Annotated in this window: 56 protein-coding genes and 1 pseudogene (2 of these 57 only partly in view); 30 read left to right on the forward strand and 27 right to left on the reverse strand. The window is 58.3% G+C overall.

The window, feature by feature from the left end; translation table 11 throughout:
* The 3 genes in view from RGU44_RS14950 to RGU44_RS14960 are tightly spaced (each overlapping or abutting the next) and all read left to right on the forward strand, a layout consistent with a single transcriptional unit that may run on beyond the window.
* Positions 1-263 carry the final stretch of a glycosyltransferase family 1 protein gene (locus tag RGU44_RS14950; protein ID WP_322217882.1) on the forward strand. The gene continues 850 nt to the left of window position 1, outside the view, so only the last 263 of its 1,113 coding nucleotides appear in the window; its start codon lies off the left edge, out of view; it ends in the stop codon at positions 261-263.
* On the forward strand, positions 256-1,026 hold the full coding sequence (locus RGU44_RS14955) for a polysaccharide deacetylase family protein (protein WP_322181675.1): 771 nt from the start codon (positions 256-258) through the stop codon (positions 1,024-1,026). The genes RGU44_RS14950 and RGU44_RS14955 overlap by 8 nt, the downstream gene beginning before the upstream one ends.
* Positions 1,023-2,018, forward strand: a complete 996-nt coding sequence (locus tag RGU44_RS14960) for a lysylphosphatidylglycerol synthase transmembrane domain-containing protein (protein ID WP_322181678.1) — start codon at positions 1,023-1,025, stop codon at positions 2,016-2,018. Before RGU44_RS14955 ends, RGU44_RS14960 begins: the two co-directional genes overlap by 4 nt.
* Here RGU44_RS14960 and RGU44_RS14965 read toward each other — a convergent pair whose 3' ends face one another.
* A complete protein-coding gene (locus RGU44_RS14965) occupies positions 2,019-2,201 on the reverse strand; it encodes a hypothetical protein (RefSeq protein WP_322217884.1) in 183 nt (60 codons plus the stop codon).
* 101 nt (positions 2,202-2,302) lie between these two features.
* Positions 2,303-3,154, reverse strand: coding sequence for a formyltetrahydrofolate deformylase (gene purU / locus RGU44_RS14970; protein WP_322181683.1), 852 nt, complete (start codon positions 3,152-3,154; stop codon positions 2,303-2,305).
* A gap of 361 nt (positions 3,155-3,515) precedes the next feature.
* Between purU and mvaT the strand changes: the two genes are divergently transcribed.
* On the forward strand, positions 3,516-3,893 hold the full coding sequence (gene mvaT / locus RGU44_RS14975; RefSeq protein ID WP_322181685.1) for a histone-like nucleoid-structuring protein MvaT: 378 nt from the start codon (positions 3,516-3,518) through the stop codon (positions 3,891-3,893).
* A gap of 124 nt (positions 3,894-4,017) precedes the next feature.
* On the opposite strand, the gene sbcB is transcribed toward mvaT, so the two are convergent.
* The gene (gene sbcB / locus RGU44_RS14980; protein ID WP_322217885.1) at positions 4,018-5,451 is read right to left on the reverse strand and encodes an exodeoxyribonuclease I; all 1,434 of its coding nucleotides are present in this window, start codon (positions 5,449-5,451) and stop codon (positions 4,018-4,020) included.
* 191 nt (positions 5,452-5,642) lie between these two features.
* On the opposite strand from sbcB, the gene RGU44_RS14985 reads away from it, so the two are divergent.
* The 6 genes from RGU44_RS14985 to RGU44_RS15010 are packed head-to-tail and all read left to right on the forward strand — an operon-like array spanning position 5,643 to position 12,473.
* Positions 5,643-6,368, forward strand: a complete 726-nt coding sequence (locus RGU44_RS14985; RefSeq protein WP_322181689.1) for an RDD family protein — start codon at positions 5,643-5,645, stop codon at positions 6,366-6,368.
* Positions 6,365-7,345: a stage II sporulation protein M gene (locus tag RGU44_RS14990; protein WP_322217887.1), complete on the forward strand. Its 981-nt coding sequence runs from the start codon at positions 6,365-6,367 to the stop codon at positions 7,343-7,345. The genes RGU44_RS14985 and RGU44_RS14990 overlap by 4 nt, the downstream gene beginning before the upstream one ends.
* Positions 7,332-8,921 carry a DUF4129 domain-containing protein gene (locus tag RGU44_RS14995; protein WP_322217889.1) on the forward strand — a complete coding sequence of 530 codons (1,590 nt, stop codon included), beginning with the start codon at positions 7,332-7,334 and terminating at the stop codon, positions 8,919-8,921. Before RGU44_RS14990 ends, RGU44_RS14995 begins: the two co-directional genes overlap by 14 nt.
* Entirely contained in the window at positions 8,918-10,111 is a 1,194-nt protein-coding gene (locus tag RGU44_RS15000) for a DUF4350 domain-containing protein (protein WP_322181696.1), read from the forward strand. The genes RGU44_RS14995 and RGU44_RS15000 overlap by 4 nt, the downstream gene beginning before the upstream one ends.
* Positions 10,112-10,122: 11 nt before the next feature.
* Positions 10,123-11,133 (forward strand): MoxR family ATPase, encoded by a 1,011-nt coding sequence (locus RGU44_RS15005; RefSeq protein ID WP_322278445.1) that lies wholly within the window; start codon positions 10,123-10,125, stop codon positions 11,131-11,133.
* Positions 11,130-12,473, forward strand: a complete 1,344-nt coding sequence (locus tag RGU44_RS15010; protein WP_322181698.1) for a DUF58 domain-containing protein — start codon at positions 11,130-11,132, stop codon at positions 12,471-12,473. The genes RGU44_RS15005 and RGU44_RS15010 overlap by 4 nt, the downstream gene beginning before the upstream one ends.
* Before the next feature lie 45 nt (positions 12,474-12,518).
* Here the strand turns inward: RGU44_RS15010 and RGU44_RS15015 are convergent, their stop codons facing one another.
* Both RGU44_RS15015 and RGU44_RS15020 read right to left on the reverse strand, forming a co-directional pair.
* Positions 12,519-12,878 (reverse strand): PilZ domain-containing protein, encoded by a 360-nt coding sequence (locus RGU44_RS15015; protein WP_322181700.1) that lies wholly within the window; start codon positions 12,876-12,878, stop codon positions 12,519-12,521.
* Between the two features lie 308 nt (positions 12,879-13,186).
* Positions 13,187-13,561: a tetratricopeptide repeat protein gene (locus RGU44_RS15020; protein ID WP_322181702.1), complete on the reverse strand. Its 375-nt coding sequence runs from the start codon at positions 13,559-13,561 to the stop codon at positions 13,187-13,189.
* 157 nt (positions 13,562-13,718) lie between these two features.
* Between RGU44_RS15020 and pyk the strand changes: the two genes are divergently transcribed.
* The gene (gene pyk, locus RGU44_RS15025; RefSeq protein WP_322181704.1) at positions 13,719-15,170 is read left to right on the forward strand and encodes a pyruvate kinase; all 1,452 of its coding nucleotides are present in this window, start codon (positions 13,719-13,721) and stop codon (positions 15,168-15,170) included.
* Positions 15,171-15,288: 118 nt separating this feature from the next.
* Here pyk and RGU44_RS15030 read toward each other — a convergent pair whose 3' ends face one another.
* Positions 15,289-16,227, reverse strand: coding sequence for an iron-sulfur-binding ferredoxin reductase (locus RGU44_RS15030; RefSeq protein WP_322217891.1), 939 nt, complete (start codon positions 16,225-16,227; stop codon positions 15,289-15,291).
* Positions 16,220-17,326, reverse strand: coding sequence for a GGDEF domain-containing protein (locus RGU44_RS15035; RefSeq protein ID WP_322278449.1), 1,107 nt, complete (start codon positions 17,324-17,326; stop codon positions 16,220-16,222). The genes RGU44_RS15030 and RGU44_RS15035 overlap by 8 nt, the downstream gene beginning before the upstream one ends.
* A gap of 485 nt (positions 17,327-17,811) precedes the next feature.
* Here RGU44_RS15035 and RGU44_RS15040 point away from each other — a divergent pair, with 485 nt between their 5' ends.
* Positions 17,812-19,335 (forward strand): fumarate hydratase, encoded by a 1,524-nt coding sequence (locus RGU44_RS15040; RefSeq protein WP_322181708.1) that lies wholly within the window; start codon positions 17,812-17,814, stop codon positions 19,333-19,335.
* 71 nt (positions 19,336-19,406) lie between these two features.
* Here the strand turns inward: RGU44_RS15040 and RGU44_RS15045 are convergent, their stop codons facing one another.
* From RGU44_RS15045 to RGU44_RS15070, 6 genes are all read right to left on the reverse strand, one after another.
* Positions 19,407-19,712 carry a ribbon-helix-helix domain-containing protein gene (locus RGU44_RS15045; protein WP_322181710.1) on the reverse strand — a complete coding sequence of 102 codons (306 nt, stop codon included), beginning with the start codon at positions 19,710-19,712 and terminating at the stop codon, positions 19,407-19,409.
* Positions 19,713-19,721: 9 nt separating this feature from the next.
* On the reverse strand, positions 19,722-20,303 hold the full coding sequence (locus RGU44_RS15050; protein WP_322181712.1) for a DJ-1/PfpI family protein: 582 nt from the start codon (positions 20,301-20,303) through the stop codon (positions 19,722-19,724).
* Between the two features lie 113 nt (positions 20,304-20,416).
* Positions 20,417-21,574: a phosphatidylserine/phosphatidylglycerophosphate/cardiolipin synthase family protein gene (locus RGU44_RS15055; RefSeq protein ID WP_322217893.1), complete on the reverse strand. Its 1,158-nt coding sequence runs from the start codon at positions 21,572-21,574 to the stop codon at positions 20,417-20,419.
* 1 nt (position 21,575) lies between these two features.
* The gene (locus RGU44_RS15060) at positions 21,576-22,169 is read right to left on the reverse strand and encodes a YceI family protein (RefSeq protein ID WP_322181716.1); all 594 of its coding nucleotides are present in this window, start codon (positions 22,167-22,169) and stop codon (positions 21,576-21,578) included.
* 94 nt (positions 22,170-22,263) lie between these two features.
* Entirely contained in the window at positions 22,264-22,593 is a 330-nt protein-coding gene (locus RGU44_RS15065) for an amidase (protein ID WP_322217894.1), read from the reverse strand.
* Positions 22,590-23,705 carry a serine hydrolase gene (locus RGU44_RS15070; protein ID WP_322217896.1) on the reverse strand — a complete coding sequence of 372 codons (1,116 nt, stop codon included), beginning with the start codon at positions 23,703-23,705 and terminating at the stop codon, positions 22,590-22,592. Before RGU44_RS15070 ends, RGU44_RS15065 begins: the two co-directional genes overlap by 4 nt.
* 217 nt (positions 23,706-23,922) lie before the next feature.
* On the opposite strand from RGU44_RS15070, the gene olsB reads away from it, so the two are divergent.
* Together olsB and RGU44_RS15080 are read left to right on the forward strand one after the other, a co-directional pair.
* On the forward strand, positions 23,923-24,678 hold the full coding sequence (gene olsB, locus RGU44_RS15075; RefSeq protein ID WP_322181722.1) for an L-ornithine N(alpha)-acyltransferase: 756 nt from the start codon (positions 23,923-23,925) through the stop codon (positions 24,676-24,678).
* On the forward strand, positions 24,678-25,463 hold the full coding sequence (locus RGU44_RS15080) for a lysophospholipid acyltransferase family protein (protein WP_322181725.1): 786 nt from the start codon (positions 24,678-24,680) through the stop codon (positions 25,461-25,463). Before olsB ends, RGU44_RS15080 begins: the two co-directional genes overlap by 1 nt.
* Here the strand turns inward: RGU44_RS15080 and RGU44_RS15085 are convergent.
* Positions 25,427-26,020, reverse strand: coding sequence for an ACP phosphodiesterase (locus RGU44_RS15085; RefSeq protein WP_322181727.1), 594 nt, complete (start codon positions 26,018-26,020; stop codon positions 25,427-25,429). The genes RGU44_RS15080 and RGU44_RS15085 overlap by 37 nt on opposite strands.
* Positions 26,021-26,181: 161 nt before the next feature.
* Between RGU44_RS15085 and RGU44_RS15090 the strand changes: the two genes are divergently transcribed.
* From RGU44_RS15090 to RGU44_RS15100, 3 genes are read left to right on the forward strand one after another with little or no spacing between them, the layout of a single operon-like run.
* Entirely contained in the window at positions 26,182-26,484 is a 303-nt protein-coding gene (locus RGU44_RS15090; protein ID WP_322181730.1) for a helix-turn-helix transcriptional regulator, read from the forward strand.
* A gap of 28 nt (positions 26,485-26,512) precedes the next feature.
* On the forward strand, positions 26,513-27,679 hold the full coding sequence (locus RGU44_RS15095) for an MFS transporter (protein WP_322217898.1): 1,167 nt from the start codon (positions 26,513-26,515) through the stop codon (positions 27,677-27,679).
* A gap of 20 nt (positions 27,680-27,699) precedes the next feature.
* Positions 27,700-28,749 carry an alkene reductase gene (locus RGU44_RS15100; protein WP_322217900.1) on the forward strand — a complete coding sequence of 350 codons (1,050 nt, stop codon included), beginning with the start codon at positions 27,700-27,702 and terminating at the stop codon, positions 28,747-28,749.
* Positions 28,750-28,874: 125 nt separating this feature from the next.
* Here the strand turns inward: RGU44_RS15100 and RGU44_RS15105 are convergent, their stop codons facing one another.
* The 4 genes from RGU44_RS15105 to RGU44_RS15120 form a co-directional block, all read right to left on the reverse strand.
* Positions 28,875-29,603 (reverse strand): hypothetical protein, encoded by a 729-nt coding sequence (locus RGU44_RS15105; RefSeq protein ID WP_322217901.1) that lies wholly within the window; start codon positions 29,601-29,603, stop codon positions 28,875-28,877.
* A gap of 318 nt (positions 29,604-29,921) precedes the next feature.
* On the reverse strand, positions 29,922-30,776 hold the full coding sequence (locus tag RGU44_RS15110; protein ID WP_322181739.1) for an ATPase: 855 nt from the start codon (positions 30,774-30,776) through the stop codon (positions 29,922-29,924).
* A 79-nt stretch (positions 30,777-30,855) separates the two neighbouring features.
* On the reverse strand, positions 30,856-31,848 hold the full coding sequence (locus tag RGU44_RS15115; RefSeq protein ID WP_322217903.1) for an NAD(P)-dependent oxidoreductase: 993 nt from the start codon (positions 31,846-31,848) through the stop codon (positions 30,856-30,858).
* A gap of 81 nt (positions 31,849-31,929) precedes the next feature.
* A complete protein-coding gene (locus RGU44_RS15120; protein WP_322181743.1) occupies positions 31,930-32,829 on the reverse strand; it encodes a LysR family transcriptional regulator ArgP in 900 nt (299 codons plus the stop codon).
* A gap of 156 nt (positions 32,830-32,985) precedes the next feature.
* On the opposite strand from RGU44_RS15120, the gene RGU44_RS15125 reads away from it, so the two are divergent.
* The 9 genes from RGU44_RS15125 (at position 32,986) to RGU44_RS15165 (ending at position 46,465) form a co-directional block, all read left to right on the forward strand.
* Positions 32,986-33,588 (forward strand): LysE/ArgO family amino acid transporter, encoded by a 603-nt coding sequence (locus RGU44_RS15125; protein ID WP_219062216.1) that lies wholly within the window; start codon positions 32,986-32,988, stop codon positions 33,586-33,588.
* Positions 33,589-33,865: 277 nt separating this feature from the next.
* Positions 33,866-34,462, forward strand: a complete 597-nt coding sequence (gene sodB / locus RGU44_RS15130; RefSeq protein ID WP_219062217.1) for a superoxide dismutase [Fe] — start codon at positions 33,866-33,868, stop codon at positions 34,460-34,462.
* Between the two features lie 310 nt (positions 34,463-34,772).
* A complete protein-coding gene (locus RGU44_RS15135) occupies positions 34,773-36,824 on the forward strand; it encodes a putative bifunctional diguanylate cyclase/phosphodiesterase (RefSeq protein WP_322217906.1) in 2,052 nt (683 codons plus the stop codon).
* A 172-nt stretch (positions 36,825-36,996) separates the two neighbouring features.
* A complete protein-coding gene (locus RGU44_RS15140; protein ID WP_322217909.1) occupies positions 36,997-38,325 on the forward strand; it encodes an imelysin family protein in 1,329 nt (442 codons plus the stop codon).
* Positions 38,326-38,518: 193 nt separating this feature from the next.
* Positions 38,519-39,904 (forward strand): di-heme oxidoredictase family protein, encoded by a 1,386-nt coding sequence (locus RGU44_RS15145; protein ID WP_322278451.1) that lies wholly within the window; start codon positions 38,519-38,521, stop codon positions 39,902-39,904.
* 36 nt (positions 39,905-39,940) lie between these two features.
* The gene (locus RGU44_RS15150; RefSeq protein ID WP_322217912.1) at positions 39,941-41,005 is read left to right on the forward strand and encodes an imelysin family protein; all 1,065 of its coding nucleotides are present in this window, start codon (positions 39,941-39,943) and stop codon (positions 41,003-41,005) included.
* A gap of 1 nt (position 41,006) precedes the next feature.
* On the forward strand, positions 41,007-42,119 hold the full coding sequence (locus RGU44_RS15155) for a DUF1513 domain-containing protein (RefSeq protein ID WP_322181753.1): 1,113 nt from the start codon (positions 41,007-41,009) through the stop codon (positions 42,117-42,119).
* 132 nt (positions 42,120-42,251) lie between these two features.
* Positions 42,252-43,403, forward strand: a complete 1,152-nt coding sequence (locus RGU44_RS15160) for an efflux RND transporter periplasmic adaptor subunit (RefSeq protein ID WP_322217915.1) — start codon at positions 42,252-42,254, stop codon at positions 43,401-43,403.
* Between the two features lie 14 nt (positions 43,404-43,417).
* Positions 43,418-46,465, forward strand: coding sequence for a multidrug efflux RND transporter permease subunit (locus RGU44_RS15165; RefSeq protein WP_322217918.1), 3,048 nt, complete (start codon positions 43,418-43,420; stop codon positions 46,463-46,465).
* A 48-nt stretch (positions 46,466-46,513) separates the two neighbouring features.
* On the opposite strand, the gene RGU44_RS15170 is transcribed toward RGU44_RS15165, so the two are convergent.
* The 4 genes and pseudogenes from RGU44_RS15170 to colR form a co-directional block, all read right to left on the reverse strand.
* Positions 46,514-46,741, reverse strand: coding sequence for a hypothetical protein (locus RGU44_RS15170; RefSeq protein WP_322181757.1), 228 nt, complete (start codon positions 46,739-46,741; stop codon positions 46,514-46,516).
* Positions 46,741-46,848, reverse strand: a pseudogene (locus RGU44_RS15175) (InaA protein); the annotation flags it as partial. The pseudogene RGU44_RS15175 and the gene RGU44_RS15170, both read right to left, overlap by 1 nt.
* A 231-nt stretch (positions 46,849-47,079) precedes the next feature.
* Positions 47,080-48,360: a HAMP domain-containing sensor histidine kinase gene (locus RGU44_RS15180; RefSeq protein ID WP_322181759.1), complete on the reverse strand. Its 1,281-nt coding sequence runs from the start codon at positions 48,358-48,360 to the stop codon at positions 47,080-47,082.
* On the reverse strand, positions 48,350-49,033 hold the full coding sequence (colR, locus tag RGU44_RS15185; protein WP_259098423.1) for a two-component system response regulator ColR: 684 nt from the start codon (positions 49,031-49,033) through the stop codon (positions 48,350-48,352). The genes RGU44_RS15180 and colR overlap by 11 nt, the downstream gene beginning before the upstream one ends.
* A gap of 337 nt (positions 49,034-49,370) precedes the next feature.
* Between colR and RGU44_RS15190 the strand changes: the two genes are divergently transcribed.
* The gene (locus RGU44_RS15190; RefSeq protein ID WP_322181761.1) at positions 49,371-50,117 is read left to right on the forward strand and encodes a phosphatase PAP2 family protein; all 747 of its coding nucleotides are present in this window, start codon (positions 49,371-49,373) and stop codon (positions 50,115-50,117) included.
* A 119-nt stretch (positions 50,118-50,236) separates the two neighbouring features.
* Here the strand turns inward: RGU44_RS15190 and groL are convergent, their stop codons facing one another.
* The 4 genes from groL to RGU44_RS15210 all read right to left on the reverse strand — a co-directional run bounded on the left by groL (position 50,237) and on the right by RGU44_RS15210 (position 53,770).
* Positions 50,237-51,880, reverse strand: a complete 1,644-nt coding sequence (groL, locus tag RGU44_RS15195; RefSeq protein WP_219062231.1) for a chaperonin GroEL — start codon at positions 51,878-51,880, stop codon at positions 50,237-50,239.
* Positions 51,881-51,930: 50 nt separating this feature from the next.
* The gene (locus tag RGU44_RS15200; RefSeq protein WP_322166002.1) at positions 51,931-52,224 is read right to left on the reverse strand and encodes a co-chaperone GroES; all 294 of its coding nucleotides are present in this window, start codon (positions 52,222-52,224) and stop codon (positions 51,931-51,933) included.
* Between the two features lie 265 nt (positions 52,225-52,489).
* Positions 52,490-52,972: an FxsA family protein gene (locus tag RGU44_RS15205; RefSeq protein WP_322181764.1), complete on the reverse strand. Its 483-nt coding sequence runs from the start codon at positions 52,970-52,972 to the stop codon at positions 52,490-52,492.
* Between the two features lie 66 nt (positions 52,973-53,038).
* On the reverse strand, positions 53,039-53,770 hold the full coding sequence (locus tag RGU44_RS15210) for a HugZ family protein (RefSeq protein ID WP_322217923.1): 732 nt from the start codon (positions 53,768-53,770) through the stop codon (positions 53,039-53,041).
* A 144-nt stretch (positions 53,771-53,914) separates the two neighbouring features.
* Here RGU44_RS15210 and RGU44_RS15215 point away from each other — a divergent pair, with 144 nt between their 5' ends.
* Entirely contained in the window at positions 53,915-54,673 is a 759-nt protein-coding gene (locus RGU44_RS15215; RefSeq protein ID WP_322181768.1) for an SDR family oxidoreductase, read from the forward strand.
* Positions 54,674-54,779: 106 nt separating this feature from the next.
* On the opposite strand, the gene RGU44_RS15220 is transcribed toward RGU44_RS15215, so the two are convergent.
* A complete protein-coding gene (locus tag RGU44_RS15220) occupies positions 54,780-55,787 on the reverse strand; it encodes a DUF481 domain-containing protein (protein WP_322181770.1) in 1,008 nt (335 codons plus the stop codon).
* Between the two features lie 135 nt (positions 55,788-55,922).
* On the opposite strand from RGU44_RS15220, the gene RGU44_RS15225 reads away from it, so the two are divergent.
* Both RGU44_RS15225 and RGU44_RS15230 read left to right on the forward strand, forming a co-directional pair.
* Entirely contained in the window at positions 55,923-56,291 is a 369-nt protein-coding gene (locus RGU44_RS15225) for an MGMT family protein (RefSeq protein ID WP_322217927.1), read from the forward strand.
* A gap of 42 nt (positions 56,292-56,333) precedes the next feature.
* Positions 56,334-56,548: the beginning of an AmpG family muropeptide MFS transporter gene (locus RGU44_RS15230; protein WP_322181774.1), read on the forward strand. It continues 1,345 nt past the right edge of the window; only the first 215 of its 1,560 coding nucleotides appear in the window; the start codon lies at positions 56,334-56,336; its stop codon lies beyond the right edge, outside the window.

A 56,548-nucleotide genomic window follows, 5' to 3' on the forward strand; every position in this document is an offset into this window, starting at 1 on the left:
GCGGCATTCCCGTCATTGCTGTGGCTGCTGGCGCCTTTTCCGAAATCGTCCCTGAAGCGTGCGGCCTGCTCTGCGAGCCGAACAATCCATTGTCAATGGCCAGCGCCGTACGAGAATTATTCAGCCACAACAGCGTGCAAAAAGGCTACCAGGCGCGACAGCACGTAGAACAGCGATACGCGTGGGACACTGTGGTCGAGGGCCTGCTTGAACACTATCAAGCTGTCCTGGGCAGCCGCTTACCGGTGCTCGCTCATGGCTGACATCGAACGTAGCGTATTGTTGGTGCTTCATGATGTGGCGCCCGAAACCTGGACCGATTACCAGCCATTTGTTCAAGCCATAGACGCTTTGGGCAATATCCCAATGACTCTGTTAGTGGTTCCCGACTTTCATAAACGCAATGCGGTAAGCACTGACAATCACTTTCAGCGCGTGCTGGAAACTCGTATTGCCCACGGCGATGAACTGGCGCTGCATGGCTACTACCATTGCGACGATAGCCCGCCGCCGCGCACACCGCGCGACTATTTCATGCGGCGCATTTTCACGTGGGAAGGCGAGTTTTATGCTCTGGACCGGGATGAGGCGTTGGTACGACTGCATGCCGGAATCGAATTATTTCAGCGCTTAGGCTGGCCGCTCCATGGGTTCATTGCCCCCGCCTGGCTGATGAGTGAGGGCACGCGAGACGCCTTGCGCAGCTTGCCTCTGCACTACACCAGCGATGCTCAGCATTTGTATCGGCTGCCGGACTTCGCCCGGATTGAAGCGCCGGGCATTGTCTGGAGTGCCCGCAGCCCTTGGCGTCGCGGCGTGTCGAAAATCCTCAGCGGGCACCTCGAACACAGGTTTCAGGCGGCATCGACCATTCGATTGGGCTTACACCCGGTCGACATGCGCCATGAGTATGCCCGCCGCTACTGGCTACAAATCCTGCAACGACTGATCCAGAGCGGCCGTACGCCCATGACCAAGGCACACTGGCTTGCCACACAGCATCCAGCCATGAGGTCAGCCGCGTGAAACGACTTGCCTGGTTATTGGCAGGGCTGCTCGCCGCCCTCCTGATTCCGCTTGTGTTGGGTGGCAGTGAGATGTTCCTGCGCCTGCGCAGCTTCCCTCTGGACCTGCTATTGGGAATGCTTGGCATGATCGCCGCGTGCTGGGGCCTGAACTCGCTACGCTTGCGTCTATTGCTGGGTGACAGCGTGGGCGGGCTAAGTCCGCTGAAAAGCCTCGGGGTGGTCATAGCCACCGAGTTCGCGATTTGCGCAACGCCGGGCGGCAGTGGCGGGCCACTGACATTAATGACATTGCTGTCGCGCAATGGCATACGCCCGGCTAAAAGCAGCGCGGTCTTCGCCACTGACCAACTCAGTGATCTGCTGTTCTTCCTGTGTGCCCTGCTTGGCATTCTGCTGTATGCACTGTTTCACGAACTCAGTCAGAAGCTGGAGTGGATGCTCAGCCTGAGTGTGATTCTGATGCTTGGCGGATTGTGCCTGGGCATCGGCTTCGCCCGCTACCATCGGCAGATCATCAAACTCAACGGGGGCCTGCTCAAACGCGTCAACACCAGTGCCACGACTCGTCGGCACTGGGCACGCAAACTGCTGCATTTTCGTGATGCGTTTGTCGACACGCTGAAGATGCCTCGGCAAAAACTGGCGCAGGTGTTCGTGCTGACCTGCCTGCATTGGGGCTTGCGTTACAGCGTGTTGTATCTCGCCTTGCATGGTTTGGGCGTGGACATAGCGTGGGCCTGGAGTTTTCTGATTCAAATGCTGTCACTGAGTGCGGGGCAACTGAGCCTGTTGCCGGGTGGCGCAGGCGCTGCAGAACTGACATCGGCGGCACTGCTGGCCCCCATGGTGGGTAAGTCCACGGCAGCTGCGGCGATCCTGATCTGGCGGGCGGTGACGTACTACTTCTACTTGATCGCCGGTGGGCCGGTGTTTTTACTATTGGTCGGACGACCGTTGCTGAACAAGCTGATACGCCTCAAACACGCCTGATTATTTTTTCGGTGTGCCCGTTGGCGCCTCAGGCGCTTGCTGCAATTGCCGCCAAAGCTCGGCGGCACCGTTGAAGTCCGCACCGTCCTCCAGAACCAGCGCCTCCGGGTCATAACGACTCAGGCAGCCCTCGCCAAGCGTGGGCGGTGCTCTCGATGTGGCTTTGTCGAGTGGATCGGTCATCTTCGCCTCCATCGCTATGCCTTCGCGAATAAACTCACCCCACAGCAAACCTGTGTGAGAGCGGATTTATTCGCGAATGGCAGTAAGCCAGGTACTTGAGACTAGTCGAACACGACCGTCTTGTTGTGATGCACCAGTACCCGATCTTCCAGGTGGTAACGAAGCCCGCGAGCCAACACCATCTTTTCCACGTCGCGACCGAAGCGCACCATATTTTCGATGCTGTCACGGTGGCTGACGCGTACCACGTCCTGCTCGATGATCGGCCCCGCGTCGAGTTCTTCAGTCACGTAGTGACAGGTCGCACCAATCAGCTTCACGCCACGTAGCGAAGCCTGGTGGTAGGGCTTGGCCCCCACGAACGACGGTAGGAAGCTGTGGTGGATGTTGATCACCCGATGCGCATATTCACGGCACAATTGCGGCGGCAGAATTTGCATGTAACGCGCCAGCACGACTACGTCCGCCTCATGGTGCTTGACCAGACGCGAGACTTCGGCGAACGCCGGCTCCTTGTCCTTTGAGTCCACCGGAACATGGTAATAAGGGATGTTATGCCACTCGACCATGCTGCGCAGGTCTTCATGGTTGGAAATCACACAGGCGATTTCGCAATCCAGTTCATCGGTGTGCCAGCGGTGTAGAAGATCTGCCAGACAGTGCGATTCACGACTGGCCATCAACACCACGCGCTTTTTCTGCGCCGAGTCCGTCACGCGCCAGTCCATGGAGAACTCTTCGGCAATCGGCGTGAACGCCTTGCGAAATTCTTCAAGTTCCAGGGGGACTGTGTCGGCACGAATCTCGTGACGCATAAAGAACCAACCACTGAGATTGTCCGAGTGATGGCTCGCCTCGGTAATCCAGCCATTATAGGCGGCCAAAAAGTTACTGACTTTAGCAACGATGCCGACGCGGTCCGGGCAAGCAATCACCAGCCGAAAAGTGCGCATGAGGGAAAAACTCCAGAACTTCGCAAAGGCCGCCATTCTAGCGATTACGCAGAGAAACTGCAGTACTCCTCTCGCCGAGTCTGAAACCGCCGAGGTCATTGGGGCCCGCGTCCTCAGGCAGCGCCGCTTTCCATGATAGCTGTCTACTCAGCACCGACTAATGCCCTGCATTAGAAAGGGCCATTATGGCGATATCCTTCAGCGCCCACGGTACAACATCTAATGTCGTCGCACTGTTGCGCAGGGCCTATTTTATAAATAATTGCCCTAAAACTTTTCTTTAATGTTTACTTGATCAAACTGTCTGACTATTATTGCATCACTGCGTCCCTGCCACCCTCTGAACATAAGGTACCCCTTCATGTCCCTGATCAACGAATACCGTGCCACAGAAGAAGCCATCAAAGAACTGCAAGCCCGTTTGAAAAGTCTGTCGCAAGACGACAAACTGCAAACTGAGCTTGAATTTGAAGGCAAGCTGCGCACCCTGATGGGCGAATATCAAAAATCGCTGCGCGACATCATCGCCTTGCTTGATCCAGAGTCCAAAGTTAGCAAGACTCCTCGCGGCGCCGTGAAGACTACCGGCACCAAGCGTGCGCGCAAGGTCAAGCAGTACAAGAACCCGCACAACGGCGAAGTCATTGAAACCAAAGGCGGCAACCACAAGACTCTGAAAGAGTGGAAAGCCAAGTGGGGTGGTGATGTAGTTGAAGGCTGGGCAACTCTGCTGGGCTAAGTGAACACCGGTCGTCAGCAATGACGGCTCATAAAAAAACGCCAGCTTGCTGGCGTTTTTTTATGAGCCGTTTATGGCCTGCCACGCATTACAGAAAATGTCCCTCCCCCAACCAGATGGCCCTTCAGAGGCTGAAGCGCTCGCGCAGTTGCTGGGCGTAATCCTGCCATTGGCTCAATACCTTAAGCTGGGCCGGTGTAGCACTAAGGGACAACTCAACCAGGGATTTCGTAAAACTTTGTAATGTATTAGGCGCTCCGCTCTCAGCCCGCGATAAGCGCTGCTGACAAAAGGTATACCAGCGCTGTTGCTCCTCGACAGTCAAGGTGTTGGCAAAGTTCCTCGCGCGGTATCTGAATAATAATTCAGGCAGACGCTCATCATCAAAAGGCCATTCGTCGCGGGCCAATTGTTCCGGCTCGGCAGTGCGTACTTGCTCACACAACCGTCGATCACGGTCACCGAGGAACCCGTCATATAACTGCTGCTCCGGGTCTTCACTGGGCGTAAAATTTTCACGGCCATAAACGGCTTTCACTTTATCCTGCCAAAGTTCCTGCGCGTCTGTTAACTGCTGCGCGCGCGCCTGATACTGGGCCATGTCCAATTGCAAACGCTGCTGATCTTCGGCACGCAGCACGTTGAGCGGCGCGACCACCGGGCAGCGGTTTATATGCAACAGCTTGAGCGGCACCGGCAATTCACCGTCGGCAAGATCATCTCGCCGGGTATATAAGCGCTGACGCAATGTATCGGCGTCCTGCTCAAGCAACGGCGCAGGGTCCTGGTGTAAATCACAGACAATCAGCGCATTGCGATTGTGCGGATGCCACGCCAGCGGCAATACCACACCCAAGTAACTGCGCGCAGCGGAGAAGCGCCCGGAGATGTGAACCAGCGGCTGCATCAAACGGATCTGATCCTGCACTCGCTGCTTGCTGCGTAGCTGAAACAAATAGTCATACAGTTTCGGCTGCTTCTCACGAATCAAACGCGCCAAGGCGATCGTAGCGCGCACATCGGACAAGGCATCATGAGCCTGACCGTGATCGATGCTATTGGCGGCGGTCAGACGCTCAAGTTTCAAGGTCACTCGCCCCTCCTCCTCCTCGGGCCAGACGATCCCTTCCGGGCGCAACGCATATGCCGTTCGCACGACATCGATCAAATCCCAACGGCTATTACCGCCCTGCCACTCCCGCGCATAGGGATCGAAAAAATTGCGATACAGGCTGTAACGGGTCACTTCGTCGTCGAAGCGCAGGGTGTTGTAGCCTGCGCCACAGGTGCCTGGTGCCGACAACTCAGCATGCACCCGGGTCATGAAGTCGGCTTCACTCAAACCCTGTTCGGCCAGGCGGTCAGGGGTGATGCCGGTGATCAGGCACGCTGCCGGGTGCGGCAGGATGTCCTCGCTCGGCTGACAGTAGAGGTTAATCGGCGCAGCGATCTCATTGAGCTCAGCGTCCGTGCGGATACCGGCAACCTGAAGCGCACGATCATTGCGCGGGTTGATGCCAGTGGTTTCATAGTCGTACCAAAAGATGCTGGAGGTCACGGGCTATTCCTGAACAGAAGACCGGCAAAGTGTAGGGGGTGCGCAGCATAAATGGCCAATCGGCTGATTCAGGCACGCAGCAGATACATTTACTCACACGTCTTGTACCTATCCGTTTGGAGAGTCTGGTTGCTTCGATGGCCCGTGCTGGCTAGCATCGGGCTTTGTCTTCAGGCGTGCATCACTCGATAATGTCCTTCCCCCCAGCTTTACCAAGGAGTGCTGCGCCGCACATACCATTGGATACTCGCGCCCGTATCGAAACCCCGGAAGGCATCGATCTGATCCTGCGCCCGGCAGGCCTGGTGCCGCGCACGCTGGCGTTTACTCTCGACCTGTTGGTTCGTGCACTGGTCATGGGCGGGCTATTCATCTTCCTCAGCCTGTTCGATAAGTTCGGCATGGGCCTGAGCGCGCTTGTGCTGTTTCTGGGGACGTGGGGGTACATGGTCCTGTTCGAGGTGCTGAATCAAGGGCGCACTGTCGGCAAGCAGATCATGGGCCTTCGCGTGGTTCACGACGACGGCACGCCGATTGGCTGGCCAGCGTCATTGACCCGCAACCTGCTGCGTTTCGTCGACATGCTGCCCTTCGGTTACTTTCTGGGTGCCGTGAGCTGCTTGCAGCACCCCACTTTCAAACGTCTGGGCGATCTGGCCGCAGGCACATTGGTAGTCTATTGCGACCCGCCCGGCGTGCGCCCGACGCTGCCCCATGCGCTGCCGCTGATTGCCCCATTCGCCCTGACCCTGGACGAGCAGCGCGCGCTGTTGGGCTTCGCTGAGCGGCAGGCCAGCCTGTCCGCCGAGCGCACGCAGGAGTTGGCCGCGATTCTTGCGCAGCCCTTGCAAGTCCCCGCAGATCAAGCCGTCGCGCACCTCAATGGGATCGCTCGCGGCCTGCTGGGGCCGACATGAAGCAATCCCTGTTCGAAAGTCGCCATCAACCTGACTGGCAGCGCTTCGCCGAACTGCTGGACGCGCTCGAGCACGGCAAAGCCGAGAGCAAGGCCTGCGAGGCCTTCGCCAGCGACTACCGCCGAATCTGCCAGCAATTAGCCTTGGCGCAAGAGCGCGGCTACAGCAGTCATCTGGTCGACCCGCTGCAACACTTGGCGATGCGCGGCCATCAACAACTGTACCGGCACCGCAGCCAACTGGGTGCGCATCTGTTGAGTTTCGTCCTCGCCGACTTTCCGAGACTGGTCAGGACGCAATGGCGTTTCGTGCTGGTCGCCAGCCTGCTGTTTTTCGGCAGCCTGATCGGCATCGGCCTGTTGGTGTATGTCTTTCCGGACCTGGTCTACAGCGTCGTCAGCCCCGCGCAGGTGACCGAGATGGAAAGCATGTACGACCCGGCGGCGCGGCGCATCGGTGAGGCGGCGACGCGAGGCTCCAGCGAAGACTGGATGATGTTCGGTTATTACATCATGCATAACATCGGGATCGCTTTTCAGACCTTCGCCACCGGACTGCTGTTCGGCTTGGGCAGTCTGTTTTTTCTGTTTTTCAATGGTCTGATGATCGGCGCGGTGGCCGGCCATCTCAGCGGAGTCGGCTACGGGCAGACCTTCTGGTCATTCGTCATCGGCCATGGTGCTTTTGAGCTCAGCGCCATTGCCCTCGCCGGCGCCGCAGGCCTCAAGCTGGGCTGGGCTTTGCTCGCGCCCGGGCCTCTACCGCGCAGTGAGGCGCTGCGGCTGGCGGCAAAAGTGAGCGTGCAGTTGATGTGTGGGGTCATGCTGTTTCTGCTGATCGCGGCCTTTATCGAAGCCTACTGGTCATCAATGACAACTTTTCAACCGCTGACCAAATACCTGGTCGGTGCCTGCCTGTGGGGGCTCGTCGGGGCGTACCTGATCTTCGCTGGACGGAGTGGCCATGCGCCTGACTGACGCCAGTGTCGTGATTCGCCCGCGCAATCCATGGGAAGCCATCGATCTTGGCGTGCTGCTGGCTCGCGAGCATCGCGGCTTACTCATGGCCAGTTGGGCCGTCGTTACGCTGCCGATCTTCGCCGTGCTCAGCGTGGTGTTCTGGAACGCGCCAACGATTGCGATCCTGGTGTTCTGGTGGCTCAAACCAGCCTTTGAGCGCCTGCCGCTGCTGATTCTTTCGCAAGCGATTTTTGGCTCGACGCCCAGCCTCAAGCAAGCCCTGAAAGCCTGGCCAAAAGCACTCAAGCCGCAGTTGCTGGCCAGCCTGACCTGGCGCCGATTGAGCCTCAGCCGCAGCTTCAAACTGCCGGTGCAACAACTTGAACACTTATCCGGCCCGGCACGCCAGCAGCGCATCGGCATTCTCAGCCAACACAACCTGCGCGCCGCACGCTGGCTGACATCGGTCGGCAGCGCACTGGAAATGACCTTATGGCTCGGGTTGATGAGCGTCTTCTATTTGTTGATCCCACAACAGGTCGAACTGAACTGGAGCTGGAACAGCCTGCTCGACATCGAAGGCAACTGGCACTGGCTCGAACACCTGAGCAATGCTTTTTATGCTTTGATCCTGATTTTCTGGGAACCGATTTATGTGGCCAGCGGCTTCACTTTGTACCTGAACAGGCGCACCGCGCTGGAAGCCTGGGATATCGAACTGGTGTTGCGCCGTTTGCGCCAACGCCTGATCGGCAGCGCCTATGTCATGTTGATCGGCCTGGGCCTGGTTTTTTCAACACCCACCCCGTCCGCCTGGGCTACGGAGCAAAGCTATAGCTGCCCATTGCCACCGCTTGATCCTGCATCACCCGAACACGCCCCCACCGGGCCGGACAGCCCACGCCTGACTCATCAGGCACTGACCAGCAACGCCGCACGCGAGAGCATCAACGCGCAACTGGCACAACCGCCGTTCAAGAACCCCAAGACCGTGACCGGTTGGCGCTTGATCGAAGACAAAGCGGCTAGCAAAGCGGAAAAACCTGCGGAATCAGCCCAGTGGCTACTGCGCTTGATCAACTGGCTGGCGCGTATCGCCAGCGTACTTGCCCATGTGTTTGAAGTGCTGCTGTGGGCAGGGGCGATCATCCTGGTCAGCGTATTGATCTGGCGATACCGGGCCTGGATCAGCACCTTCGTCAGCCGTCGCCAAGGCCCGGAAAAGACTCAACGCAACGTCCCCCGGCAATTATTCGGTTTGCAGGTCAACGCCCAAAGCCTGCCCGATGACGTGGCTGGCACCGCCGAACGCCTGTGGGCCACTCAACCCCGCAAGGCCCTGGGCCTGTTGTATCGAGCGCTGCTCAGCCGCCTGTTGACCGACTACCAGCTGCCGCTGAAGAATGCCGACACCGAGGGCGAGGTCTTGCAGCAGGTTGCGCAGCTCAAACAGCAGGCATTGCACGAGTACAGCCAACACTTGACTGAACACTGGCAGAACCTCGCCTATGGCCATCACCTGCCCCCAGCGCATCTGCAGCAGGAACTGTGTGACGGCTGGCGGCAACTGTTCGGTTCGGGGCTCCCCCGATGACCAGACGCAACACACTGCTGATTGGCCTGCTATTAATCGTCGCGCTCGGGCTGGCCGGCCGTTATCTGTACACGCACCTAGAGCGTTACACCGAGGTCATCGACCAAGGTCCGTCGCCCGACGTACGCGGCAATCCCTACCTGGCCGCCGAAAATTTCCTGCGCCAACGCTCGGTGCCGGTCCAGGTCACCGATGCACTCCAGAACTTGCCCGACGCGCGTCAGGAGCCGCAGACCCTGATGCTCCTCGCCAGCCGCGAGAACATGACGCCCCGGCAAGTCGAGCGACTGCTGGACTGGGCCAAATCCGGCGGTCATCTGCTGTTCGTCGCCGAGCAACTCTGGGATGAACAGAAAGGCCGCAGCGGCGACCTGCTGCTGGACCGGGTGCAGATTCACCAATTCCTCAGCGCGGACCTGCAAACACAGGACCGGGCAAAAGCCATCGTGCCCAGGCAGCCTGCCCCCCTGGCGCCGACGGACTACCCAAGCCTGACCAAGCTGTACCTGGAAAACGAAGACGACCCGGCCTATTTCAGTTTCGATACTGACTTTCACCTGGACGACCCCAAGGACCGTGCTCAGTCCTGGGCCAACAGCGGCTCGGCCACGCACATGATGCAACTGGCCTACGGCGACGGTTTGATCACCGTCCTGAGCGACAGCGACCTGTGGAAAAACAAGACCATCGCCCGCTACGACAATGCCTGGCTGCTGTGGTATCTGACGCAGGACAGCTCGGTGACGATGTTGCTGCAATCCGGGCACGCTGATTTGTTCAGCCTGTTGCTGCGGTATTTTCCGGAGGCGTTGACCGCGCTGATGTTGCTGATCACCTTGCTGCTGTGGCATGCAGGCCAGCGTCACGGCCCGCTGCAGGCCCCGGCCTCCCGTGCGCGTCGGCAATTGACCGAACACCTGCGCGCCAGTGCCGATTTCCTGCTCAGACGCAGCGGTCAACAGGTCCTATTGCGTGGATTGCAGCAAGACATCTTGCGTCGCGCCCGACAGCGTCATCCCGGTTTCGAACACCTCGGCATCGCCGACCAATGGCAGGTGCTTGGGCGCCTGACGCGCCAACCCACCAGTGCTGTCAGTCAGGCCCTGCGCCCACGGCCCGCTCAGCGACTGTCCAGCGCAGAATTCACCCGTCAGGTTGCCCACCTGCAAACTCTCAGGAATGCCCTATGAGCGACTACCCGATGGACCCGCAAAGCAGCGCCGAGACCACGACAGCGCCCAGCAATCAGGCCCAGCAACGCCAACGTGCCAGCCATTTGGCTCAGACCCTGCGCCAGGAGCTGCAAAAAGTCCTGATCGGCCAGAACACAGTGATTGACGATGTGTTGACTGCGCTGATCGCTGGCGGCCATGTGCTGATCGAGGGTGTTCCGGGGCTGGGCAAAACGTTACTGGTCCGCGCCCTCGCCCGCTGCTTCGGCGGGGATTTCGCCCGGATTCAGTTCACTCCCGATCTCATGCCCAGTGATGTCACTGGCCACGCGGTGTACGACCTCCAGACCGAACAGTTCAAACTGCGCAAAGGTCCGCTGTTCACCAACCTGCTGCTGGCCGATGAAATCAACCGTGCTCCGGCGAAGACCCAGGCCGCGCTGCTCGAAGCCATGCAGGAACGACAGGTCACCCTGGAGGGACGCGCCCTGCCGATCGCACAGCCGTTCATGGTGCTGGCCACGCAAAACCCTATCGAGCAGGAAGGCACCTATCCTCTGCCCGAAGCTGAACTCGACCGCTTCATGCTCAAGTTGCGCATGGACTATCCAGACTCCGCCGAAGAACTGAGCATGGTTCGTCAGGTCACACGCTCGACCAAGGCCGATATGCTCGATGTACAGCCGCTGCGCACCGTCCTGCAAGCCAAGGACGTGCTGGCCCTGCAACGCATTGCCAGTGAATTACCGCTGGACGAACAGGTACTCGATTACGCCGTGCGCCTGGCGCGCGCAACCCGTAGCTGGCCAGGCCTGACCTTGGGTGCCGGGCCACGTGCGTCGATAGCACTGGTTCGCGGGGCGCGGGCGCGAGCCCTGTTGCGCGGTGGCGAATTCGTGATCCCGGATGACATCAAAGGCTGCGCGCTTGCGGTGTTGCGCCATCGGGTCAGGCTCTCGCCCGAGCTGGACATCGAAGGGCTGTCGGTGGATCAAGTGCTCAAACAACTGCTCGATCAGGTTCCGGCGCCACGTCTATGAAGCAGGCGCTCAAGCCCTCTCGCTTATTGCTCGGCTGGCTTGGCGCATTGATGTGCCTGGCTGTTGTCCTTGGCACTTTGGACGCGTTGGGCATCGATCTTCCGGCGAAACTTTCGGCGGTAGGTTGGGGGCTGTTGATGGCGCTGATACTGCTCAGCCTGCTTGATGCCTGGCGGCTCACTCGCCAGCCCTCGCCGCGCCTGCAACGTCAACTGCCGGGCAGTCTGGCGCTGGGACGCTGGAGCGAAGTACGCATCACGGTCGAGCATGATTTCAGCCAGCAGCTGACACTGAGCGTGTTCGATCACGTGCCTGAGGGCCTGACCGTTGAAAACCTGCCACAAAACATCACGTTGCTCCCCGGCGAACACGCCCAGCTTGGCTACCGTCTGCGCCCGCTGAGTCGCGGCCATTTCGGCTTCGAACGGTGCGAAATCAACCTGCCCAGCACCTTGCGTTTATGGACCACGCGCCGCTATCTGCCGCTGGTCGATGCCACCCGCGTTTACCCCGACTTTGCACGTGTATATGGCGGCCAGCTGCTCGCGGTGGATAACTGGATCAGCCAACTGGGCGTGCGCCAGCGTCAGCGTCGTGGCCTGGGACTGGAGTTTCATCAGCTGCGCGAATTTCGCGAAGGCGACAGCCTGCGCCAGATCGATTGGAAAGCTACAGCACGCCAACGCACACCCATCGCCCGCGAATATCAGGATGAACGTGATCAGCAGATCGTATTCATGCTCGATTGCGGCCGACGCATGCGCAGTCAGGATGGAGACCTGGCGCACTTCGACCATGCGCTCAATGCCTGCCTCCTGCTCAGTTACGTCGCGCTGCGCCAGGGCGATGCGGTGGGGATTACCACCTTTGCTGGCGAGAAGGACCACTACCTGGCACCGGTCAAAGGCTCGGGACAGTTGAATGTGCTGCTCAATAGTGTCTATGACTTGAAGAGCACACAACGTCCCGCCGACTACAGCGTCGCCGTGCGCCAATTGCTCGCCCGGCAGAAACGCCGCGCACTGGTGGTGCTGGTCACCAACCTGCGTGATGAAGACGATGAGCAATTGCTCGGCGCGGTCAAACAGCTGAGCCGTCAGCATCGGGTATTGGTCGCCAGTTTACGAGAGGAAGTGCTGGACAGCCTGCGTCAGACCCCCGTGCAAACCTGGCAAGACGCCCTGGCCTACTGCGGCACCATTGATTTCCTCAACGCACGCGCAGGTCTGCACGAACGTTTGATCGCCCACGGTGTGCCGGTACTGGATGCGCGCCCCGGAGAACTCGGGGCGCAATTGGTCAGCTGTTATCTGAGCTGGAAAAAGGCCGGTACGCTTTGAATCAAAGCAGGTGAATGCAGTGCCCGCGTCAAACAGACCCTGTGCTCAGACCGGGGCTTCCAGAGAGTGGAAGCTGAAGTAACGCTGCAACGCACGGATCAACTGTGCGTACTCGATGGGTGAAGCCTGCAACAGGAACCCTGAATCGTAGTTCCTTGGCGTTTCGTCTTCGTGACACCAGAGGCAACGACCATCGATATCGATGGTTCTCTCTTCACCATTGTTATCCGGTATCTTCAAACGCAGCTCGAAATCCGCGCCTACCAGAATCGGCAGCTCGCTGATCAACATCAAACCGTCTTGTGACACATTGCCGAGACATCCTATCGGTTTATCGGTATATCGATTAAAAACCTGCAAAAAATAAGGCAGTTGATGACGTTCGATTCGTCGTTCGATAAGCATGTTTGACGGTCGCTATGAATGAACCATTAAGCATGGTTGCGCTAGTGCTTTTCGAGTTCGCGGGGGCGTGGCGATAATCGCTGCCGAGGCAAATTCTCCCTTGATACCTGCACGCCATCAAACACATCCATAACCTGAACCCTTTAAAAACAGAGTCTCGGAACAGAGCATTTTTTTGCGTGATGTATGCCGGTCCATGGCCACGTGTGCGACTATTTTTACGTATTTTTACTCCCTGCGCCCAGAGACTAGCTCAACACAGCCGTATGAGCACTCCCAAACATGACCGCCCATCCAATCGGGTGTAATTAAAGTGAGGCTGGGCTCGGCTGTGCCGGTTCACCGCGGCGGTAGTGGCCGAGTTGCTGCAGGGTATCAAGACGTGCGTGCGCTCGAAACGCATACTCGCTGGAGGGGTACTGGGTAATGATGAACTGGTAGGTCTGAGCCGCATCGACGAACAAGCTTTGACGCTCCAGGCATTGCCCTCGTAGCATCGACACCTCTGGTTGGATGTATCGACGCGAACGGCTTTCACGCTCGACCTGGGACAATTCGAGCATCACGCTGTCGCAATTACCCTCGGCATACGAGCGGTAAGCGCTGTTCAGATGCTGGTCCATCGACCAACGCGTGCAGCCGCCGACACTGGCCATCACGGCTAAAACGATCAAAATTCGCATGGGGCTCTCCTGTGCTCTGCAATGTATCGACCCGACCAAGGATTTCTTCAAGGTGTTTTTTGCCCAGAAAAGACGGGCCAAGGTAGTGCAAAGGAACAATGACTACAGGACTGGACAGTAGTAGCCTCTCGCAGCGCCTCAGCAAAGGAGTCTGTAAATGACCGTTCGTCGTACCAAAATCGTCGCTACCCTTGGCCCTGCCAGTAACTCGCCGGAAGTTCTCGAACAACTGATCCTGGCAGGTATGGACGTCGCTCGTCTGAACTTCTCCCATGGCACGCCGGACGAGCACAAAGCTCGCGCCCGCCTGGTCCGCGAGATTGCCGCCAAGCACGGGCGCTTCGTCGCACTGCTCGGCGACCTGCAAGGCCCGAAAATTCGTATCGCCAAATTCGCCAACAAGCGGATCGACCTCAAGATTGGTGATCACTTCACCTTCTCTACCGTTCATCCACTAACTGAAGGCACCCAGGACATCGTCGGCATCGACTACCCGGATCTGGTCAAAGACTGCGGCGTAGGCGACGAACTGCTGCTCGACGACGGACGTGTCGTCATGCGCGTTGATACCGCCACCGCCGATGCCTTGCATTGCACGGTGTTGATCGGTGGTCCGCTGTCCGACCACAAAGGCATCAATCGTCGCGGCGGTGGCCTGACAGCACCAGCCCTGACTGAGAAAGACAAGGTCGACATCAAGCTGGCAGCAGAAATGGAGCTGGATTATCTGGCCGTTTCGTTCCCACGCGATGCCGCCGACATGGAATACGCTCGCAAACTGCGCGACGAAGCCGGCGGTACTGCCTGGCTGGTGGCGAAGATCGAACGCGCAGAAGCGGTCGCAGACGATGAAACCCTCGATGCGCTGATTCGCGCCAGTGACGCCGTCATGGTTGCCCGTGGTGACCTGGGTGTGGAAATCGGTGACGCGGAACTGGTCGGTATCCAGAAAAAAATCATCCTGCACGCACGCCGCCACAACAAGGCAGTCATCGTGGCGACGCAGATGATGGAGTCGATGATCCAGAACCCGATGCCGACTCGGGCTGAAGTGTCGGACATCGCCAACGCAGTGCTCGACTACACCGACGCAGTGATGCTATCGGCAGAAAGTGCTGCGGGCGCGTACCCGATCGAAGCAGTCCAGGCCATGGCACGGATTTGCGTCGGCGCTGAAAAGCACCCGACCAGCAAAACCTCCAGCCACCGCATCGGCAAGAAATTCGAGCGTTGCGACGAAAGCATTGCGCTGGCGGCCATGTACACCGCCAACCACTTCCCCGGTGTGAAGGCGATCATCGCCTTGACCGAAAGTGGCTACACGCCGTTGATCATGTCGCGGATTCGTTCTTCCGTGCCGATCTACGCGTTTTCCCCACACCGCGAAACCCAGGCACGCGCCGCGATGTTCCGTGGCGTCTATACCGTACCGTTCGACCCTGCGGCCCTGCCACCGGGCCAGGTCAGCCAGGCGGCGGTGGACGAGCTGGTCAAACGTGGTCTCGTCAAGCAAGGCGATTGGGTGATCCTGACCAAAGGTGATAGCTATCACACCATTGGCGGCACCAACGGCATGAAGATCCTGCACGTCGGCGATCCAATGGTCTAAGGCTGCCACGGCAGTATCAAAAGGCCCCGCAGTTCATTTTTGAACTGCGGGGCCTTTTTTACGCCTGAATATCCCGTCCCTGAATGGGCATCTTCGCCTTGTTTCGGGAGATCAGCGCTCAACTGCGACTGAGAAACACATCGGCCAACAGCTGACTGCGCGGCAAGCCCGCAAGATAAAGGCGCTTGGCGAAAATCTCGACGCTGGCAGGGTGCCCGCAAAGCAAGGCGATGGTTTGTCGTGAAGCAAGTCGCAGTTCCGCCAACGCGGCTGGGAGTTCGGCGGTGGTGAGTAATTGGATCTGCAGTTGTGGATAAGCCACCGCCCGTTCAGCCAGTGCTGTGGATAAGTAATGCTCGCTGGAGTCGTGGGCCACATGGATCACGCGAATGGTCGCCTGATGTTCCTGACGCAGCGCCTCGCGCAACACGCCCCACAGCGGACCAAGCCCAGTGCCTGCCGCCAGGAGCAATAACGGACGGTTGTGCCAGTCCGGATCATAGTGCAAAGCACCACCGCGCAGCTCACCCAGCCGCATCGGGTCACCCGCTTTCAACTGCCGCGCGGCATCGCTGAAAGCGCCAGGGTGACGGCAATCAAGATGAAACTCGAGGAAGCGATCCTCTTCCGGCAAGCTCGCCAGCGAGTAGGGACGAGCGATGCCATTGGCGGTCCATAACACCAGATGCTGCCCGGCGCGATAGCGAAGTGGCCGCTCGGGTGTCAGGCGCAAGCGCAATACCGTCGGGCTTAGCCAGTCGCAACTGGCAACCTTGGCCGGCAGGCCATCGCGGCCGGGGTCGAAAATTTCCACGGTCAGGTCTTCGACGACCCGACACTGACAGGCCAGTCGCCAACCCTGCTGACGTTTGTCGGCGTCCAGCGCTTCTGGCTGAGCATCCGCAGGTTCGCCTTGCAGGCAGCGAACCAGACAGGCATGGCAACTGCCCGCCCGACAGCTGTAGGGCACGGCGATCCCGGCGTTATTCAGGGCATCGAGCAGATTGCTCGCCGCAGCGACCGGCCATTGCCGGTCACCGACACGGATGTCAGGCATCGGCGTTTTCCCACGCTGCGGCACAACAATTTCGCCCGCCGCGCTTGGCGCGGTAAAGCGCCTGATCCGCACGCTGCAAAGCTTCGTCAAGATCGTCGCCCACTTCCAGCAAGGTCATCCCCACTGACAGGCTCAATTCAGTCACTTCCAGACCAACCAGTTCGACATGAGTAAATGCCTCGCGCAGCCGCTCGCAACAACCGGTCAGGTGTGCAGCAGTGCAATGCGGTATCAACAGCACGAATTCCTCCCCGCCATAGCGAGCCAATACGTCGCCCCCGCGCAGACAGGCAGTGGCAACAGCGGCGAAAGCCTGCAACACCTGATCACCGGCAGCATGGCCGTGGGCATCGTTGATGCGTTTGAAGTGATCCAGGTCGATCAGCGCCAAACCGTGAGAATAACTGTTGTCCATGGTTTCCAGTTCGCGGGAAGCCATGCGCAGAAAGTGTCGACGATTATATAAGCCGGTCAGTTCGTCAGTCGCCACCAGATCTTCAAGCTGACGCATCATCCCGCGCAAGGTCTCCTGATGCGCCTGGAGCGCAAAGCGGCGCTGACGCATGCGCTGCCGCGAGGCCTGGACATAGCGGGCGTACAGACATAGCCAAAGCAATACGATAAACAGCGCGAAGACTTGTAACGCGGCCAAGCCTGGATCCGCCAGTGTCCGCTGGAAGGCTTCCCATAGATTCAATCCGGAGAAGCTCAAGAACACAAACGCCACGCAGCGCACAAATACCTTGGGCGTCAGATGGAACAGGCCAAACAGCATGATCAGCACATACATGACCAGGAATGTGCCCCGGGCGCTATCGAGATTGGCCAGCAGGTATGTTTGCCACCCCAGCGCCAACAGCACCTGAAGCTCGGTCAGACTCGGGTCTTTGAAACGCAGGTTGAAGCCGCCAAGAAACACCCCCAACAGCAGCAACTGGCAGAGCACCACCAGACAGCTGCCAATGACAGCCGTGCGCAGGGGAGCCTGGTAATAGTCGGTAAAAATTGCCACCCAGACCAGTGCTAGCACCAACACATACGTGCTGGCAGCCAAAGCAAATCGTTTCAGCAACAAACTCTGTATGGCTTTAGGGGTCACTCGTTGACTCACCGTGCTCAAAGGGACTCCTTCCCGTGCTGGCACAAACGGCCTCTGTGGCTAATTCCATTAGTCAGCGTTCTGCCTGGACACCCGGTGTTCGCTGCCGCGTCCCCTGCCGGCCTGCGACGCCTTGCAGCGCATGAATCAAGAATCCGTACGATTAAAACCGTCGAGCTAACAAGGTCCACCATAGAGGCCAATTGCTACTTTAGTGCGACTATTCAAAAATAACTATTCAATTCTCGCCCCCCATTACGGCAACGCTTCTTCTAGCCACGCAAAAACAGTGCCCACCCTTTGCCCGACCTTCGTTTGCACGCAAGCGGATGTGTCCAGGCCAACCCCACGCTATACTGCGGCGCCTTTTTTGCGTCGGCGTTGTGAGTCGGCGCGCTTACTTAAAGATGTTTTTCAGCAGAGCACGGCGGTACTGTTGGAAACAGCTAATCGAATGTTCCCGTCCTAGCAGAGGAGCGTGCCACATGACCGTGATCAAGCAAGACGACCTGATACAGAGCGTCGCCGACGCCTTACAGTTCATTTCTTACTACCACCCCGTAGACTTTATTCAGGCCATGCATGAGGCCTATCTTCGCGAAGAGTCGCCTGCGGCCCGCGACGCCATCGCCCAGATCCTGATCAACTCGCGCATGTGCGCGACCGGCCATCGGCCGATCTGCCAGGACACCGGCATCGTGACCGTGTTCGTTCGTGTGGGCATGGATGTGCGCTGGGATGGTGCCACCATGAGCCTGGACGACATGATCAACGAAGGCGTGCGTCGCGCTTACAACCTGCCGGAAAACGTCCTGCGGGCTTCGATCCTGGCTGACCCGGCTGGCGCTCGTAAAAACACCAAGGACAACACCCCGGCAGTTATCCACTACTCCATCGTCCCGGGTAACACCGTGGAAGTGGACGTGGCGGCCAAAGGCGGCGGCTCGGAAAACAAGTCGAAGATGGCGATGCTCAACCCGTCCGATTCGATCGTCGACTGGGTGCTGAAAACCGTACCGACCATGGGCGCTGGCTGGTGCCCACCCGGCATGCTCGGCATTGGTATCGGCGGCACCGCCGAGAAAGCTGCGGTGATGGCCAAGCAAGTACTGATGGACTCCATCGACATTCACGAGCTGAAACTGCGTGGCCCGTCCAACCGTATCGAAGAGATCCGTCTGGAGCTGTTCGAGAAGGTCAACCAACTGGGCATCGGCGCTCAGGGCCTTGGCGGTCTGACCACCGTGCTCGACGTGAAAATCATGGACTACCCGACCCACGCGGCTTCGTTGCCGGTGTGCATGATTCCTAACTGTGCGGCGACCCGTCACGCGCACTTCGTGCTCGATGGCAGTGGCCCGGCTTCGCTGGAAGCGCCACCGCTGGATGCCTACCCGGAAATCGTCTGGGAAGCCGGTCCATCCGCGCGCCGCGTCAACCTCGACACCCTGAAACCGGAAGACGTGCTGAGCTGGAAAACCGGCGAAACCATCCTGCTCAGCGGCAAGATGCTCACCGGTCGCGACGCCGCGCACAAACGCATGGTCGAGATGCTGGACAAGGGGGAAACACTGCCTTTCGACCTCAAGGGTCGCTTCATCTACTACGTTGGCCCAGTCGACCCGGTGCGCGACGAAGTGGTTGGCCCTGCTGGCCCGACGACCGCAACGCGGATGGATAAATTCACCCGCCAAATCCTCGACCAGACAGGCCTGCTGGGCATGATCGGTAAATCCGAACGCGGCCCGACTGCCATCGAAGCGATCAAGGACTACAAAGCCGTGTATTTGATGGCTGTCGGCGGCGCGGCTTACCTGGTTGCTCAGGCGATCAAGAAATCCCGTGTGGTGGCCTTCCCCGAAATGGGCATGGAAGCGATCTACGAGTTCGACGTCAAAGACATGCCGGTCACCGTTGCAGTCGATAGCAAAGGCGAATCGGTACACATCACTGGGCCAGCTATCTGGCAGAAGAAAATCAGTGAAAGTCTGGCGGTAGAAGTTCAGTAAAAGCGACGTATCAGATACGCCCCTCGCATAAAAAACCCGATCACTTGATCGGGTTTTTTATGCCTTGCACATTACTTGACGGCGGAGCGCACCACGCTCAACTCAGGCGTCACCACGCGACGCTGACTCAAATACCGCGTGCAACTGACCCGCAGGAACGAGGCAAAATTAACCACCTCACCGCGATAATCCATGACCTCTTCATACAGTTTGCCAATCAGCTGATTGGTGGTCATGCCATCGAGCTGAGCGATCTCGGCGAGGATGTCCCAGAACTGATTTTCCAGGCGCAGCGTCGTCACCACACCGCAAATGCGCAGCGACCGTGAGCGCGACTCGTAGAGAATCGGATCAGCTTTGACATACAGCTCGCACATACGCCCTCCTTACAAAATAATTTCGGTTCCGAGCAGTTTCAGGAAGCCGTTCAACCAGCTCGGATGCGCAGGCCAGGCTGGCGCGGTGACCAGATTGCCTTGGGTGTGCGCAGCGGTTACCGCGATGTCGATGAACTCGCCACCGGCCAGACGCACTTCCGGCGCGCACGCAGGATAAGCACTGCATTGACGGTCTTTGAGGATACCCGCTGCGGCGAGCAGTTGCGCGCCATGGCAGACCGCCGCGATGGGTTTATCGGCCTTGTCGAACGCGCGCACCCACTCCAGCACGGTTTCATTCAAACGCAGGTACTCCGGCGCGCGACCACCAGGCACCAGCAGCGCGTCATAGTCCTCAACCTTGACCTGATCAAAATCGAAGTTGAGGGCAAAGTTGTGCCCGGGTTTTTCGCTGTAGGTTTGATCGCCTTCAAAATCGTGAATCGCCGTACGCACGGATTGGCCATTGGTTTTGCCCGGACAGACCGCGTGGACGGTGTGCCCGACCATCTGCAGCGCCTGGAACGGCACCATCACTTCATAGTCTTCGACGTAATCGCCAACCAGCATGAGAATTTTTTTAGCGGCCATTTGAAGCTCTCCTTGAATGTAGGGCTTGGGCAATAAGCGTAGTCAAGCTACGGCCGATAGGGGCAAGACAGGTAATAGGCAACTACTACGACGGTGAAAAGCTGCGGGAAGGATCAGTCTCGTCGGTCGAGGACGTTGACGACCAGGCGGTCAATCCAGCCCCAGGCACGCTGCTTGACCCGACGCCAGAATGGCCGAGCCTCCCAGGCTTCGAGACTGACCGGTGAGCTGAGCGCAAAGTCGTTTTCGAAGCTGGCAGCGACCGCAAGCGTCAGGCCGGGATCAAGGGCTTCGAGATTCGCTTCCAGGTTGAAGCGCAGGTTCCAGTGATCGAAGTTGCACGAGCCGATACTGACCCAGTCGTCGATCAAGACCATCTTCAAATGCATAAAGCACGGCTGGTATTCAAATATCTGCACGCCCGCCTTGAGCAGTCGCGGGTAATAGCGATGGCCTGCATAACGCACCGACGGATGATCGGTACGTGGACCGGTCAGCAGCAGGCGTACATCGATACCCCGCATAGCGGCTCTACGCAGGGAACGACGGACTTTCCAGGTCGGGAGAAAGTACGGGGTTGCCAGCCAGATTCGGCGCTTTCCACTATTTATCGCACGCACCAACGATTGCAAAATGTCGCGGTGCTGGCGGGCGTCGGCGTAGGCCACGCGGCCCAACCCCTGACTGGCGACCGGCACCGTGGGCAAGTGCGGCAACCCGAAACGAAGCGTCGGCCGCCATGCGAAAGGGCGATGATTAGCGTGAAATTGCCGGTCGAACAGCACTTGCCAGTCAGCAACCATCGGCCCCGTGATTTCCACCATCACTTCATGCCATTGGCTGGTGTTCTGCTCCGGCAACCAGAACTCATCGGTCACGCCCGTCCCCCCCACCACCGCCAGACGTTTGTCCACCAACAGCAACTTGCGGTGATCGCGGTAGAGGTTACGAAAACCACGGTGCCAACGCACAGGGTTGTAAAAGCGCAGAACGACGCCTGCTTCGATCAAGCGATTGCGCAGGTTCAAGGTGAATGCCTGAGCGCCATAGTCGTCGAACAAGCAGCGCACAATGACCCCGCGTGACGCCGCGTGGACCAGCGCTTGAACCACTGCATCGGCACAGGCTCCGGCTTCGACCAGATAAAGTTCCAGTTCAATCTGATGTTGCGCCTGTTCTATAGCCTCGATCATGCGCGGGAAAAACGCAGGACCGTCGACCAGCAAACTGAATTTATTGCTGCTGCGCCAGGCAAAGATCGCTCGACTCATGTCAGCGCGCCGTGAAAATCAGCACGGCACCCACCGGTACCGACAAACTGATTGCCGACAACCCGGCGACCTTACGTAAAGCGCTCAGGCCAGGCACCAAATCGAAATCCTCGGCATGCACCACTAAAGGCTCCAGGGTGACCACTTGGAATCGTCGATCATCAAGCCGGGTGGCGAGCAGTTCGGCACTGTAGCGGTGGGAGGCGCCGTGCAGGGTGACGGTCAGTGGCAGGCGCAGTTCCAGTTGAGCACCGGGCGCCAGGTCGTTGATCGGCCGCAAGTCGAGTTGCGCGGCAATCTGCGCCGAAGGAAACTGTTTAACCTCAAACAACTGATCACGCATGCGTTCGTCGCGCAGGGGAATACCACTGCTGACGGAGTCGAGCTCGACCTGAAGTTCGGCCATGCCTTTCAGGTCGACCTTACCGTGCAAGACGAGAAAGCGATGCACTTCAGACGTGTCAGCATTTTTGGTGGAAATAAACGACAGTCGCGATGACTCGTTATCCAGATACCAACTGGCGTGGGCCGGCAAAGCCAGGACTCCAAGCAGGGCCTGCACGCCAAGGAGGGCCAGGCGGGTCATCGTGTGCATGCAAGCTCCAGGTGCGCATTTGGCGCCAACCTTAACCGGCTGTCAGAGAGCTGGCAAATGCTGTGCAAACGCCAGCGGGCAACGCCTCAGCGGGTCATAGATCCAGCTGACAGCCCTGACGCGGGTTCTGCCATGCCGCGCTGCTGCTACGGCCAAAGCCAGTGGCGGTCACGCGTTTATTCTCGACGTCATCGACCAGACTACTGGGCACGTATTGCTTCACGTACGCCGCGCAATAGTCAGCAGGGTTGCCCGTCACGTATCGGCACGAACAATACTCCTTGGCCGTATAGGCACTGATGATGCTCGGGAAAACCCGCAATGCAACACGGTTCTGCCAAGCCAACACGGCTACCATCAGGGCCACCAGCAACAGCAGGCTGCTGAATGGGCGGCGCAGGACAAACCAGCGGTGACTGTTCACTGCTCACCCTCCCCGGCAAACGCAGCCAGTGCCCGCTTGAGCAATTGATCGTCGTCGTAACGCGCATCACGGTCATCGGCGTAACGCACGATCACCAGATTGGCGCTGGGCACCACATACAAGGCCTGCCCCCAATGCCCGAGCGCGGCGAAGGCATCCGGCGGTGCATCGGGCCAAGGCCTTATTGAGGTGTCGGCATCGGGCAGGCGATTCAACCACCACTGTCCGCCCGGCACTTCATTATCTGACGCAGATTGATTGTGAGCGAATGGCGTCAGGCTGAAGTCGACCCAGGCCTTAGGCAGTAACTGCTTGTCCTGCCAGCGACCGCCACGCTGCATCAGCAGGCCGATACGCGCCAGATCCCGCGCGCTCATGTAGGCATAAGACGAGCTGACGAAGATGCCGCTCCCATCGGTTTCCCACACCGCGCTGCGAATGCCCAGCGGCTCGAACAGCGCAGTCCAGGGATAGTCCGGGTAGGCCTTGTCACCGACCATGCCTTTCAAGGCTGCAGACAATACGTTGCTGTCACCGCTGGAATAACGGTAGACGGCTCCCGGCGCGCAGGCCACGCCATGCCCAGCGGTGAATCGGGCCATATCGCGGTGCCCTCGGGTATAAAGCATCGCTACCACTGAGGAGTTGAGCGGCGCGTACTCATAGTCTTCCTGCCAATCCAGACCCGAGGCCCAATGCAGCAAATCCTGCACACGGATGTCCGGGTGGGCCTTGAACGGTGGGTAGAATGTGCTCACTGAATCGCCCAGCTGGAAACGCCCTTCACCAAACGCGACACCAAGCACGCTGGCCATCACGCTTTTGCTGACTGACCAAGTCAAATGCGCCGTGTTGGCCGTGGTCGCTGCCGCATAGCGCTCGTAAACCAGTTGTCCGTCGCGGATCACCAACAGCGCATCGGTGCGGATGCCTTTGCGGGTCGCGTCATCACGTGCTGGGAAGGCGTAATCCTCCAACGCTAGCACCGCCGGGCTCCGTGCCGCAGGGGCGCTTGACCATTGTTCGCCGGGCCAGTTTTGCGCCAACGCCGAACAGGCGCACAAGCCCAATGCCACGGACTGGCACAAACGCAAAAAAAGCCGAAGATTCATGGAGTAATCTCTTGCGAAGTCTCTATAACCCTAGCAGCGATTCGTGACAAGCCTGAGAGGACCGCTCCGATTCTGTCAGGCCGCGATGACCCTCCGGCGGTCCTGTCATACAAGCATCACCAAAGCTTAATGGTGGTGACATCGGCTCTCCCTAGCCTAACTCCGTACCACACAGTCGACCGGCCGCAAACCCATGGCTGGCTTACGGAGACGACCCATGACCCAGATCGCCCGCAGTCGTGACACAGGTGCCGAACGTCGCCTTCAGGCTGAACGCCTAATTGGACCACAGGCACTGCATGAAGCCCAGTCCTTACGCTTCAGCGTGTTCAGCGGCGAGTTCAACGCCAAACTCAAAGGCGCCGAACTTGGCCTGGACAGGGATGACTACGATGTGCACTGTGCGCACATCGGCGTACGCGACCTCACCACGGGCCGTCTGGTGGCGACTACCCGTTTGCTCGACCATAAAGCCGCCAACACCTTGGGACGTTTTTACAGCGAAGAGGAATTCAGCCTGCACGGCCTCGGCCATCTGCAAGGCCCGATTCTGGAGCTGGGGCGTACCTGCGTTGATCCGGCGTACCGCAACGGCGGCACCATCGCGGTGTTGTGGAGTGAGCTGGCGGAAATCCTCAATGAAGGCAGCTACAGCTACCTGATGGGCTGTGCCAGCATTCCGATGCAAGATGGTGGCATCCAGGCCCACGCGATCATGCAGCGCTTGCGCGAACGCTACCTGAGCACTGAACATCTGCGTGCCGAGCCGAAAAATCCGCTGCCAGTCTTCGACCTGCCCAAGAACGTCATCTGTGAAATGCCGCCACTGCTCAAAGCCTATATGCGGTTAGGGGCAAAAATCTGCGGCGAGCCATGCTGGGATGAAGACTTCCAGGTGGCCGACGTTTTCATTCTGCTCAAACGCGACGAGCTGTGCCCCCGTTACGCCCGCCACTTCAAGGCGGCCGTGTGATGAGCCGGGTACGCGGCTATGCCCGTGTTGCGCGGGTGCTGTGGGTGATTGCTCTGGGGCTGACCATTGCCGGCGCGTTCGGTGTGCTTGAACGCTTGCGCATCGGCAACTCCATGGCGCGTCGGCAACGCTGGGCCAGTTGGTTCATGACCCACTTGAGTGGCGCCCTGCCCTTTCGCGTAACCGTCAGCGGCGAGCTGCCGCGTGAGCCGATGCTGTGGGTCAGCAATCATGTGTCGTGGACCGATATCCCTTTGCTGGGGATGCTCGCCCCTCTGTCGTTTCTGTCCAAAGCTGAAGTGCGGACCTGGCCGGTGGCCGGCTGGCTGGCGTTGAAAGCGGGCACCTTGTTTATCCGTCGCGGTTCGGGCGATAGCCGATTGATCCAGCGACAAATGACCCGGCACTTGCAAGAAAATGATGCGCTGATGATTTTCCCCGAGGGCACCACCACCGACGGCCGCAGCCTGCGCACCTTCCATGGTCGCCTGCTGTCCAGCGCAATCGATGCAGGCGTGCCGTTGCAGCCGGTTGCCATTCGTTATCTGCGTGACGGCAAGCCTGACCCTATAGCGCCGTTCATCGGCGACGACGACCTGCTCTCACACCTGCGCCGTTTGTTCGCCAACGAGCAGGGTGATGTGCATATCCAGTTACTCCCTCCGATCGCCAGCCAACATCAAGAACGCGCTGCTTTGGCGTTTCAGGCTCAGCAAGCCGTGCACCTGGCCCTGTTTGGCGAGGTCGCTCAGCCAAGGGCTGAGCGCTCGGCCAAAGCAGCCTGAGCAAAATCCTGCAACAGCGGGTAAAACTCTGCGAAATCCGCACTCAATGGCTGATACAGCGCCTGCAATTCATGCATGGCGCCGGCCAATCCTTGCGGTCGCGACAGGCGTCGGGAAATCCCGCTCAGCACCTGCTCCAGCACCTCGAACTCCCGATAAGAGCCCAGCCAGTCCTGGGCCGCCATGCGCGGCGCGATCAGGGCCAGACGCTCCGGTAACGCCGGTTCGGCGGCCAGCACCCGATAAACCCTGGCGGTGAATGCATCCAGCGGTTGTTCGGCATACACCGCCCAGTCCCGCGCCAGGCAATGATCGAAAAACACATCCAGGACGATGCCGGCAAAACGCCGTCGCTCCAGCGGGAAGCGGGCGATGGACTGCTTGATCAGCGGGTGCGTATCGGTGAACGAATCAATGCTGCGATGCAGCTGGATCGCCGCTTCGAGTTCGGGGGTAAAACGTCCCGGCAGCGGTCCTTTGACGAAATCGCCGTACAGACTGCCGAGCAATTGCGCCGAGCGCTGACCGCCCAAGTGGAGGTGTGCGAGATAATTCATGAGCCCAGCGTACGCCTATTCCGCACCGAGGCCTATATCGATATAACCCGATATAGCGTTTTATGAGATGCTTAGCACCCATTCATATTTGTATATCGCGAAATATAGATATAAAGTTCGCTGATTCGCGATATACCGCTATACACGGATTTGAGAACGACATGTCTATCGACCTCGACGAAATAATAAAAGCGCTGGCCCACCCTGTTCGCCGCGAAATACTCGCGTGGCTCAAAGACCCTCACGCCTGCTTTCCCAATCAGGATCACTCGCTGGACAACGGCGTTTGCGCCGGACAGATCGACCAACGTGCCGGCCTCTCCCAGTCCACCGTTTCTGCGCACTTGGCGGTCCTGCAACGTGCCGGTCTGATCACCAACAAAAAGGTCGGCCAATGGCACTTTTTCAAACGCAACGAAGACGCCATCCAGGCGTTCCTGCAAGAAATGAACAAGCAGCTCTGATTTCTTCCCACTTTTCAGGAGACGCTTCGTGCCTCTTTCGCTACTGATGCTGGCCTTGAGCGCCTTCGCTATTGGCACCACGGAATTCGTGATCATGGGGCTGCTGCCCGATGTCGCGGCTGACCTCGGTGTCTCGATCCCTGGCGCTGGCTGGCTAGTGACCGGTTACGCCCTGGGCGTGGCTATCGGCGCGCCGTTCATGGCCCTGGTCACCGCCAGACTGCCCCGTAAGGCCGCACTGGTTTCGCTGATGGTGATTTTCATCATCGGCAACCTGCTCTGCGCCCTCGCCAGCGACTACAACCTGCTGATGTTCGCCCGGATTGTCACCGCCCTGTGTCACGGTGCATTTTTCGGTATCGGCTCGGTCGTTGCGGCCAACCTGGTCGCGCCCAATCGTCGCGCTTCGGCCGTCGCCATGATGTTCACCGGTTTGACCCTCGCCAACGTCCTGGGCGTGCCACTGGGCACCGCGCTGGGGCAGTTGGCGGGCTGGCGTTCGACCTTCTGGGCGGTGACGCTGCTCGGCGTGATCTCGTTGATCGGTTTGATCCGCTTCCTGCCGGCCAAACATGACGAGGAAAAACTCGACATGCGTGCCGAACTGGCCGCCCTGACTGGCGCCGGAATCTGGCTATCACTGAGCATGACCGTGTTGTTCGCCGCGTCCGTGTTCACCCTGTTCACCTACATCGCCCCATTGCTCGGCGACGTCACCGGGGTATCACCCAGCGGCGTGACCTGGACCCTGCTGCTGATCGGCCTGGGTTTGACCCTGGGCAATGTGATTGGCGGCAAGCTGGCCGACCGCAATATGTCGCTGACCCTGATCGGCGTGTTCATCGTCATGGCGGTGGTCTCCACCGTGCTGACCTGGACCAGCACCGCGCTCATTCCAACTGAAATAACCCTGTTCCTCTGGGCCACCGCCAGCTTCGCAGCCGTGCCCGCCCTGCAAGTGAACGTGATGACCTTCGGCAAGGCCGCGCCCAACCTGATTTCGACCCTGAACATCGGCGCCTTCAACATCGGCAACGCCCTGGGCGCCTGGGCGGGTGGGAGCGTAATCGCACACGGCTTCGGCTTGACCCGCGTGCCTGTGGCCGCTGCAGCGCTGGCGGTGCTCGCACTGCTGGTGACCCTGCTTACTTTTCGCCAGAGCGTTAACCCCGATCTGGCACCTGCTACCGACTGATCCTTAGAGGGTTCTACACCATGACCACTATTTTTGACCCGATTACACTGGGCGATCTGAAATTGCCGAACCGCATCATCATGGCGCCGCTGACCCGCTGCCGCGCCGATGAAGGTCGCGTCCCCAATGCACTGATGGCTGAGTATTACGTTCAGCGCGCCTCGGCGGGCCTGATCATCAGCGAAGCGACCTCGGTCACGCCAATGGGCGTCGGCTACCCTGACACGCCCGGTATTTGGTCCAACGACCAGGTACGGGGCTGGAGCAACATTACCAAAGCCGTGCACGCTGCAGGCGGCCGTATCGTTTTGCAACTGTGGCACGTTGGCCGGATTTCCCATCCGTCGTACCTCAACGGTGAAACCCCGGTCGCTCCGAGCGCGATTGCCCCTGCGGGCCACGTCAGCCTGGTTCGTCCACTGTCTGACTACCCGGTACCGCGCGCCCTGGAAACCGCTGAAATCGCCGAGATCGTCGATGCTTACCGCGTAGGAGCGGAACACGCCAAGGCCGCCGGTTTCGACGGTGTCGAAGTCCACGGTGCCAACGGTTACCTGCTCGATCAGTTCCTGCAAAGCAGCACCAACCACCGCACCGACGAATACGGCGGCTCGCTGGAAAATCGTGCACGCCTGATGCTGGAAGTGACCGATGCGGTGATCGAAGTCTGGGGCGCGGGCCGTGTCGGCATGCACCTGGCGCCACGTGCCGACTCCCATGACATGGGCGACGAGAACCTGTCCGAAACCTTCACCTACGTAGCCCGTGAACTGGGCAAGCGTGGGATCGCGTTTATCTGCTCCCGTGAAAAAGAAGCTGGCGACAGCCTTGGCCCACAGCTGAAAAAAGCCTTCGGCGGCCAGTACATCGCCAACGAACGCTTCACCAAAGACAGCGCCAACGCCTGGCTGGCCAGTGGCAAGGCCGATGCAATTGCGTTCGGCGTGCCGTTCATCGCCAACCCTGATCTGCCGGAGCGTCTGCAACAAGATGCACCGCTAAACCCCGCACATCTGGAAACTTTCTACAGTAAGGGCCCGGTCGGTTATATCGATTACCCACGAATGTAAGACGTTCACGCCACACTAAAAAAGCCCCGATTCTTAGAGCCGGGGCTTTTTATCTAATGACCACACAAACAACTAGCGCCCATTACAAACAGCGCCAGAGCAGTCAATATGTATTCCCGCGCGCCCTACGCACGCTTGCCGACGGGTTTACCGTCTGCGTCGGTTACCGTGCCATCTTCATATTCAAAAGTGCCGTCAACATGACGCATCACTTTGTCTGCCGAGTAATACCACCTTCCATCCGGGTACTTGATATCACCGGCAGGGTCTTTGATTGACCCATCCGGATACTCGGTCGTCCCGTCTGCGTATTGTTTACTTCCATCTGGATGAGTCACTGTCTTGTTAGCGTCATCGATTACTTTCCCATCGGGAAGTGTAACGGTCGACGTTTCGTTATTGACCACGGTTCCATCGGCCAGCTTAACGATGGGAGCGGGCTGGCCAGTGGACAAATCCTTGATGGTGGAAGCGATCGAAAAGGCGTTAGCGGCTATATCAAAGGAAGTGCTAACGCTTTCCAGGATACTGCGGGGCGCCGGTTTTTCCGGAAGCTCTCGGGCTGGCAAGCCCGCCTGATCGACTTGAGGCTTGGCGGGTGGAGCTTTTGGCTTGTCCAGGGAAATCGATGGTTTGGCTGGAGGGCCTTTTGGCTTGTCCAGAGTCAGCGGTGGCTTGGTTGAAGGGCCCTTGGGCTTATCTTTGGACGTCGACGTTTTGTCCCCGGACGTATCTTTTTTTATCGGCTTTTTAAACTTATCACCAGGCGGTCTGGCAGGGGACGCAATCAAAGCTTCCGCATGAGGAACATCAGTCCCAAGGCCAGAGCCAATACTATCGAGTGGTGCATTCATCACATTTTCCTTTTACCCGGCCCGCAACAAATAGCCTGACCGGGTGTTAATTATTTATCGCAAGGTTATTTATTTAACGGGTATGCAGCACTTCAATAACCCGCTTCGACCCAGAACAACTCAGTCGCTAAAGACACCTTACAAAATAACTAACAAAAGACAAGCCTCTCCACGGCTCATTATCAAGAAACATCAATAAACAGAAAAGCCCCACACGCAACCGAGCTAATTCCAATCACTGTAAATACTTAGGGCCACGCTGCGCACCGGTTTTATCGATACACCAATGCGTGCGCGCCTTTATGTGCTCACTGCTGACTAACGGGCGTTAATCTGCTGTTGCAGATTCTGAATCTGGCTTTGCAAGGTACTGATGTTGCGCGTGACTTGCCCACGGAACGCATCAAACTCAGCGGTACTGCCACCTTGAGCCGCAGCAGCCGGACGATTGTCCTGCTCGCTCTTGAGCACCAATACCTCTTGCTCAAGACGGTCGATGGCCACACTTGGATTGCCCTGCTTTTTCAGCGCGGCCACATCAGCGCTCAGGCTTTTCATCTGGGCATCAAGCTGGGCTTGAATGGACTGCGTGGACTTCACGTCGGGCTGGGCACCTTTCAATGCCGCCAGTTCGCTACCCAGGCTTTTCACTTGCTCTTCTAGCTGAGCATTGGCGGTCTGCAACTGGGCAGTCTGCGCAGACATCTGCTCCAGACGCTTGCCCAAGCCACTTTGTTGGCCGACGACGCCCTCTTGCTGTTTGTCCTGATCGTTCAGTTTGCTTTCCAGCTTCTGAATTTGCAGTTTCAACGCCTCACTGCCATTGCTGGCGACCGACTGGGTTGCCACCACTTTCCCGGAGATATCCTGTAACCGCCCTGCTGCTTCCTCGCTGATGCGAGCAAAGCTTTCCTGAGTCGCAACCAGTTGCTGCTCCATCAACGAAACCTGCTGAAAACTCCACCAGGCCAGCCCAGCGAAGGCAATGAACAATGCGCCGACCAACGCCCAGATAGGCCCGGTGTTGGCGCGGTTGACCTTTACCACTGGCGTGCTGCGCGAATACACCGTCGTGCGCTCACGAGCAGCGGCGGTCGGTGCAAAATCGTCATCGTCGTCTTTGGCACTGAGGTTCGGCACATCATGGAAGTCATCGTGCGGGTCGTTACGCATGGTTAAACCTTTTGGAAGCTGCTGGAAACTGAAAAGGATTGCAGTATAACCACTGACCCGCCGACCAAGAGGTCCTGCTTCAAATCGACTGTTGCGCTTTCCACCAGCCACAAAACTCGTCCAGTGCCGTCCACAGGCTGACCCGTGGCTGATAGTCCAGATAATGCTGGGCCCGGCTGATGTCTAACGTGAAATCCTTGCTCATCATCTGCACGCCCAGCCGCGACAACGTCGGTTCCGGGCGCCCGGGCCACAACAGGCAAGCCCCCTCGTTCAAGGCGGCGGCGCTGTAAGCCAGCGCATAGGAGCGGTAGCGGGTGACTTGCGGCAGTTCCATCTGACGCATCACATAGTTCACCACATCCCACAGTGGAACCGGCATGCCGTTGCTGATGTTGTAGGCCTTGCCCAAGGCGGAACCGGCCGCCAGCAGACTGCTGAGCAGTGCGTCATTGAGGTTCTGGATGCTGGTGAAGTCGACCTTGTTCAGGCCATTGCCGACAATCGATAGGCGTTTTTTGCGCTGCATGTTCAACAGCCGCGGGAAGATGCTGTTGTCGCCTGCGCCCGTGACAAAACGCGGGCGCAAGGCGATGACTTCCAGCCCGAACTCTTCGGCACCGAAAACCTTTTGCTCTGCCAGGTATTTGGTCGCCGCATAATGATTGATGAAGCGCGTGGGCACCTGTTCTTCCTTGATCCCCAGATGCGAATGACCGTCGAAGTAAATCGACGGCGACGACAGATGCACCAACCGCCGCACCTGCTGCTTGAGGCAGCCTTCGACGATGTTTTCCGTCACTTGCACGTTGCCTTGCTGAAAGTCCTGACGTCGACCCCAAACCCCCACGGCTCCGGCGCAATGCACCACAGCTTCGACGTCATGGCATAGCCGCTGTACCAGTTCGGGATCGGACAAATCACCCTGAATGAATTCCGCACCACGGCGCACCAGATGCTCGACGCCCTCGGCACGACGGCCGTTGACCCGCACGGTAAAGCCCTGCTCTAACGCGAAACGCGCAAAGCGTCCGCCGATGAAGCCGCTTGCGCCGGTGACCAGAATCTTCATTTACCGCTCCGTTAACTGTGTGTGTGTGTGTGTGTGTTCATTACGTGTGTTGTTTATTGCGTGGCTCGAAGCAAGTGACGCTCACGAAATGTTAAGCGGCACTAGCCATTGACCTGCCCGGTGGGTCAGATGCTCCGTCAACTGCGTCAGCAACTGACCGCCATTGCGCCAATAATGCCAATACAACGGGACATCGATGGGGTGATCAGCCAACAGTTCCACCAACAGGCCGCGCTGCATCTGATCACGCACCTGCTCCTGCGGCACCAGCCCCCAACCGAGCCCCGCTTCGGCCATGCGCAGAAACCCTTCGGACGACGGACACAAATGATGCTCGAAGCCACCCTCCACGCCCAGCGATGCCAGGTAACGGTGCTGAAGAAAGTCATCGGGACCAAACACCAGCGCCGGTGAGCGCGCCAATTGCACGGCGGCAACACCCTGCGGAAAGTGCCGGGTGATAAAACCGGGACTGGCCACGGCACGATAGCGCATGGCACCCAGTAACACGCTGCGCGCGCCTGCCACCGGGCGCTCGGTGCCGCACACACAAGCGGCCACTTCACCGGCACGCATCCGTTTGAGGCCCACGTCCTGGTCCTCGACCACCAGGTCCAGCAATAGATGCTGCTCGGCGCAAAAATCCCCGACTGCGGCTGCCCACCATGTCGCCAGACTGTCGGCGTTAAGCGCGATGCGCAGGCGTTCGGGCATGCCTTCTTCGTCCAGTGCTGGCACCTGGCTTTGCAGGTCTCGTTCAAGCAGACGCACCTGCTGCACATGGTTGAGCAAGCGTCGGCCAATCTCTGTCGGGCTCGGCGGGGTGGCACGGATCAACACGGGCTGACCGACCCGCGCCTCAAGCAATTTGATCCGTTGCGATACCGCTGATTGGGACAGGCCCAGGACCTGAGCGCCACGCTCGAAACCCGCCTGCTCGACGACAGCCGCCAAAGCGGAGAGCAATTTATAGTCGAACATCATTTTCTCTAATGAGTGATGAGCATTATTTGTTTTTCTTATACAGCCAAGCACCCCACACTCGCCACACAAACTGCATCAACCAAGGAATTACGTCTCCATTTTTGACGCCGATGGCCGCGCAAACATGAGTAGCTTTACAGAGGAATGACGGATATGTGGCAAAGTTATCTCAATGGCCTGTTGGTGGCCGCTGGGCTGATCATGGCGATCGGCACGCAAAACGCGTTCGTCCTCGCACAAAGCCTGCGCCGCGAACATCACCTGCCCGTGGCGGCACTGTGCGTCGTATGTGATGCCCTGCTGGTGGCCGCCGGGGTTTTCGGGCTGGCGAATGTGCTGGCACAAAATCCACTGTTATTGTCGATTGCCCGCTGGGGCGGGGCCGGATTTCTGCTGTGGTACGGCAGCCTGGCGCTGCGTCGCGCGTGCTCCCGGCAAAGCCTGCAACTCAATGAAAAACCCGGGCTGCGCTCACGGCGTGCAGTGCTGCTCAGTGCTTTGGCGGTAACGCTGCTCAACCCCCACGTGTATCTGGACACCGTGCTGTTGATCGGTTCGCTTGGCGCGCAGCAAAGTGTGCCCGGCGCTTATGTGGTCGGTGCCGCCAGTGCCTCATTGTTGTGGTTCACCACGCTGGCCGTGGGTGCGGCGTGGCTCTCCCCTTGGCTCGCGCGGCCAGCGACCTGGCGCATGCTGGATCTACTGGTGGCGGTGATGATGTTCAGTGTGGCGGCGCAATTGATTCGAGCGAGCTGAGTCCGGAGTGTTCGGGGCAACGCATAAACCCCGTGGATCGGCCCCCCATTTGCGGTTGTTATCAGGTCTCGTTGGCTGATCAATATTTATCATCAGGTTTACGACAAGGCTCTGGAACCTCTATTCCACACAGTTGTTGCGTGGTTATGGCGCAGGCCGGGTGCTATGATCCAGCCCCTGCGTCGCAAAGAGTACAAACTCCCCGACGCATGTTTATGTCTGGCCGCCCGTGATCGGCCTTGCGCTCACCGCAACTGACCTGATTAGGAGATTAACCATGGCTTTTGAATTGCCAGCGCTGCCCTACGCACACGATGCCCTGCAGCCGCACATTTCCCGTGAAACCCTGGAATACCACCACGACAAGCACCACAACACCTACGTCGTGAACCTGAACAACCTGGTGCCAGGCACCGAGTTCGAAGGCAAGACCCTGGAAGAGATCATCAAGACTTCTTCGGGCGGTATCTTCAACAACGCCGCTCAAGTATGGAACCACACGTTCTACTGGAACTGCATGGCGCCAAACGCTGGCGGCGAACCTACCGGCGCTCTGGCTGACGCGATCAACGCTGCGTTCGGCTCTTTCGCCAAGTTCAAAGAAGAGTTCAGCAAAACATCCATCGGCACCTTCGGTTCCGGTTGGGGCTGGCTGGTGAAAAAGGCTGACGGTTCCCTGGCTCTGGCCAGCACCATCGGTGCCGGCAACCCGCTGACCAGCGGCGAAACACCGCTGCTGACCTGCGATGTGTGGGAACACGCTTACTACATCGACTACCGCAACGTGCGGCCGAAGTACGTAGAAGCGTTCTGGAATCTGGTCAACTGGAAGTTCGTCGCTGAGCAATTTGAAGGCAAAACCTTCAAAGCCTAAGCGCTGATCCAGACAAAAAAACCCGGCATTGCCGGGTTTTTTTTCGTTTGTGCTTGGCTCTTTTCTGTATTGTCACCATGCGATAGCAGACTAATATCAGTTTCTTGACAACTTTACAGATCAGCGCTCAAGTTCCACCTGTATTCGACCGACATAAATAGGGACAGCCTTACCTCGGTCTCTAGAACAGCATTAACGCCGGGTACACGCAACTGACCTACAGATGTGATTGCCCCTTTGACGAGCCGCTTGTGTTTACCAATACTCGCACACGGTCACACGCTCCCAGCACGGATTAAGGAATAACCATTTGAAGCTGGAACTCAGAAACAGCTTGTCGGTAAAGCTGCTGCGCGTGGTGCTGCTCTCGGCGTTGATCGTAGGGGTGGTCTTGAGTTGTGCGCAGATCGTCTTCGACGCCTACAAGACCCGACAAGCCGTCGCCAGTGATGCCGGACGCATCCTCGATATGTTCCGAGACCCCTCGACCCAGGCGGTGTACAGCCTGGACCGGGAGATGGGCATGCAGGTCATCGAGGGACTGTTTCAGGACAATGCGGTGCGCATGGCGTCCATTGGGCATCCGAACGAAACCATGCTCGCGGAGAAATCCCGGGAACTGAAACAGACGTCCACCCGCTGGCTGACCGACCTGATCCTCGGACAGGAGCGCAGCTTCACTACTCAGCTGGTCGGTCATGGCCCGTACAGTGAGTATTACGGCGACCTGCGCATCACCCTCGATACCGCCACCTATGGCGAAAGTTTTATCGTTAGTTCAGTGATCATCTTCATTTCCGGCGTGCTGCGAGCCTTGGCCATGGGCCTGGTGCTGTACCTGGTCTATCACTGGCTGCTGACCAAACCGCTGTCGAAAATCATTGAACACCTGGCCCATATCAACCCCGACCGCCCCAGCCAGTATCAACTGCCGCTGCTCAAGGGTCATGAAAAAAATGAATTAGGCATTTGGGTCACCACCGCCAACCAATTGCTGGCCTCGATTGAACGCAACACGCATCTGCGCCACGAAGCCGAGAACAGCCTGCTGCGCATGTCCCAGTACGACTTCCTCACTGGACTGCCCAACCGCCAGCAATTTCAACAACAACTGGACAAGATTCTGGTTGATGCCGGCCGCCTGCAACGTCGGGTTGCGGTGCTGTGTGTCGGGCTTGATGACTTTAAAGGCATCAACGAACAGTTCAGTTACCAGGCTGGCGACCAACTGTTGCTGGCGCTGGCTGACCGCCTGCGTGGCCATAGCGGCCGACTGGGTGCCCTCGCCCGCTTGGGCGGCGATCAGTTTGCGTTGGTACAAGCCGATATCGAACAGCCCTACGAGGCCGCCGAGCTGGCGCAGAATATCCTCGACGATCTGGAAGCCCCCTTTGCGCTGGACCAGCAGGAAATCCGTCTGCGCGCGACCATCGGCATCACCTTGTTCCCAGAAGATGGCGACAGCACCGAGAAGCTGCTGCAAAAAGCCGAACAGACCATGACCCTGGCCAAGTCCCGGTCGCGCAATCGGTATCAGTTCTATATCGCTAGCGTCGACAGCGAAATGCGTCGACGCCGTGAGCTTGAAAAAGACCTGCGCGAAGCCTTGCCACGCGATCAGCTGTATCTGGTCTACCAGCCGCAGATCAGCTACCGCGATCACCGCGTCGTCGGGGTTGAAGCCTTGATACGCTGGCAGCACCCCGAGCACGGCCTGGTACCGCCTGACCTGTTCATTCCGCTGGCCGAGCAGAACGGCACGATCATCGCGATTGGCGAGTGGGTACTCGATCAGGCATGTCGGCAGTTACGCGAATGGCACGACCAGGGGTTCAGTGACCTGCGCATGGCAGTCAACCTGTCCACCGTGCAACTGCACCACGCCGAATTGCCGCGCGTGGTAAACAACCTGCTGCAGATTTACCGCCTGCCGCCGCGCAGCCTGGAACTGGAGGTCACCGAAACCGGCCTGATGGAAGACATCAGCACCGCAGCCCAGCATCTGCTTAGCCTGCGCCGCTCCGGCGCGTTGATCGCTATTGATGACTTCGGCACCGGCTATTCTTCCTTGAGTTACCTCAAGAGCTTGCCGCTGGACAAAATCAAGATCGACAAGAGCTTCGTCCAGGACCTGATTGATGACGACGATGACGCCACTATCGTGCGCGCTATCATCCAGCTGGGTAAAAGTCTCGGCATGCAGGTGATTGCCGAAGGCGTAGAAACAGCCGAACAAGAGGCTTACATCATTTCTGAAGGCTGTCACGAAGGCCAGGGCTACCTCTACAGCAAGCCCCTGCCCGCCCGTGAACTGCTGGCTTACTTGAAGCAAGCCCAGCGCTCCAACGCGGAAATCCTGTAACCCGGAACGGCCCCGCTCTACCACTCCTTCCCCCCGCCGTTACACGCCGAAATGCTGAGTAACCAAGTTTTTCTGCGCGGCCCCTTTACATGGAATGCATATCTTTCGCATTATGGCGCCGCCTTTACAATTGCTAACGCGTGTTATTCACTTCTCGACGCAGGATTTCGTCATGATTCGTATGCCTCTCGCAACCGCTAGTCTGTTGGCCTTCGCTATCTCGCTCGCTGGCTGCGGCGAAGGCAAGGACAAAGCCGCCGCGCCGCAAGCCCCGGTTGCTGCTACCACAACACCTGTTGCCGCAGGCCAGCTCGACGACGTCGCGGCCAAGGCAGTGGTCGCCAACTACACCAACATGGTCTTCGCCGTGTTCAGCGATGCCGAATCCACTGCGAAAACGTTGCGCACGGCGGTGAACGACTTCCTCGCCACCCCCAACGACGCATCCCTCAAGAAAGCCCGTGCTGCCTGGGTCGCCGCTCGCGTGCCTTACATGCAGAGTGAAGTCTTCCGCTTCGGCAATACCCTTATCGATGACTGGGAAGGTCAGGTTAACGCCTGGCCCCTGGACGAAGGCCTGATCGACTACGTCGCTGGCGATTACCAGCACGCGCTGGGCAACCCGGGCGCGACCGCCAACATCATCGCCAACACCGAAATCCAGGTTGGCGAAGACAAAGTCGACGTCAAGCAAATCACCGGCGAAAAGCTGGCCAGCCTCAACGAGTTGGGAGGTTCCGAAGCCAACGTCGCCACCGGCTACCACGCCATCGAGTTCCTGCTCTGGGGCCAGGACCTGCACGGCAACGGTCCAGGTGCCGGCGAGCGCCCGGCCACTGATTACGTCGAAGGCGCAGCGGGCACTGGCGGCCACAATGATCGTCGTCGCGCCTACCTCAAAGCAGTGACCGACCTGCTGGTCAGCGATCTGGAAAAAATGGTCGACAACTGGAAACCAGGTGTTGCAGGCAACTACCGCGCCTCGCTGGAAGCCGAGTCCGGCGAAAGCGGTCTGCGCAAAATGCTCTTCGGCATGGGCAGCCTGTCCCTCGGCGAACTGGCCGGCGAACGCATGAAAGTCGCGCTGGAAGCCAACTCCAGCGAAGACGAACACGACTGCTTCAGCGACAACACGCACAACTCTCACTTCTACAATGGTCTGGGCATCCGCAACGTCTATCTGGGTGAATACACCCGTGTGGACGGCAACAAAATCAGCGGCCCAAGCCTGTCCTCGCTGGTCGCCAAAGCGGACGCCACCGCCGACGCCACGCTCAAGGCCGACTTGAACGCCACGCAGGCCAAGCTGCAAGTGATCGTCGACCATGCCAACAAGGGCGAGCACTTCGATCAACTGATCGCTGCCGGCAACACCCAGGGCAACCAGATCGTGCGCGATGCCATCGCATCACTGGTCACCCAGACCGGCGCCATCGAACAAGCTGCGACCAAGCTCGGCATCACCGACCTGAACCCGGACAACGCTGATCACGAGCTCTGATTCAAGGTTCATACCCATTACATAGGTAAGTGTGATGGCCTCTTCGTGAATAAATTCACTCCCACAGAAAACATGCGATTCCCTGTGGGAGTGAACTCATTCACGAAAGCGGTATGTCAGGCCAAAACCGCACTATCAGGATGCTCCAGTGATTCCCTTGCTATCCCGCCTATCCCTTCCCCTGCTCCTGGTCATGACCATGAGTGCGTGCGATCACGCGCCGCGTTTCACTAAAGCCGAGCCGGGTGAAGCGTTGTCGGGGGGAAGCCCGACGGTGAGCAAGACAGACCGGAATGCTTTTTCGCTGCCCTCAGCCAATCTTTCGCCTGTACGGCGTCTGGATTTCAGCGTCGGCAATAGCTTTTTTCGCAGCCCGTGGGTGATCGCGCCGTCGACCACCACCGCCCGTGACGGCCTGGGCCCGCTGTTCAATACCAACGCCTGCCAGAACTGCCACATCAAGGACGGCCGCGGCCATCCACCTGCACCAGGCGACAGCAATGCGGTGTCGATGCTGGTGCGCCTGTCGATCCCCAATGATCCCGCCTACGCCACACTCATTGAGCAATCGGGCGTGCTGCCCGAACCGGTGTATGGCGGGCAACTGCAGGACATGGCGATCCCCGGCGTCGCACCGGAAGGTAAGGTTCGCGTCGACTATGAGCTGTTGCCGGTGACCTTCAAGGACGGCACACGGATCGAATTACGTCAGCCCAAACTGCAGATTACCCAACTCGGCTATGGACCGATGCACCCCGGCACCCTTTTCTCCGCGCGGGTCGCACCACCGATGATTGGGTTAGGTCTGTTGGAGGCGATCCCGGATGCGGCAATTCTGGCCAACGCCGACACTCAACACCAACGGAACAATGGCATTACCGGGCGCCCCAACCGGGTCTGGGACGACGCACAACAGAAAATCGTGCTGGGGCGATTTGGCTGGAAAGCCGGGCAGCCGAATCTCAACCAGCAAAATGCGCACGCCTTCTCGGGCGATATGGGCCTGACCACCGGCCTCAAAACCGCCGATGACTGCACCTCGACCCAAATCGACTGCCTCAACGCGCCAACCGGTAAAGGCCCTGAAGGCGAACCGGAGGTCAGTGATAACATCCTGCGTCTGGTGCTGTTTTACAGCCGCAACCTGGGAGTGCCCGCGCGACGGGATGTCGACAACCGACAGGTGCTGGCCGGCAAGACTCTGTTTTATCAAACAGGCTGTCAGCAGTGTCATACGCCACAGTTCACCACGGGTGCCAACGCCGCCGAACCCGAGCAGGCCAATCAAGTGATCCGCCCTTACAGCGATTTGTTGCTGCACGACATGGGCGAAGGACTGGCCGACCATCGCAGCGAGTTTCAAGCCACTGGCCGCGACTGGCGTACTCCGCCGTTGTGGGGCATTGGCCTGACCGAAACAGTCAGCGGGCACACACAGTTTTTACACGACGGTCGCGCTCGGAACCTGCTTGAAGCCGTGCTCTGGCACGGTGGCGAAGCGCACGCCGCGCAGCAACAAGTATTGGCGTTTAGCGCCGAACAGCGCACTGCATTATTAGCGTTTTTGAACTCGCTTTAACGATGTAATCCCTATTGATGAGAAGAGGAGCCGGACATGTTCCGCCCCAAACTGTTATTCACCAGCCTGGCCGCCTTTGCCATCGCCGCCTGCTCGCCACAAGACCCACAGGCCGTGACGTCTGCCGCCATCGCCAAACAGGTGATACTGCCGACCTACAGTCGCTGGGTCGATGCCGACCGCCAACTGTCGATCAGCGCGTTGGCGTTCTGTCAGGGCACGTCAGACCTGGACACCGCCCGCGCCGACTTCCTGCACGCGCAAAAAGCCTGGGCTGAATTACAGCCATTGCTGATTGGTCCATTGGCCGAAGGCAATCGCGCCTGGCAAGTCCAGTTCTGGCCAGACAAAAAGAACCTAGTGGGGCGCCAGGTAGAGCAATTGGTCAGCGCACAACCGCAGATCAATGCCGACGCACTGAGCAAGTCCAGCGTCGTGGTGCAGGGCCTTTCGGCGTATGAATACATCCTGTTCGACGCCAATGTCGACATGGCCAACACCGAGCAAAAAACCCGTTATTGCCCCCTGCTGATCGCTATCGGTGAGCGCCAGAAAGCGCTGGCCGAGGAGATCCTGACCGGCTGGAACAGCACTGATGGCATGCTCGCACAATTGAGCAAGTTCCCTAATCCGCGTTATGCCGACGCCCATGAAGCCATCGCTGAATTGCTTCGGGTGCAGGTCACCGCACTGGACAGCCTGAAGAAAAAACTTGGCACGCCATTGGGTCGTCAGACCAAGGGCATACCACAGCCGTTCCAGGCCGACGCCTGGCGCAGCAAGGCATCGCTCAGTAGCCTGGAAGCCAGCTTGATCAGCGCCGAGACGGTGTGGTCTGGCGTCGACAACCACGGCCTGCGTGGCCTGCTGCCCGCCGAACAAAAACCACTGGCCGACAAAATCGATGCCGCTTATGCCGCCAGCCGCCAGCTGCTTTCAGCGTTGAAACCTCCGTTGACCGACCTGCTCGCCACCGACGCTGGTCGTCAGCAGCTCAATGCCTTCTACGACAGCCTCAACGCCCTCCATCGTTTGCATGAAGGCGAACTCGCCAAGGCGCTGGGTATCCAGCTTGGCTTCAACGCTAATGATGGTGACTGATATGTTGCGACGTCAGGCCCTGGCCCTTGGAAGTCTGCTGCTCGGCGCTTGTACGCTGGGCGGCTGGACACTCTTTCAGCAAAAGGGGTTTCGGCAAAAAGGGGCGAACCCTCTGCTGCTTTCCGCTCGGGACGATGGCAACGGCAAGCACTATGCCGTGGGGTATCGTCTGGACGGCAGCCAAGTCTTCGCCACTCAGGTCGGCCAACGTTGCCATGACATCATCAATCACCCTGACCTGCCCTTGGCGCTGTTCGTCGCGCGCAGGCCCGGGACGCAAAGCTACCTGCTCGACTTGCGGGACGGTCGTTTGCTCCAGACCCTCACGTCCCGGCCCAACCGGCACTTCTACGGCCACGCCGTCATTCACAAAAGTGGCGAATGGCTGTACGCCACTGAAAACGACACCACCGACCCAGGACGCGGGGTGCTGAGCGTCTATCAGTTCGTCAACGAACGCCTGGTACACAGTGGCGAAATCCCTACCCACGGCGTCGGCCCTCATCAGGTGTCGTGGATGCCCGATGGCGAAACCCTGGTGGTCGCCAACGGCGGGATTCGCACCGAAGCCGAAAGCCGGGTCGAAATGAACCTCAATGCCATGCAGCCCAGCTTGGTGCTGATGCAGCGCGATGGCACCTTGTTGAGCAAAGAAGCCCTCAGCCAGTCGATGAACAGCATCCGCCATCTGGCCATCGCCAGCGACGGCACGATTGTCGCGGGGCAGCAGTTCATGGGCGAAGCACACGAGTCGTCTGAACTGCTGGCGATCAAACGCCCCGGCCAGCCCTTCGTGGCGTTCCCGGTGGCCGACAGCCAATCGCAGGCGATGAATCACTACACCGCCAGCGTTGCAGTGCACAGCGAACTGCGTCTGGTGGCCCTCACCGCACCGCGCGGCAACCGCTTTTTTATCTGGGATCTGGACAGCGGCGAAGTGCGTCTCGATGCGTCACTGGCCGACTGCGCAGGCGTCGGCGCAGTGACGGATGGTTTCGTCGTCACCTCAGGCCAGGGACGCTGTCGATTCTACGATTGTCGGCAAACAGAGCTGCTGGCAAAGCCTCTTGAATTGCCGGCGGGGCTCTGGGATAACCATCTGCATCTGGTTTGATGCAGGGCCAGCAAAGCTGGCTTATCCTGAACCAGCACGCCCGTAGTTCCTGCAGTATCGCCCCGAGACAACGCTGGGGCGGCGGGATTCATGTGCTCGCCCGATTCAACGGTTTTTCCAAGGAAGTGGAATATGCTGCGTCGCCGGATGCTGATCATGTTGGGGGTTGTGCTGCTCGTGGCGCTGAGCCTAGCGGGCTATAAAGCCTTTTCCGTCTATCGGCAGATCCAGGTATTCGCCACCCCCAAACCGCCCATCAATGTTGCCGTCGTTACCGCCAACGAACAACCGTGGCAGAGTCAGCTCCCGGCGATTGGCACCCTCAAGGCCTTGCAAGGGGTCGATCTGAGCCTGGAGATTGCAGGGACGGTCAAGGCCTTGCAGTTCGAGTCCGGGCAGAAGGTCACTGCTGGTCAGCTGCTCCTGCAGTTGGACAGCGATGTTGAAAGGGCGCTGTTGGGCACCGCTGAAGCTGAATTGGGCCTGGCGAAGATTGAGCACGGACGTGGCAGCCAATTGGTCGGTAGCCAGGCCATCTCCAAAGGCGATTTCGACCGGCTCGCCGCACAGTTGAAAAAAGCCTACGCCTCGGTCGCCCAATTAAATGCCGCGTTGGCGAAAAAAAGCATCCTCGCCCCCTTCAGCGGCACCATCGGCATTCGTCAGGTGGATGTCGGTGATTACCTCGCGAGCGGCACGATGATCGCCACGTTGCAGAATTTGAGCAGTTTGTACGTCGACTTCTATGTACCTGAGCAAGCGGTGCCGAAACTGGCGGTTGGCCAGGTAGCGCTGGTCACCGTAGCGGCCTATCCGGCACAAACCTTTGAGGCGAAAATCAGCGCAATCAACCCGAAAGTCGATGACGCCACGCGCAACATACTGGTCCGCGCCACGCTGCCTAACCCTGGCGGCGAGCTGCTGCCGGGGATGTTCGCCAGTCTGCAGGTATTGCTACCCGGCGCCAGCACCCGCGTGGTGGTCCCGGAAAGCGCGATCAGCTATACCCTCTACGGCAATTCGGTGTATCTCGTGGTGGCGAAAAAAACCGCCGGGGGCGAGCCCGAAAAAGACGCCAAAGGCGAGCCGCAATGGACCGTGGAGCGGCGCTTCGTCGAGACGGGCGAGCACCGCAATGGTCGAGTGGTTGTCAGCAAAGGGCTGAGCGCCGGTGAACGGGTGGTCAGCGCTGGCCAGCTCAAACTGGACACTGGAGCCCATGTCGCCATCAGTGCCGACAAGACACTGCAAGCCGAACAGAACAGCCCGCCACGCGCTGACTGATCAAGGAATTCTTCATGGCGTTTACAGATCCGTTCATCCGTCGTCCGGTGCTGGCCACCGTCATCAGCCTGCTGATTGTACTCTTGGGCTTCCAGGCATTCGGCAAGCTGACCATTCGCCAATACCCGCAGATGGAAAACGCCCTGATCACTGTGACAACGGCTTACCCCGGGGCCAACGCCGAGACTATCCAGGGCTATATCACCCAGCCGTTGCAACAGAGTCTGGCCAGCGCCGAAGGCATTGATTACATGACCTCGGTCAGTCGTCAGAACTTTTCGGTGGTGTCGATTTATGCACGCATCGGTGCGGACAGCGACCGGCTCTTCACCGAGCTGCTGGCCAAGGCCAACGAGGTCAAGAACAAGCTGCCGCAAGACGCTGAAGACCCTGTATTGAACAAGCAGGCCGCCGATTCAACCGCCCTGATGTACATCAGCTTCTATAGCAGCGAATTGAGTAACCCGCAGATCACCGACTATCTGTCACGGGTGATTCAGCCCAAGCTTGCGACCCTGCCGGGCATGGCCGAAGCAGAGATTATCGGCAATCAAGTCTTTGCCATGCGCCTGTGGCTCGACCCAGTGCGCCTCGCCGGTTACGGCCTGACCGCCAGTGATGTCACTGCGGCCGTGCGCCGCTACAACTACCTGTCCGCTGCCGGCGAAGTAAAAGGCGAATACGTGGTCACCAGCATCAATGCTGCCACCGAATTGAAGTCTGCCGAAGCCTTTGCCGCCATCCCGCTGAAAATCTCGGGCGACCGCCGCGTGCTGCTCAGCGATGTCGCCCGAGTGGAAATGGGGGCGGAAAACTATAACGCGATCAGTTCTTTCGATGGCACGCCGTCGGTCTATATCGCTATCAGGGGTACGCCCAGTTCCAACCCGCTGGACGTGATCAAGGAAGTGCGCAAGATCTTGCCGGAGCTGGAAAACCAGTTGCCGCCCACCCTGAAAATTTCCATTGCCTATGACGCTACCCTGTTTATTCAGGCATCGATTCATGAGGTGATGAAAACCCTGATCGAAGCGGTGTTGATCGTGATTGTCGTGGTGTTCCTGTTCCTCGGCGCCCTGCGTTCGGTGCTGATCCCGGTGATTACCATTCCGTTGTCGATGATCGGCGTGTTGTTCTTCATGCAACTGATGGGTTACTCGATCAACTTGCTGACCTTGCTCGCGATGGTGCTGGCGATCGGGCTGGTGGTGGACGATGCGATTGTGGTGGTGGAGAACATCCATCGGCATATCGAGGAGGGAAAGACGCCGTTCAACGCGGCCATTGAAGGCGCCAGGGAAATCGCGAGGCCGGTGGTGTCGATGACCCTGACCCTGGCAGCCGTCTATGCACCCATCGGTTTTCTTCAAGGCCTGAGCGGGGCCCTGTTTAAGGAGTTCGCCCTGACGCTGGCAGGCGCGGTGGTTATTTCGGGAGTGGTAGCGCTAACGTTGTCGCCGATGATGTGCGCCCTGCTTTTACGTCACAACGAGAATCCTCGTGGCCTGTCGCACAAACTTGATCAGACCTTCGGACGCCTCAAGGCCCGCTACCAACGCATGCTGCACGGCACGCTGAATACGCGGCCCGTGGTGCTGGTGTTTGCCTTGATCGTGTTATGCCTGATTCCGGCGCTGCTCAAGTTCACCAAATCGGAATTGGCGCCCGATGAAGACCAGGGCATCATTTTCATGATGGCCACGTCGCCACAACCGACTAATCTCGACTACCTGAACGCCTACACCGATGAGTTCATCGGGATCTTCAGGACGTTTCCCGAGTATTACTCCTCGTTCCAGATCAATGGCTTTGACGGGGTGCAGACCGGTATCGGCGGTTTCCTGCTCAAGCCGTGGAACGAGCGCAACCGCACGCAGATGCAGCTTCTGCCTGAGCTACAGGCCAAAGTCGCGAAGATCGCGGGCCTGCAAGTGTTCGGTTTCAACTTGCCGTCGCTGCCGGGTACGGGCGAAGGCCTGCCTTTCCAGTTCGTGATCAATACGCCGAACGACTATGAGTCGCTGCTGCAAGTGGCCACCCGGATAAAGACGCGCGCGGCCGAGTCAGGCAAGTTTGCGTTTCTCGATATTGATCTGGCCTTCGACAAGCCCGAGGTAGTGGTCGATATCGATCGGGCCAAGGCGGCGCAGATGGGTGTGTCCATGCTCGATCTGGGCGGCACGCTGGCAACATTGCTCGGCGAAGCGGAGATTAACCGTTTCACCCTTGATGGCCGTAGCTACAAGGTCATCGCGCAAGTCGAACGGCCGTATCGGGACAATCCTGACTGGCTGAACAATTACTACGTGAAGAACAACAAAGGCGAACTCCTGGCACTGTCGACGCTGATCAAGGTCCATGACCGGGCCAAACCGCGTCAGTTGAACCAGTTTCAGCAACTGAATTCGGCGATTATTCAGGGTTTCCCGATTGTCGGCATGGGCGAGGCTATCGAGACCGTTCGCCAGATCGCCACAGAAGAAGCACCACACGGTTATGCCTACGACTATGCGGGCGCTGCGCGGCAGTTCGTGCAGGAAGGCAATGCCTTGTGGATGACCTTTGCTCTGGCACTGGCGATTATTTTTTTGGTGCTGGCGGCGCAGTTCGAAAGCTTTCGAGACCCATTGGTCATTCTGGTGACGGTCCCGCTATCGATCTGCGGGGCACTGATTCCGTTGTTTCTGGGGCTATCGAGCATGAACATCTATACACAGGTGGGACTGGTGACGCTGATAGGGCTGATCAGCAAGCACGGCATCCTGATCGTTGAGTTCGCCAACCAATTACGCCGCGACAAGGGCCTGAGCGCCCGCGAAGCGGTCGAAGAAGCCGCTGCGATTCGTCTGCGTCCGGTATTGATGACCACGGCTGCGATGGTATTTGGCATGGTGCCGCTGATTCTTGCTACCGGTGCCGGGGCCGTCAGCCGCTTCGACATCGGCACCGTGATTGCCACGGGAATGTCGATCGGCACGCTGTTCACCCTGTTCGTGCTGCCGTGCGTGTACACGCTGCTGGCGGCACCTGACAAGAGGGCTGATCTGGCCCTCGATCTGTAGAAACCAAAAGGCCCCGTAAAAACGGAGCCTTTTGATTGACGAAAGTTTTCAATTTTCTTGTCTCATCCCTTGAGTCAAGCCATACATAAACAGTAATAGGTCATGATCGGGCCTCATAGACTCCTGAACCTTGGCCACACGTGGCAAGAGGCATCGACCCTCGCCATGTTGCGCACTCAATATCTTGGGCCCAGGTTGCTCCCAGAGGGCCAGCGCCAAGGATGCGATCCCTAAAGCCCCCACCAAAAAAAAACCTCGGGCTATTTCGAGTTTCATTAATGCAAGCCTTTGATAGCGCTGCCAAACGCCGTCTCGTAAAAGTAGACGAGTTTCTGCCATGCTGTTGCACTGAACGACGAATGGCGACGAAGATCGGGCTCGTCGACCCACTCTCCTCGCCGGGTCCAGAAGTACGCGAAACGATCCTGAACTGCAACATTCGGTTCTGCGACAAAGTCCACCGTCATCCTGTTACCTCTTGCGCAATAAATAAACTCGGCCTTACCCGCAGAAACTCACGCAGCAAAGCCAACGTGGGACACCTCTGCGAGCGAAACGGTTCCTTTATTTTGCAAATGGTATTACAAGGCATTGGGCCGCGCCTCCGCCAAAACTCAGCGTGGCGCCACCTTCAAGTCAACTCTAAAACGACAGCCATTTGGCTCTACGTTGCTCAGACTCACGCTCCAGCCCTGGTTTTCACAGATCCGCTGGACCAGTGAAAGCCCCAAGCCCAACCCTTCACCTCGCTGCTCGTTGCCGCGCACGAACGGCTGGAACATGGCTTCACGTTTTTCCTCGGGAATCCCGACACCGCTGTCCTCGACCACAAAGCCTTCTGCTTCTAGCGTAAGCCGGATAAACCCGCTGTCGGTGTAATGCAATGCGTTGCGCAGCAAGTTGCCCATCACCGCATGAAGGAACGTGGCGTTGTAGCCTGTGTCCGAAGACTGACCAGGCTCAAACAACAGTGTCAAACCTTTGGCCTCAATGGGTTCTCGCCACAACGTTATCAACTGATCAGCTGCCGCAGCGAGGGATAGCTTCGGCGCCATGTCCGAATCCTCACGCTGGGTCCGCGCCAGCATGAGAAAGGTTTGCACCAGATCACGCATCTCTTCACAGGCACGAGCAATACGCTGCACCTGAGCGCGTGCGCGCTGATCGAGGGCCGGATTTTCAAGCAGCAACTCACAGGAGCTGGCAAGTACCATCAGCGGCGTGCGCAGCTCATGACTGACATCACTGGTGAACAAGCGCTCTCGCGTCAGGGCCTGACGCAAACGCCCGAGCGTGGTATCAAAGGCCACGGCCAGCTCACCCACTTCATCGGCGGCATAGTCTGGCGCCAAGAGCGGCGCAAGCCCCAACAGTTGATCGCGATGCCTGACCTGTCTGGCCAGCCTTACCACCGGCGCCATTACTTTTCGCGCCAATATCCAGCCGAGGAACACTGCCAGCCCCAGCGCAAGGACGAACCCGACCAGCACCACCGCGAACAGCACCCGTTCACGCTCTTCAAAATCGCTTTGATCCTTCAACAACGCGTATCGACGTCCGTCGACGACGACCACCATGACGTGATAGGAAAGGTCATCACGAAAGACTTCATGAAACCCTGGCTCCAGATGCCGTAAATCTTTAGGCAAATCGAACTCACCACGGCCGTCGCTGAAATAGAACAGCTCACCTGGCTCCGGGCGATGGCTCCAGTCGCTAATGCTGTCCATCAACAACAAGCGGTTGAGGTCGCTCCCAAGACCTGCGGAGATCAGCTTTTCTTCGACCACATGGACGGTTGCCACGATGCCTAGGGCGAACGATCCTGCAACCAACGCACTCATCAACGCGAACGCGATGATGATCCGCTGGGCAAGGCTTTGTTTAAACTCCATCACGGCCCTCGGCCAAGCGGTACCCAACGCCATGTACCGTCTGCAGCAACGGCTTGGCAAACGGTTTGTCGATCACCTGACGCAACTGGTGCACATGGCTACGCAGGCTGTCGCTGTCTGGACAATCGTCGCCCCACAGGGCCTCTTCAAGAATCTCCCGACGCAGCACATGCGGGCTTTTCTGCATCAATACCGCCAAGAGCTTGAGGCCGACAGGGTTGAGTTTGAGCAGGCGCCCTTCCCGAGTCACCTCTAAGGTATCGAGGTCGTAAATCAGGTCAGCGACCTGCAGGGTGCGCCTGCCTCCCCCCTGAGCACGGCGCAATACCGCTTCGATTCGTGCAGCGAGTTCGGACAAGGCGAAGGGTTTGAGCAGGTAATCGTCAGCGCCGGAACGGAAGCCTTGCAGCCGGTCGTCCAGTTGATCGCGTGCGGTGAGCATAATTACAGGGGTATCGCGCCGGGCATCCTCGCGCAGCCGCTTGCACAGGGTATAGCCGTCTATACCGGGCAGCATGATATCGAGCACGATCAGGTCATAGTGCTCGGTGGCCGCCAGATGCAAACCGGAAAGCCCATCCTGCGCGCAGTCGACCGTATAGCCCTTCAAACCCAGGTAATCCGCCAGGTTTGCCAGGATGTCGCGGTTGTCTTCAACCAGCAGAATTCGCATGGGGTACTCTCTCTGTATGCTGTTAAGGCCTTGAAGCTGGCGCAGCTTAAGGCCAAGTGACGCGCTCGACCAGTTCTAACGGTCAGGACCGGGTCGCTGGGTCGATCTCGCTCAACGTTTTTTTCACAGCGGGTTCACAACCGCATTACAGTGGCGCTGCCAGACTTTGGCCTTTGCGATCAGGAATCATCAATACGGTTAGCGCTATCGGCGCCGGCGCGCTATTGGCCTTTACGGTCCACCACTGGTTTGTCCGGGGGGCTGCCGAGCGTCAGTATATTCATCATGCTCCAGGCTGATCGGCCTGGACCCTCTCTCTATGCGCTCAGGATATTTCATGCCTTCACCTTTTGCCCGCCCCTACTCTCGCCCACTCAATCTTTGGGTGTGCCTGGGTGTCCCCGCCGTTACAGCGGTCATTCTGATCTTGCTGGAACTGACCTCCCTGGACATGGATATCGCCAGGCACCTCTATGACCCGGTAGCGGGAGACTTTATCGGTCGACACAGCAATTTCCTTGAAGACGTCCTCCACAACCGCGCAAAACAGGCAGTGATTGCGTTCAGTCTTATTTCCCTGGCTGCCTTTGCCGGCGCTTTTTTTGTGCAGCGCCTGAAACCGTGGCGCCGCGAACTGGGTTGCCTGGTACTGTCCATGGCGCTGTCCACCGCCTTCGTGACACCCGTCAAAGTCGTCACCTCGGTGCAATGCCCATGGAGCCTGACTGAGTTCGGCGGCCAAGAAACCTACAGCGAGTTGCTAAGCCCTCGTCCTGCGACCGACAAACCTGGGCGCTGCTGGCCCGGCGGTCATGCTGCGACCGGCTTTACCCTGTTCGCACTGTTCTTCGCCTTGCGTGATCGCCGTCCTCGCCTGGCACGAGCCGCATTGGTATTTGCCTTCAGCCTGGGCACGATTTTCTCGATTGGTCGAATGCTGCAAGGTGCGCACTTCTTCTCTCACAACGTCTGGACAGCGGTGTTCTGCTGGCTGATTTGCCTGGGGTCGTATTACGCCGTGTTATACCGCGCTGAACCGAAGATAGTCCCGGCGAGTAAACCTCTGGTCGCCAAGGCTGGTTGATTCTGAGTCTGTGTGCGGAGCGGAACTTTAACGCTCGCCGCACAGCTCAGCCTCACCGACTACCCGCTATAAAAAAACCCCGCCGAAGCGGGGTTTTTTATGGGAGAGGTAAAGCTGGCTTACATCATGCCGCCCATACCACCCATGCCGCCCATGTCCGGCATGCCGCCGCCAGCAGCCTTGTCGTCAACCACTTCAGCGATCATCGCTTCGGTAGTGATCATCAGGCTGGCGATGGAGGACGCCGCTTGCAGAGCAGAGCGAGTCACTTTAGCTGGGTCAAGGATGCCCATTTCGATCATGTCGCCGTATTCGCCAGTAGCAGCGTTGTAACCGAAGTTACCCGAACCCTGCTTGACCTTGTCGACAACTACGCTTGGCTCGTCGCCGGAGTTGGAAACGATCTGACGCAGTGGAGCTTCTACAGCGCGACGCAGCAGAGCGATACCGACGTCCTGATCAGCGTTGTCGCCTTTCAGGCCAGCGATTGCTTGCAGGGAGCGAACCAGTGCCACGCCACCGCCAGGTACCACGCCTTCTTCAACGGCTGCACGTGTTGCGTGCAGGGCGTCTTCAACGCGGGCTTTCTTCTCTTTCATTTCAACTTCGGAACCGGCGCCGACTTTGATTACTGCAACGCCGCCGGACAACTTGGCCAGACGCTCTTGCAGTTTTTCTTTGTCGTAGTCAGACGTGGTGTCTGCTACTTGCGTACGGATCTGAGCGATACGCGAGTCGATATCGGCACGAACGCCAGCACCGTCGATGATGGTGGTGTTTTCTTTGTTCAGCACAACGCGCTTGGCATTACCCAGGTGTTCCAGGGTAGTGGTTTCCAGGCTCAGGCCGATCTCTTCGGAGATAACGGTACCGCCAGTCAGAACAGCGATGTCCTGCAGCATGGCCTTGCGACGATCACCAAAGCCAGGAGCTTTGACGGCTGCAACTTTCACGATACCGCGCATGTTGTTCACAACCAGAGTCGCCAAGGCTTCGCCTTCAACGTCTTCAGCAACGATCAACAGCGGACGGCCAGCTTTGGCCACTGCTTCCAGAACTGGCAGCATTTCGCGGATGTTGGAGATTTTTTTGTCGACCAGCAGGATCAGCGGACCGTCCAGCTCGGCAACCATGGTATCTGGCTTGTTGATGAAGTACGGGGACAGGTAGCCACGGTCGAACTGCATGCCTTCAACAACAGACAATTCGTTTTCCAAGCCAGTGCCTTCTTCAACGGTGATAACGCCGTCTTTGGTCACTTTTTCCATAGCTTCGGCAATGATGTCGCCGATGGAGCTATCGGAGTTGGCGGAGATGGTACCCACCTGAGCAATGGCCTTGGTGTCGGTGCAAGGCTTGGACAGCAGCTTGAGCTGAGCAACGATAGCGATGGTCGCTTTGTCGATGCCGCGCTTCAGGTCCATTGGGTTCATGCCGGCAGCGACGGCTTTCAGGCCTTCGTTGACGATCGATTGAGCCAGAACGGTAGCGGTGGTGGTGCCGTCGCCTGCGTCATCGTTTGCACGGGAAGCAACGTCTTTAACCAGCTGCGCGCCCATGTTTTCGAAACGGTCTTTCAGTTCGATTTCTTTTGCAACGGAGACGCCGTCTTTGGTGATCAGCGGAGCGCCAAAGCTTTTTTCGATAATGACGTTACGGCCTTTAGGCCCGAGGGTCGCTTTAACTGCGTCAGCCAGGACGTTGACACCGGTGAGCATTTTTTTACGGGCGGAGTCGCCGAATTTAACTTCTTTTGCAGCCATGATCGTTATTCCTTAAATACTGGGTAGTAACGGAAATTCGCGGGAAATACTCAGGCTTCGACGACTGCGAGAATTTCGTTCTCGCTCATCACCAGCAGGTCTTCGCCGTCTATTTTCACAGTGTTGCTGCCGGAGTAAGGGCCAAACACCACTTTGTCGCCTACTTTTACGGCCAGCGCACGCACTTCACCGTTGTCCAGCACGCGGCCGGTACCAACAGCAAGGATCTCGCCACGGTTTGGCTTTTCAGCAGCCGAACCCGGCAGAACGATACCGCCAGCAGTTTTCGATTCTTCTTCGCTGCGACGGATTACGACGCGGTCATGCAGAGGACGAAGCTTCATTGTCGATCTCCTAATTATGGTTTTGAACGTCCGGTGACTGCACCGGCGGTTTAGAACATCCGGCGTTGCCGGTTACGGTTCGACGAGCGAACCGCAGAATACGGTCTGGCGAATCCACCAGAAACCTTGCGGTGACCCTTACATAAGGGCGAGCAAGGTGATTACAAGGCTTGGCGTGTAATTTTTTTGCAGACAGATACAGCCTTTTGAAACATATGCGGCACCGGACGGTCCCGCACAGGCCGTTGCGTACAGGCTAGAACGCTTACCGATCGCGATGTTCGAACTCACCTTCGATCACGTTAGGCTGACGGTTGCCGGGGTGTGCGGCACCGGGACGCTCCGGGCCACCCGCGGCTCGTACGTCATCGGCAAACGCACGCTGGCGGATCGCTTGCTCTTCAGCGCGCTTGCGCAACGTGTTGACCAGCACCTTACGGGTGAACGGCAACAGGCAGATCAGCCCCAGTACGTCACTGATAAAACCAGGCAGCAGCAGTAACCCACCGCCGACGGCGACCATCAGACCTTCCAGCATCTGCTGGGCTGGCAGCTCGCCGCGGGCCAGGCTCTCGCGGGCACGCAGCGCCGTGGCAAAGCCTGCGATCCGGATCACGAATACGCCGAGCATGGAGCTGGCGACCACCAGCAAGAAGGTCGGCAAAAAGCCAATGGCCATACCCACCTTGACCAGAACAAACAGTTCCAGCACTGGAAACAGTAGAAAGAGCAACAGAAAAACGCGCATCAAATGAGTTCCTCAACGGAAGAATGACTTCCAATAAACCCTATGTGACGTCGCCAAATCGTGAATTCAAGCCTCTTGGGCTTCATTCGCCGGCCATTTTTCAGCATGGGCCAGCTGGACCAAGGCTTCGCGAACTTGTTTCGGAGTGTTACAGGAGTAAGCAAAAGCCAGCCAGTATAGACCCTGCCCTATGCGTAAATGCATACCTTCGCTGTCGATACCGACCATCTGTGCGGGCTGCGTCTGCGGCAGACCGGACAGCGTGACGTAATGGGCGATGGCGGTAGCGTGGTCGTTATTCATGTGTTCGACCATTGCGGTTTCCGCTGCGCCAGCAAACGGATTGGCCAGGGCGACCTCATCGAGCCAGTGAATCGCGCCAAAACCGCCGATATAACGGTATCGCACCGGGACCAGCACCCAGAAGTCAAAGTCGTGGGCACTGTGATAGCTCTGCGATTCGGGGAAATACCGGTAATAACGCTCGGCAGCCGCTTCAATGGCAGCGCTGTCGGTCAGTTTCTCGGCCTCGGCCAGCAGGGTGATACGGCCCACCGCCTGTACATCCTCAGCTCCGCGCTCTCCAACCAGCAGCGAGCACTTGGGGTCCTTTTGCAGGTTATGCGTGTGCTGGGCGATGCGGCTGATCAGGATCAGTGGCCTGCCCTGATCATCCAGGCAATAAGGCACCACAGAGCCGAACGGGAAGCCGGGCATGGATTTGGAGTGAGTGGACAGTACACCCCGGTATTCCTTGAGCAGCAATTCTCGGGCATGCTTAGCGGCATTAACGCTCATCTTATGACTCCTTATATAGAATCCGTCGAAAACGGACGGGCGCTCGGTATTTTTGCAGCGCCACCAGAGCAACTCCAAGCGCGGACTCCGCGAGTGTGGGTCATCTGGTAAGGATAACCACCGACTGTTTTATTGGGCACGCGCATGCATTTGAAAGACAAGATAATTATTATCACTGGCGGTTGCCAGGGTTTGGGCCGTTCGATGGCCGAATATCTCGCGGCCAAAGGCGCGAAGCTGGCCCTGGTGGACTTGAATCAGGAAAAGCTTGATCAAGCGGTTGCCGCTTGCAAGGCATTGGGCGTGGAAGCACGGTCTTACCTGTGCAACGTCGCTAACGAAGAACAAGTGACGCAGATGGTTGCTCAAGTTGCCGAGGACTTCGGCGCGATTCACGGCCTGATCAATAACGCAGGGATTCTTCGTGACGGCCTGCTGCTAAGGGTCAAGGACGGCGAGATGACCAAGATGTCCCTGGCGCAGTGGCAAGCGGTCATCGACGTCAATTTGACCGGCGTATTCTTGTGCACCCGTGAAGTGGCAGCAAAGATGATCGAACTGAAGAATCAGGGCGCGATCATCAATATCTCTTCGATCTCCCGCGCAGGCAATGTCGGTCAGACCAACTACTCGGCGGCCAAAGCCGGTGTCGCAGCCGCCACCGTGACCTGGGCCAAGGAACTGGCACGCTATGGCATCCGCGTCGCAGGCATTGCCCCTGGCTTCATCGAAACTGAAATGACCTTGGGCATGAAGCCTGAAGCGCTGGAAAAAATGACCTCAGGCATCCCGCTCAAGCGCATGGGCAAACCTGAAGAAATCGCCCATTCGGCAGCTTATATTCTGGAGAACGACTACTTCAGCGGTCGTATTCTGGAATTGGACGGCGGGTTGCGGATCTAGGTTCTATTGCTGATCAGGGTCGCGTCAGTCGGACGCGACCCTGATCCGTTCGCAGGGCAGGGGAATGCCTGGTTGCAAGCGCCCCTGCGATAGCCTCATCGGAGGCTTACCACGTCACCCCAAAGCCAGCCGTGTAGCGGGTCTTGTCGAGATCCCCGTCGGAAGAACCGCTAATGAGGTTTTTCTCAGCCTTCAGGTTGAGCGAGGCCCATTCGGTAACTTTGTAACGCAGCCCAATCTCACTGTCCAGACTGTAATTGGCAACGCCCGTGAGTGATTTGTTCAATTCGCCATTGGTGAAAAACTCGACCCTCTTGCCAATCAAGAAACGGTTGTAATCCCACTTCATGCCCGCGGAATAGAAATTGGCTTTCTGACCGTCCGCGTATTCGTAGTCGGTGCGGTTAAGCAACGAACCCAGCGAGAATGCACCCAGCTCGTCATCCCAGAATTGATAGCCCGGACCGGTACCGATTGTACGTTGGCGGGTCAAATTTTCTATATCGTCGCGTTTGTAGGTAACACGACCATCCCAGAACCATTTTTCGGTGAAGAAACGGTCAATGGAGTACTCGGCGCTCCAGTTATCGGTACTGATGAGGCCATCCTGAGTTTCGCGGTTGTACTCGCCTTTAGCGTTATGCCGCCAATCGCCGTGACGCGCCGAAGTCTTGAAGGCGATGTTGTAATCGTCGGTGTTCTTTTCCGCACGCTGAAAATCCAGCGCGGCATCGATGCTGCCTTTCCAGACCAGATCCGTAATCACCGGTTTGGGTTTCATGATCTGCTGGATGCTGGCCAGCTCGACAGTCTTGGGCGCCTCACCATTGGCCAGCGTCACCTTGCCATCCTCGGCCGGCTGCAACGACTTGGCGATTTCGCCGGGGTACTTGTCCTGTTTGACCAGAAGCTTCTGATCACTCTCCAGGGTTTTGATCTGTTTCCAGTCCAGCGGGATCGCTCCGGCATAATCGGTCTGGAGCAACAACTTACCGCCATCGAAGACTCTAATGGTCCCCGTCAGCCGATCACCATTTTTCAACCAGACGGTATCGGCGAGTACAGGTATGGAGGTGCTGATAATAGCAATGCACAGCAAGGTTCTAGACAGCATAAGCAACGACAAGGCTCAGGTTTACAGGGGAATCGGGCATCATCTCCAGGACGACAACGAGCAACAAAAGACCCATTACGCGGGCTGTAGTTCCACAAACCCTGCCTTCAAGCGCCTTTCAACAGGAATAAACGCGTGACCGATCACCCGCCAAAACAGGACGACTCTGCTCAATTAACGCCGGCCGAAGTCCGGCGTAGAGCGCTCTACGTGACCCTCCATCAAATCCCGGAAGGCAAGGTCGTGAGCTATGGACAGCTGGCTGAATTTGCCGGACTGGGGCGTGCCGCACGCTGGGTTGGGCGCACGTTGAGCCAATTACCGCAGGGCACCGCCCTCCCCTGGCACCGGGTGCTGGGGGCGGGCGGTAAACTCAGTTTGCCGGTCGGAACCGCCTCAGGCGACGAACAACGTGCGCGTCTAAGGGCTGAAGGCGTCATCATCAAAAATAATCGAGTAGATATTCAGTGCCATGGCTGGCGCCCGATAGAGCACAGCGGTTAGAGTGCGCCCTTTGTTTTCGTAACCTGAGGCAGACTTCAGCCCATGCCCCGTAAATCCTGGCGCGCCGCGCTCGCCGCTTATGCCAGCCCCTCGACGTTAGTGCTATTGCTGCTCGGATTCGCTGCGGGCATGCCTTATATGCTCGTGTTTTCCACGCTGTCGGTCTGGCTGCGCGAAGCGGGCGTCGCACGTGAAACCATCGGTTATGCCAGCCTCATCGGCCTGGCTTATGCCTTCAAGTGGGTCTGGTCACCCCT

It is taken from the genome of Pseudomonas sp. 5C2, from assembly GCF_034314155.1.
GTDB lineage: Bacteria > Pseudomonadota > Gammaproteobacteria > Pseudomonadales > Pseudomonadaceae > Aquipseudomonas.

What these genes read in the sequence shown, in the direction of transcription:
- sodB (WP_219062217.1), top strand. Translation starts at nt 33,866, where the DNA reads ATGGCTTTTGAATTGCCAGCGCTGCCCTACGCACACGATGCCCTGCAG.
- RGU44_RS15120 (WP_322181743.1), bottom strand. Translation starts at nt 32,829, where the DNA reads ATGTTCGACTATAAATTGCTCTCCGCTTTGGCGGCTGTCGTCGAGCAG.
- RGU44_RS15020 (WP_322181702.1), bottom strand. Translation starts at nt 13,561, where the DNA reads ATGCGAATTTTGATCGTTTTAGCCGTGATGGCCAGTGTCGGCGGCTGC.
- RGU44_RS15015 (WP_322181700.1), bottom strand. Translation starts at nt 12,878, where the DNA reads ATGCTTATCGAACGACGAATCGAACGTCATCAACTGCCTTATTTTTTG.
- RGU44_RS15115 (WP_322217903.1), bottom strand. Translation starts at nt 31,848, where the DNA reads ATGAAGATTCTGGTCACCGGCGCAAGCGGCTTCATCGGCGGACGCTTT.
- RGU44_RS14985 (WP_322181689.1), top strand. Translation starts at nt 5,643, where the DNA reads ATGTCCTTCCCCCCAGCTTTACCAAGGAGTGCTGCGCCGCACATACCA.
- groL (WP_219062231.1), bottom strand. Translation starts at nt 51,880, where the DNA reads ATGGCTGCAAAAGAAGTTAAATTCGGCGACTCCGCCCGTAAAAAAATG.
- RGU44_RS15160 (WP_322217915.1), top strand. Translation starts at nt 42,252, where the DNA reads ATGCTGCGTCGCCGGATGCTGATCATGTTGGGGGTTGTGCTGCTCGTG.
- RGU44_RS15045 (WP_322181710.1), bottom strand. Translation starts at nt 19,712, where the DNA reads ATGTGCGAGCTGTATGTCAAAGCTGATCCGATTCTCTACGAGTCGCGC.
- RGU44_RS15140 (WP_322217909.1), top strand. Translation starts at nt 36,997, where the DNA reads ATGATTCGTATGCCTCTCGCAACCGCTAGTCTGTTGGCCTTCGCTATC.
- RGU44_RS15100 (WP_322217900.1), top strand. Translation starts at nt 27,700, where the DNA reads ATGACCACTATTTTTGACCCGATTACACTGGGCGATCTGAAATTGCCG.
- RGU44_RS15085 (WP_322181727.1), bottom strand. Translation starts at nt 26,020, where the DNA reads ATGAATTATCTCGCACACCTCCACTTGGGCGGTCAGCGCTCGGCGCAA.
- RGU44_RS15000 (WP_322181696.1), top strand. Translation starts at nt 8,918, where the DNA reads ATGACCAGACGCAACACACTGCTGATTGGCCTGCTATTAATCGTCGCG.
- RGU44_RS14965 (WP_322217884.1), bottom strand. Translation starts at nt 2,201, where the DNA reads ATGACCGATCCACTCGACAAAGCCACATCGAGAGCACCGCCCACGCTT.
- olsB (WP_322181722.1), top strand. Translation starts at nt 23,923, where the DNA reads ATGACCCAGATCGCCCGCAGTCGTGACACAGGTGCCGAACGTCGCCTT.
- RGU44_RS15005 (WP_322278445.1), top strand. Translation starts at nt 10,123, where the DNA reads ATGGACCCGCAAAGCAGCGCCGAGACCACGACAGCGCCCAGCAATCAG.
- RGU44_RS15180 (WP_322181759.1), bottom strand. Translation starts at nt 48,360, where the DNA reads ATGGAGTTTAAACAAAGCCTTGCCCAGCGGATCATCATCGCGTTCGCG.
- RGU44_RS15165 (WP_322217918.1), top strand. Translation starts at nt 43,418, where the DNA reads ATGGCGTTTACAGATCCGTTCATCCGTCGTCCGGTGCTGGCCACCGTC.
- RGU44_RS14955 (WP_322181675.1), top strand. Translation starts at nt 256, where the DNA reads ATGGCTGACATCGAACGTAGCGTATTGTTGGTGCTTCATGATGTGGCG.
- RGU44_RS15155 (WP_322181753.1), top strand. Translation starts at nt 41,007, where the DNA reads ATGTTGCGACGTCAGGCCCTGGCCCTTGGAAGTCTGCTGCTCGGCGCT.
- RGU44_RS14990 (WP_322217887.1), top strand. Translation starts at nt 6,365, where the DNA reads ATGAAGCAATCCCTGTTCGAAAGTCGCCATCAACCTGACTGGCAGCGC.
- RGU44_RS15145 (WP_322278451.1), top strand. Translation starts at nt 38,519, where the DNA reads ATGACCATGAGTGCGTGCGATCACGCGCCGCGTTTCACTAAAGCCGAG.
- RGU44_RS15105 (WP_322217901.1), bottom strand. Translation starts at nt 29,603, where the DNA reads ATGAATGCACCACTCGATAGTATTGGCTCTGGCCTTGGGACTGATGTT.
- RGU44_RS15060 (WP_322181716.1), bottom strand. Translation starts at nt 22,169, where the DNA reads ATGCACACGATGACCCGCCTGGCCCTCCTTGGCGTGCAGGCCCTGCTT.
- RGU44_RS15205 (WP_322181764.1), bottom strand. Translation starts at nt 52,972, where the DNA reads ATGCGCGTTTTTCTGTTGCTCTTTCTACTGTTTCCAGTGCTGGAACTG.
- RGU44_RS15110 (WP_322181739.1), bottom strand. Translation starts at nt 30,776, where the DNA reads ATGCGTAACGACCCGCACGATGACTTCCATGATGTGCCGAACCTCAGT.
- RGU44_RS15200 (WP_322166002.1), bottom strand. Translation starts at nt 52,224, where the DNA reads ATGAAGCTTCGTCCTCTGCATGACCGCGTCGTAATCCGTCGCAGCGAA.
- mvaT (WP_322181685.1), top strand. Translation starts at nt 3,516, where the DNA reads ATGTCCCTGATCAACGAATACCGTGCCACAGAAGAAGCCATCAAAGAA.
- RGU44_RS15070 (WP_322217896.1), bottom strand. Translation starts at nt 23,705, where the DNA reads ATGAATCTTCGGCTTTTTTTGCGTTTGTGCCAGTCCGTGGCATTGGGC.
- RGU44_RS15215 (WP_322181768.1), top strand. Translation starts at nt 53,915, where the DNA reads ATGCATTTGAAAGACAAGATAATTATTATCACTGGCGGTTGCCAGGGT.
- RGU44_RS15150 (WP_322217912.1), top strand. Translation starts at nt 39,941, where the DNA reads ATGTTCCGCCCCAAACTGTTATTCACCAGCCTGGCCGCCTTTGCCATC.
- RGU44_RS15220 (WP_322181770.1), bottom strand. Translation starts at nt 55,787, where the DNA reads ATGCTGTCTAGAACCTTGCTGTGCATTGCTATTATCAGCACCTCCATA.
- RGU44_RS15210 (WP_322217923.1), bottom strand. Translation starts at nt 53,770, where the DNA reads ATGAGCGTTAATGCCGCTAAGCATGCCCGAGAATTGCTGCTCAAGGAA.
- RGU44_RS14995 (WP_322217889.1), top strand. Translation starts at nt 7,332, where the DNA reads ATGCGCCTGACTGACGCCAGTGTCGTGATTCGCCCGCGCAATCCATGG.
- pyk (WP_322181704.1), top strand. Translation starts at nt 13,719, where the DNA reads ATGACCGTTCGTCGTACCAAAATCGTCGCTACCCTTGGCCCTGCCAGT.
- purU (WP_322181683.1), bottom strand. Translation starts at nt 3,154, where the DNA reads ATGCGCACTTTTCGGCTGGTGATTGCTTGCCCGGACCGCGTCGGCATC.
- RGU44_RS15090 (WP_322181730.1), top strand. Translation starts at nt 26,182, where the DNA reads ATGTCTATCGACCTCGACGAAATAATAAAAGCGCTGGCCCACCCTGTT.
- colR (WP_259098423.1), bottom strand. Translation starts at nt 49,033, where the DNA reads ATGCGAATTCTGCTGGTTGAAGACAACCGCGACATCCTGGCAAACCTG.
- RGU44_RS15030 (WP_322217891.1), bottom strand. Translation starts at nt 16,227, where the DNA reads ATGCCTGACATCCGTGTCGGTGACCGGCAATGGCCGGTCGCTGCGGCG.
- RGU44_RS15050 (WP_322181712.1), bottom strand. Translation starts at nt 20,303, where the DNA reads ATGGCCGCTAAAAAAATTCTCATGCTGGTTGGCGATTACGTCGAAGAC.
- RGU44_RS15010 (WP_322181698.1), top strand. Translation starts at nt 11,130, where the DNA reads ATGAAGCAGGCGCTCAAGCCCTCTCGCTTATTGCTCGGCTGGCTTGGC.
- RGU44_RS15170 (WP_322181757.1), bottom strand. Translation starts at nt 46,741, where the DNA reads ATGAAACTCGAAATAGCCCGAGGTTTTTTTTTGGTGGGGGCTTTAGGG.
- RGU44_RS15125 (WP_219062216.1), top strand. Translation starts at nt 32,986, where the DNA reads ATGTGGCAAAGTTATCTCAATGGCCTGTTGGTGGCCGCTGGGCTGATC.
- RGU44_RS15080 (WP_322181725.1), top strand. Translation starts at nt 24,678, where the DNA reads ATGAGCCGGGTACGCGGCTATGCCCGTGTTGCGCGGGTGCTGTGGGTG.
- RGU44_RS15055 (WP_322217893.1), bottom strand. Translation starts at nt 21,574, where the DNA reads ATGAGTCGAGCGATCTTTGCCTGGCGCAGCAGCAATAAATTCAGTTTG.
- RGU44_RS15040 (WP_322181708.1), top strand. Translation starts at nt 17,812, where the DNA reads ATGACCGTGATCAAGCAAGACGACCTGATACAGAGCGTCGCCGACGCC.
- RGU44_RS15190 (WP_322181761.1), top strand. Translation starts at nt 49,371, where the DNA reads ATGCCTTCACCTTTTGCCCGCCCCTACTCTCGCCCACTCAATCTTTGG.